Origin of the sequence: Streptomyces daghestanicus, assembly GCF_020521275.1 — a bacterium.
In the GTDB taxonomy this organism is placed as follows: Bacteria; Actinomycetota; Actinomycetes; order Streptomycetales; family Streptomycetaceae; genus Streptomyces; species Streptomyces griseoviridis.
In genome coordinates this window covers 686,644-743,805 of sequence record NZ_BNDX01000008.1, presented here as the reverse complement: position 1 = coordinate 743,805, position 57,162 = coordinate 686,644, and the positions used below count along the sequence as shown (strand labels likewise).

General features: G+C 72.5%; 52 protein-coding genes, 1 pseudogene and 2 riboswitches (2 of these 55 cut by a window edge). Of the genes and pseudogenes, 40 read left to right on the top strand and 13 right to left on the bottom strand.

Annotation, left to right across the window (positions count from 1 at the left end; all coding sequences use genetic code 11):
- The 3 genes from glyA to gcvT form a co-directional block, all read right to left on the bottom strand.
- Positions 1–722: the 5' portion of a serine hydroxymethyltransferase gene (gene glyA / locus Sdagh_RS12740; RefSeq protein WP_189419890.1), read on the bottom strand. It extends 541 nt beyond the left edge of the window; 722 of the gene's 1,263 nt are visible here — the first part of the coding sequence; the start codon lies at positions 720–722; its stop codon lies beyond the left edge, outside the window.
- A 12-nt stretch (positions 723–734) separates the two neighbouring features.
- Positions 735–1,115, bottom strand: coding sequence for a glycine cleavage system protein GcvH (gene gcvH / locus Sdagh_RS12735; RefSeq protein WP_189419888.1), 381 nt, complete (start codon positions 1,113–1,115; stop codon positions 735–737).
- A 144-nt stretch (positions 1,116–1,259) separates the two neighbouring features.
- Positions 1,260–2,378: a glycine cleavage system aminomethyltransferase GcvT gene (gene gcvT, locus Sdagh_RS12730; protein ID WP_190077448.1), complete on the bottom strand. Its 1,119-nt coding sequence runs from the start codon at positions 2,376–2,378 to the stop codon at positions 1,260–1,262.
- 42 nt (positions 2,379–2,420) lie between these two features.
- A riboswitch (glycine riboswitch) is annotated at positions 2,421–2,548 on the bottom strand.
- A riboswitch (glycine riboswitch) is annotated at positions 2,549–2,643 on the bottom strand.
- 318 nt (positions 2,644–2,961) lie between these two features.
- Here gcvT and Sdagh_RS12725 point away from each other — a divergent pair.
- From Sdagh_RS12725 to Sdagh_RS12680, 10 genes are all read left to right on the top strand, one after another.
- Entirely contained in the window at positions 2,962–3,630 is a 669-nt protein-coding gene (locus tag Sdagh_RS12725) for an AAA family ATPase (protein WP_189419884.1), read from the top strand.
- A gap of 258 nt (positions 3,631–3,888) precedes the next feature.
- Positions 3,889–4,683 carry an enhanced serine sensitivity protein SseB gene (locus Sdagh_RS12720; protein WP_190077447.1) on the top strand — a complete coding sequence of 265 codons (795 nt, stop codon included), beginning with the start codon at positions 3,889–3,891 and terminating at the stop codon, positions 4,681–4,683.
- 169 nt (positions 4,684–4,852) lie between these two features.
- Positions 4,853–5,662, top strand: a complete 810-nt coding sequence (locus tag Sdagh_RS12715) for an enhanced serine sensitivity protein SseB C-terminal domain-containing protein (RefSeq protein WP_189419880.1) — start codon at positions 4,853–4,855, stop codon at positions 5,660–5,662.
- Positions 5,663–5,973: 311 nt separating this feature from the next.
- Positions 5,974–6,981, top strand: coding sequence for an ABC transporter permease (locus Sdagh_RS12710; protein WP_189419878.1), 1,008 nt, complete (start codon positions 5,974–5,976; stop codon positions 6,979–6,981).
- A gap of 71 nt (positions 6,982–7,052) precedes the next feature.
- Entirely contained in the window at positions 7,053–8,846 is a 1,794-nt protein-coding gene (locus Sdagh_RS12705) for an ABC transporter substrate-binding protein (protein ID WP_190077446.1), read from the top strand.
- A 110-nt stretch (positions 8,847–8,956) separates the two neighbouring features.
- A complete protein-coding gene (locus Sdagh_RS12700) occupies positions 8,957–9,955 on the top strand; it encodes an ABC transporter permease (RefSeq protein WP_189419874.1) in 999 nt (332 codons plus the stop codon).
- Positions 9,952–11,049, top strand: coding sequence for an ABC transporter ATP-binding protein (locus tag Sdagh_RS12695; RefSeq protein ID WP_189419872.1), 1,098 nt, complete (start codon positions 9,952–9,954; stop codon positions 11,047–11,049). Before Sdagh_RS12700 ends, Sdagh_RS12695 begins: the two co-directional genes overlap by 4 nt.
- A gap of 23 nt (positions 11,050–11,072) precedes the next feature.
- Positions 11,073–12,353 (top strand): ABC transporter ATP-binding protein, encoded by a 1,281-nt coding sequence (locus tag Sdagh_RS12690; protein ID WP_370594972.1) that lies wholly within the window; start codon positions 11,073–11,075, stop codon positions 12,351–12,353.
- 113 nt (positions 12,354–12,466) lie between these two features.
- Positions 12,467–13,126 (top strand): trimeric intracellular cation channel family protein, encoded by a 660-nt coding sequence (locus tag Sdagh_RS12685; RefSeq protein WP_190077445.1) that lies wholly within the window; start codon positions 12,467–12,469, stop codon positions 13,124–13,126.
- A gap of 69 nt (positions 13,127–13,195) precedes the next feature.
- Positions 13,196–14,056, top strand: a complete 861-nt coding sequence (locus Sdagh_RS12680) for a thioesterase family protein (RefSeq protein ID WP_190077444.1) — start codon at positions 13,196–13,198, stop codon at positions 14,054–14,056.
- Between the two features lie 14 nt (positions 14,057–14,070).
- Here Sdagh_RS12680 and Sdagh_RS12675 read toward each other — a convergent pair whose 3' ends face one another.
- Positions 14,071–14,700 (bottom strand): TetR family transcriptional regulator, encoded by a 630-nt coding sequence (locus Sdagh_RS12675; protein WP_189419865.1) that lies wholly within the window; start codon positions 14,698–14,700, stop codon positions 14,071–14,073.
- Positions 14,701–14,823: 123 nt separating this feature from the next.
- Between Sdagh_RS12675 and Sdagh_RS12670 the strand changes: the two genes are divergently transcribed.
- The 3 genes from Sdagh_RS12670 to Sdagh_RS12660 are packed head-to-tail and all read left to right on the top strand — an operon-like array spanning position 14,824 to position 16,532.
- Positions 14,824–14,988, top strand: coding sequence for a hypothetical protein (locus Sdagh_RS12670; RefSeq protein WP_189419863.1), 165 nt, complete (start codon positions 14,824–14,826; stop codon positions 14,986–14,988).
- A gap of 54 nt (positions 14,989–15,042) precedes the next feature.
- Positions 15,043–15,309 (top strand): DUF4190 domain-containing protein, encoded by a 267-nt coding sequence (locus Sdagh_RS12665; RefSeq protein ID WP_189419861.1) that lies wholly within the window; start codon positions 15,043–15,045, stop codon positions 15,307–15,309.
- A gap of 53 nt (positions 15,310–15,362) precedes the next feature.
- Positions 15,363–16,532, top strand: coding sequence for a cysteine desulfurase family protein (locus Sdagh_RS12660; protein WP_190077443.1), 1,170 nt, complete (start codon positions 15,363–15,365; stop codon positions 16,530–16,532).
- A gap of 10 nt (positions 16,533–16,542) precedes the next feature.
- Here Sdagh_RS12660 and Sdagh_RS12655 read toward each other — a convergent pair whose 3' ends face one another.
- Positions 16,543–17,310, bottom strand: a complete 768-nt coding sequence (locus tag Sdagh_RS12655; protein WP_190077442.1) for an N-acetylmuramoyl-L-alanine amidase — start codon at positions 17,308–17,310, stop codon at positions 16,543–16,545.
- Positions 17,311–17,371: 61 nt separating this feature from the next.
- Between Sdagh_RS12655 and mnmA the strand changes: the two genes are divergently transcribed.
- Positions 17,372–18,508 (top strand): tRNA 2-thiouridine(34) synthase MnmA, encoded by a 1,137-nt coding sequence (mnmA, locus tag Sdagh_RS12650; protein ID WP_189419855.1) that lies wholly within the window; start codon positions 17,372–17,374, stop codon positions 18,506–18,508.
- A gap of 27 nt (positions 18,509–18,535) precedes the next feature.
- Here the strand turns inward: mnmA and Sdagh_RS12645 are convergent.
- Together Sdagh_RS12645 and Sdagh_RS12640 are read right to left on the bottom strand one after the other, a co-directional pair.
- Positions 18,536–19,310: pseudogene (locus Sdagh_RS12645) on the bottom strand (alpha/beta fold hydrolase).
- A 38-nt stretch (positions 19,311–19,348) separates the two neighbouring features.
- Positions 19,349–19,672 (bottom strand): DUF427 domain-containing protein, encoded by a 324-nt coding sequence (locus Sdagh_RS12640; RefSeq protein WP_226535080.1) that lies wholly within the window; start codon positions 19,670–19,672, stop codon positions 19,349–19,351.
- Between the two features lie 94 nt (positions 19,673–19,766).
- Between Sdagh_RS12640 and Sdagh_RS12635 the strand changes: the two genes are divergently transcribed.
- From Sdagh_RS12635 to Sdagh_RS12615, 5 genes are all read left to right on the top strand, one after another.
- A complete protein-coding gene (locus tag Sdagh_RS12635) occupies positions 19,767–20,306 on the top strand; it encodes an LOG family protein (protein ID WP_189419851.1) in 540 nt (179 codons plus the stop codon).
- Positions 20,307–20,366: 60 nt separating this feature from the next.
- Positions 20,367–21,056 (top strand): SDR family oxidoreductase, encoded by a 690-nt coding sequence (locus Sdagh_RS12630; RefSeq protein WP_189419849.1) that lies wholly within the window; start codon positions 20,367–20,369, stop codon positions 21,054–21,056.
- Positions 21,057–21,088: 32 nt separating this feature from the next.
- Positions 21,089–22,096 carry a methionine synthase gene (locus Sdagh_RS12625; RefSeq protein WP_190077441.1) on the top strand — a complete coding sequence of 336 codons (1,008 nt, stop codon included), beginning with the start codon at positions 21,089–21,091 and terminating at the stop codon, positions 22,094–22,096.
- Positions 22,097–22,112: 16 nt separating this feature from the next.
- A complete protein-coding gene (ligA, locus tag Sdagh_RS12620) occupies positions 22,113–24,308 on the top strand; it encodes an NAD-dependent DNA ligase LigA (protein WP_189419845.1) in 2,196 nt (731 codons plus the stop codon).
- 272 nt (positions 24,309–24,580) lie between these two features.
- Positions 24,581–26,818, top strand: a complete 2,238-nt coding sequence (locus Sdagh_RS12615; protein WP_190077440.1) for a putative bifunctional diguanylate cyclase/phosphodiesterase — start codon at positions 24,581–24,583, stop codon at positions 26,816–26,818.
- Between the two features lie 73 nt (positions 26,819–26,891).
- On the opposite strand, the gene Sdagh_RS12610 is transcribed toward Sdagh_RS12615, so the two are convergent.
- Entirely contained in the window at positions 26,892–27,476 is a 585-nt protein-coding gene (locus tag Sdagh_RS12610; protein WP_190011641.1) for a TetR/AcrR family transcriptional regulator, read from the bottom strand.
- A gap of 88 nt (positions 27,477–27,564) precedes the next feature.
- Between Sdagh_RS12610 and Sdagh_RS12605 the strand changes: the two genes are divergently transcribed.
- From Sdagh_RS12605 to Sdagh_RS12570, 8 genes are all read left to right on the top strand, one after another.
- Positions 27,565–27,933: a DUF4267 domain-containing protein gene (locus tag Sdagh_RS12605; protein ID WP_189419839.1), complete on the top strand. Its 369-nt coding sequence runs from the start codon at positions 27,565–27,567 to the stop codon at positions 27,931–27,933.
- A gap of 89 nt (positions 27,934–28,022) precedes the next feature.
- A complete protein-coding gene (gene gatC / locus Sdagh_RS12600) occupies positions 28,023–28,319 on the top strand; it encodes an Asp-tRNA(Asn)/Glu-tRNA(Gln) amidotransferase subunit GatC (protein WP_004925108.1) in 297 nt (98 codons plus the stop codon).
- Between the two features lie 5 nt (positions 28,320–28,324).
- The gene (gene gatA, locus Sdagh_RS12595; protein WP_189419837.1) at positions 28,325–29,818 is read left to right on the top strand and encodes an Asp-tRNA(Asn)/Glu-tRNA(Gln) amidotransferase subunit GatA; all 1,494 of its coding nucleotides are present in this window, start codon (positions 28,325–28,327) and stop codon (positions 29,816–29,818) included.
- Between the two features lie 56 nt (positions 29,819–29,874).
- On the top strand, positions 29,875–30,054 hold the full coding sequence (locus tag Sdagh_RS12590) for a hypothetical protein (RefSeq protein WP_226535338.1): 180 nt from the start codon (positions 29,875–29,877) through the stop codon (positions 30,052–30,054).
- Positions 30,055–30,069: 15 nt separating this feature from the next.
- On the top strand, positions 30,070–31,584 hold the full coding sequence (gene gatB, locus Sdagh_RS12585) for an Asp-tRNA(Asn)/Glu-tRNA(Gln) amidotransferase subunit GatB (RefSeq protein ID WP_190011642.1): 1,515 nt from the start codon (positions 30,070–30,072) through the stop codon (positions 31,582–31,584).
- Positions 31,585–31,804: 220 nt separating this feature from the next.
- Positions 31,805–32,380 carry a GNAT family N-acetyltransferase gene (locus Sdagh_RS12580; protein WP_189419833.1) on the top strand — a complete coding sequence of 192 codons (576 nt, stop codon included), beginning with the start codon at positions 31,805–31,807 and terminating at the stop codon, positions 32,378–32,380.
- Positions 32,381–32,415: 35 nt separating this feature from the next.
- On the top strand, positions 32,416–32,997 hold the full coding sequence (locus Sdagh_RS12575) for a hypothetical protein (protein WP_189419831.1): 582 nt from the start codon (positions 32,416–32,418) through the stop codon (positions 32,995–32,997).
- 118 nt (positions 32,998–33,115) lie between these two features.
- A complete protein-coding gene (locus tag Sdagh_RS12570; RefSeq protein WP_189419829.1) occupies positions 33,116–33,355 on the top strand; it encodes a DUF6191 domain-containing protein in 240 nt (79 codons plus the stop codon).
- On the opposite strand, the gene Sdagh_RS12565 is transcribed toward Sdagh_RS12570, so the two are convergent.
- Positions 33,352–34,536 carry a PQQ-dependent sugar dehydrogenase gene (locus tag Sdagh_RS12565; RefSeq protein WP_226535077.1) on the bottom strand — a complete coding sequence of 395 codons (1,185 nt, stop codon included), beginning with the start codon at positions 34,534–34,536 and terminating at the stop codon, positions 33,352–33,354. The genes Sdagh_RS12570 and Sdagh_RS12565 overlap by 4 nt on opposite strands.
- 86 nt (positions 34,537–34,622) lie before the next feature.
- On the bottom strand, positions 34,623–35,621 hold the full coding sequence (locus Sdagh_RS12560; RefSeq protein ID WP_189419825.1) for an aldo/keto reductase: 999 nt from the start codon (positions 35,619–35,621) through the stop codon (positions 34,623–34,625).
- A gap of 77 nt (positions 35,622–35,698) precedes the next feature.
- Between Sdagh_RS12560 and Sdagh_RS12555 the strand changes: the two genes are divergently transcribed.
- The 6 genes from Sdagh_RS12555 (at position 35,699) to serA (ending at position 45,831) form a co-directional block, all read left to right on the top strand.
- Positions 35,699–36,661: a 2-hydroxyacid dehydrogenase gene (locus tag Sdagh_RS12555; RefSeq protein WP_190077439.1), complete on the top strand. Its 963-nt coding sequence runs from the start codon at positions 35,699–35,701 to the stop codon at positions 36,659–36,661.
- Positions 36,662–37,195: 534 nt separating this feature from the next.
- Complete coding sequence (locus tag Sdagh_RS12550; RefSeq protein ID WP_189419821.1) at positions 37,196–40,273, top strand: putative bifunctional diguanylate cyclase/phosphodiesterase; 3,078 nt, start codon at positions 37,196–37,198, stop codon at positions 40,271–40,273.
- A 243-nt stretch (positions 40,274–40,516) separates the two neighbouring features.
- Entirely contained in the window at positions 40,517–42,361 is a 1,845-nt protein-coding gene (locus Sdagh_RS12545; protein ID WP_189419819.1) for an acetolactate synthase large subunit, read from the top strand.
- A 20-nt stretch (positions 42,362–42,381) separates the two neighbouring features.
- Positions 42,382–42,906, top strand: a complete 525-nt coding sequence (ilvN, locus tag Sdagh_RS12540) for an acetolactate synthase small subunit (RefSeq protein ID WP_189419818.1) — start codon at positions 42,382–42,384, stop codon at positions 42,904–42,906.
- Positions 42,907–43,012: 106 nt separating this feature from the next.
- A complete protein-coding gene (gene ilvC / locus Sdagh_RS12535; protein WP_189419809.1) occupies positions 43,013–44,011 on the top strand; it encodes a ketol-acid reductoisomerase in 999 nt (332 codons plus the stop codon).
- A 230-nt stretch (positions 44,012–44,241) separates the two neighbouring features.
- Positions 44,242–45,831 carry a phosphoglycerate dehydrogenase gene (gene serA / locus Sdagh_RS12530; RefSeq protein WP_189419807.1) on the top strand — a complete coding sequence of 530 codons (1,590 nt, stop codon included), beginning with the start codon at positions 44,242–44,244 and terminating at the stop codon, positions 45,829–45,831.
- 263 nt (positions 45,832–46,094) lie between these two features.
- On the opposite strand, the gene Sdagh_RS12525 is transcribed toward serA, so the two are convergent.
- Positions 46,095–47,285, bottom strand: coding sequence for a helix-turn-helix domain-containing protein (locus Sdagh_RS12525; protein ID WP_190077438.1), 1,191 nt, complete (start codon positions 47,283–47,285; stop codon positions 46,095–46,097).
- A gap of 152 nt (positions 47,286–47,437) precedes the next feature.
- Between Sdagh_RS12525 and Sdagh_RS12520 the strand changes: the two genes are divergently transcribed.
- Both Sdagh_RS12520 and pruA read left to right on the top strand, forming a co-directional pair.
- Positions 47,438–48,364, top strand: a complete 927-nt coding sequence (locus Sdagh_RS12520; protein WP_189419798.1) for a proline dehydrogenase family protein — start codon at positions 47,438–47,440, stop codon at positions 48,362–48,364.
- A 45-nt stretch (positions 48,365–48,409) separates the two neighbouring features.
- Positions 48,410–50,041, top strand: coding sequence for an L-glutamate gamma-semialdehyde dehydrogenase (gene pruA / locus Sdagh_RS12515; protein ID WP_189419796.1), 1,632 nt, complete (start codon positions 48,410–48,412; stop codon positions 50,039–50,041).
- 75 nt (positions 50,042–50,116) lie between these two features.
- Here pruA and Sdagh_RS12510 read toward each other — a convergent pair whose 3' ends face one another.
- Positions 50,117–50,647, bottom strand: a complete 531-nt coding sequence (locus tag Sdagh_RS12510) for a GNAT family N-acetyltransferase (RefSeq protein WP_190077437.1) — start codon at positions 50,645–50,647, stop codon at positions 50,117–50,119.
- Positions 50,648–50,914: 267 nt separating this feature from the next.
- Between Sdagh_RS12510 and Sdagh_RS36460 the strand changes: the two genes are divergently transcribed.
- Complete coding sequence (locus Sdagh_RS36460; protein ID WP_264201189.1) at positions 50,915–51,046, top strand: hypothetical protein; 132 nt, start codon at positions 50,915–50,917, stop codon at positions 51,044–51,046.
- 10 nt (positions 51,047–51,056) lie between these two features.
- Here the strand turns inward: Sdagh_RS36460 and Sdagh_RS12505 are convergent, their stop codons facing one another.
- A complete protein-coding gene (locus Sdagh_RS12505; protein WP_190077436.1) occupies positions 51,057–52,625 on the bottom strand; it encodes a purple acid phosphatase family protein in 1,569 nt (522 codons plus the stop codon).
- A 133-nt stretch (positions 52,626–52,758) separates the two neighbouring features.
- On the opposite strand from Sdagh_RS12505, the gene Sdagh_RS12500 reads away from it, so the two are divergent.
- The 4 genes from Sdagh_RS12500 to Sdagh_RS12485 form a co-directional block, all read left to right on the top strand.
- Positions 52,759–53,802 (top strand): 3-isopropylmalate dehydrogenase, encoded by a 1,044-nt coding sequence (locus Sdagh_RS12500; protein WP_189419790.1) that lies wholly within the window; start codon positions 52,759–52,761, stop codon positions 53,800–53,802.
- A 260-nt stretch (positions 53,803–54,062) separates the two neighbouring features.
- A complete protein-coding gene (locus tag Sdagh_RS12495; protein WP_190077435.1) occupies positions 54,063–55,151 on the top strand; it encodes a branched-chain amino acid aminotransferase in 1,089 nt (362 codons plus the stop codon).
- A gap of 150 nt (positions 55,152–55,301) precedes the next feature.
- A complete protein-coding gene (ureA, locus tag Sdagh_RS12490) occupies positions 55,302–56,027 on the top strand; it encodes an urease subunit gamma (RefSeq protein ID WP_189419786.1) in 726 nt (241 codons plus the stop codon).
- Positions 56,024–57,162, top strand: the 5' portion of a protein-coding gene (locus tag Sdagh_RS12485) for an urease subunit alpha (protein WP_189419784.1). It continues 571 nt past the right edge of the window; only the first 1,139 of its 1,710 coding nucleotides appear in the window; the start codon lies at positions 56,024–56,026; its stop codon lies off the right edge, out of view. Before ureA ends, Sdagh_RS12485 begins: the two co-directional genes overlap by 4 nt.

Sequence of the window (57,162 nt, the reverse complement as noted above, 5' to 3'; positions counted from 1 at the left end):
GAGAGGATCACACCGCCGCGGGGGCCGCCCAGCGTCTTGTGCGTGGTCGTGGTGACGACATGGGCGTGCGGCACCGGGTTGGGGTGCAGGCCCGCCGCGACCAGACCGGCGAAGTGCGCCATGTCGACCATCAGGTACGCGCCGACCTCGTCCGCGATCCGGCGGAACGCGGCGAAGTCCAGCTGCCGGGGGTACGCCGACCAGCCGGCCACGATCAGCTTCGGCTTCTTCTCCTTGGCGAGGCGCTCCACCTCGGCCAGGTCGACCAGGCCGTCGTCGCCCACGTGGTACGGGACGACGTCGTACAGCTTGCCGGAGAAGTTGATCTTCATGCCGTGGGTCAGGTGCCCGCCGTGGGCGAGGTCCAGGCCCATGATCGTGTCGCCGGGCTTCAGCAGCGCGAACATCGCCGCGGCGTTGGCCTGGGCGCCGGAGTGCGGCTGCACATTGGCGTGCTCGGCGCCGAACAGCGCCTTGATCCGGTCGATCGCGATCCGCTCGACCACGTCGACGTGCTCGCAGCCGCCGTAGTAGCGGCGGCCGGGGTAGCCCTCGGCGTACTTGTTGGTCAGGACCGAGCCCTGGGCCTCCATCACCGCGACGGGCGCGAAGTTCTCGGAGGCGATCATCTCCAGGGTGGACTGCTGGCGGCGCAGCTCGGCGTCGACGGCGGCGGCGACGTCGGGGTCCAGTGCGTGCAGCGGGGTGTCGAGAAGGTTCATCGTCCGCGGTCCTCAGCCGGCCGAGAAGGCCGTGTACTCGTCGGCGGAGAGCAGGTCGCCCGGTTCGTCCGCGACCCGCACCTTGAACAGCCAGCCGCCCTCGAAGGGCGCGGAGTTCACCAGCGACGGGTCGTCCACGACGTCCTCGTTCACCTCGGTGACCTCGCCGGAGACGGGGGAGTACAGGTCGGAGACCGACTTGGTCGACTCCAGCTCGCCGCAGGTCTCGCCCGCGGTCACGGCCGCGCCGACCTCGGGGAGCTGGACGAAGACGACGTCGCCGAGGGCGTTGGCCGCGTGCTCGGTGATGCCGACCGTCGAGACGCCGTCCTCGGCGGCCGACAGCCACTCGTGCTCCTTGCTGTAGCGGAGCTGCTGGGGGTTGTTGCTCATGGCCTGGATTCTCCTGTATGCGGGGGTGCGGTGGTGGACGTGGTGGGGACGTGGTGGCGGTCGGAAGGCCGCCGGGGCCGCTTCGGGCGTCTCCGGGGGCCGCCCCTCATGTTCCCGGGGCTGCTTCCGGGGGCGGCTTCTGGCCTACTTCTGGCGCTTGTAGAACGGCAGCGCCACGACCTCGTAGGGCTCGTGGCTGCCCCGGATGTCGACGCCGACCCCGGGCGTGCCCGGTGCCGCGTGCGCCGCGTCGACGTACGCCATGGCGATCGGCCTGCCCAGCGTGGGGGAGGGGGCGCCGGAGGTGACCTCACCGATCACCCGGCCGTCCGCGACCACCGGGTACCCGGCGCGCGGCACCCGGCGGCCCTCGGCGACCAGGCCGGCCAGGACGCGCGGCGGGGCCTGCTCGGCCCGCGCGGCGGCCTCGGCCAGCGCGGCCCGGCCCACGAAGTCGCCGTCCTTCTCGAACTTCACCACCCGGCCGAGCCCGGCGTCGAAGGGCGTCAGCGAGGTCGTCAGCTCATGGCCGTACAGCGGCATGCCGGCCTCCAGGCGGAGCGTGTCCCGGCAGGACAGGCCGCAGGGGACGAGACCGGCCGCCGCGCCCGCCTCGGTCAGCGCCTGCCACAGCCGCTCCGCGTCCGCCGGGGCGACGAACAGCTCGAAGCCGTCCTCGCCGGTGTAACCGGTGCGCGCGATCAGGGCGGGGACACCGGCGACCGTGCCGGGCAGGCCCGCGTAGTACTTCAGCGCGTCCAGGTCGGCGTCGGTGAGGCCCTTGAGGATGCCCGGGGACCGCGGCCCCTGCACGGCGAGCAGCGCGTAGGCGTCCCGGTCGTCGCGGACCTCGGCGTCGAAGCCGGCCGCCCGCTCGGTGAGGGCGTCCAGCACCACCTGGGCGTTGGAGGCGTTGGCGACCACCAGGTACTCGGTGTCGGCCAGCCGGTAGACGATCAGGTCGTCCAGGATGCCGCCGTCCGCCCGGCAGATCATGGTGTAGCGGGCGCGGCCCGGCTTGACGGTGCCGATGCTGCCGACCAGGGCGAAGTCCAGCAGGGCGGCCGCCTGCGGGCCGGTGACGGTGATCTCGCCCATGTGCGAGAGGTCGAAGAGGCCGGCGCGGGTGCGCACGGCGGTGTGCTCGTCGCGCTCGGAGCCGTAGCGCAGCGGCATGTCCCAGCCGGCGAAGTCGGTCATCGTGGCGCCGAGCGCGCGGTGGACGGCGTCCAGCGCCGTACGGCGGGGTGCGGTACTGCTCATCGGTCGGTCGTCTCCCAGGACAGGACGGCAGGGCGAGGAAGGCCCTCCCCATCTGTCATCGGTACCTGAGAGGTTCGCCGTGACCACACGCGCCACCGGACGTACCGGTCGTGGTCAGGACTTGCACCTTGGGTGGGACCGCCCGACGGCAGCCCGCTTTTCAGATGTGCCTCGCCCGCGCGGTGACGGTGCCTGAGAGATTCAAGGGAGGAACTTGCTCCTTCGGCGCCCCGGCGACGGCCGGGGACTCTCCCGCGCGGATTCAAACGGCCGGTATGCAGTTGGCGCGGCCACAGTAGCACCGGCCCCGGCGACACCCCCGACGCCCGCCCCGCGCAGCCCTGCGCCCGCCCGTTCCACCCTCTGCGCCGGGCTCGCGCGCCCCCGATGCCCGCTCCCTGCACCCCCGCGCCCCCGAGGTCCGCCCCACCCCCTCCGGGATCCGCCCGCGCCACCGCGCGGCCGGCATCTGTGACCGGCTTGTGGCAGGAAGTGCACCAAAACGCGAGACCACCGCATTACCTTCTCTTTACACTCGACGGGGAGGGGAACTCGTGAACCGCCCCAGGGGAGGACGATCACGGTGAACAGGACCACGGCATACGCCACGACCGCGGGACTCGCGCTGCCCGCGCCGCACCCCGCCCCGGCCCGGGAGGCGTGCGCCGAGCGGCCCGCACCCGTCGTCCGCGACCTGCGCGGCCGCGCGGGTCACAGCCCGCACGCCCTGCTCTTCGGCCCGCAGGACCTCGTCGCCGTCACCGGCCTGCCCGGCAGCGGCAAGTCGACCCTGATGCGCCGCACCGTGCGCGGCACCCGCATCGACTCCCAGGACACCCGCGACCGCTGGGACCGGCGCGTGCCGCGCCTGCTGCCGTACGCCGTCTACCGCCCGCTCGTCCGCCTCGCCCACTACGCCGGTCTGCGCCGCGCCCTGCGCTCCGGCGCCGGCGTCGTCGTGCACGACTGCGGCACCCAGACCTGGGTCCGGCGCTGGCTGGCCCACGAGGCCCGGCGGCGCGGCGGCACCCTGCACCTGCTGCTGCTCGACGTGGAGGCCGAGCAGGCCCTGGAAGGCCAGCGCGAGCGCGGCCGGGGCGTCTCGAAGTACGCGTTCCTGCGCCACCGCGCCGCCACCACCCGGCTGCTGCGCGCGGCGGAGCGGGGCGACCTGCCGCCCGGCTGCGCGGCCGCGGTGCTGCTGGACCGGGCGGCGGCCGACACCCTGCGCCGGATCGGTTTCACCGGCTGACCGCCGGATGGGCTTCACCGGCTGACCGCCGGCTCGGCTTCACCGGATGGGCTTCACCGGCTGACCGCCGGATGGGCTTCACCGGCTGACCGCCGGATGGGCTTCACCGGCTGACCGCCGGATGGGCTTCACCGGCTGACCGCCGGATGGGCTTCACCGGATGGGCTTCACCTGCTGACCGTCGGACCGGTCGCCCCCGGGGCCGTCCGGGTTAGCCTTTTCAGCCGACAGCAGCGGTCCCACACAGGCGGTAGGCAGATGGACTTCCCGGCGGCGGGTTTCCCCGCGGACTTCCCGGCGCAGGCGCACCCCCACCCGCACGGCGGATGGCCCGGCAACGAACTGGAGGAGGTGCTCTCCGCCGCCCTCGGCGTGCCGGGCGCCGGCGGCCGGATAGTCGAGGTCCTCGGCCGCAGCTTCCTCTGGATTCCGCTGCCCAACGGCGGCGGTCCGCACAGCGGCCCCCTGGACCTGCCCACCCTGGAGATCGACGGCCAGGCGTACGTCCCGGTGTTCAGCTCCGAGGAGCAGTTCCGCCAGGCCGCCGGCGCGCACATGGCGTACACCATCGCGCCCGCCGTGGAGTTCGCCCGCGGTCTGCCCCCGCAGGTCGGCATCGCCGTCAACCCGGACGGTGTCGTCGGCATCCCGCTGCCGCCGCCCGCCGTGGCCGAGCTGTGCCGGGCCGGGCGCGGCCCGCTGGACGGCCCCGCCGGCGGCGGCCGGGTCCGCCTCTTCGAACCCGACTGGCAGGACGACCCGGTGGACTTCCTGGCCGCCGCGTCCGCGGAGTTCGCCGCGACCGGCGTGGTCGGCACCGCCCGCCGCTGCCTCGCCGCCATCGAGACCGCCGACCCGGTCATGTTCGTCGGCGTCGAACTGACCCGCTTCGAGGGCGACGCCCGCGCCGTCCCGCTGGACGCCCTCGGCCGCGCCCTCGGCCGCGTCCCGGTCAAGTGGCCGGTCAACCTGGTCCTCCTGGAAGCGGCCGACGACCCCGTCTGCCACTGGCTGCGCGAACGGGTCCGCCCGTTCTACCAGGGGAACCCCTAGTCGCCGCCGGGGGAAGCGCCCGGAAGGGGCGCGGGGAACGGCGCGCCGAGCCACGGCGCTCCGGCACCCGCGGACGGACGAGAACCCCCGAGCCGGAAGGCGCCCCCTGTCGGCGGAGCCGCCTAAGCTGGACCCCAACCACGCACGCTTCCCGAGAGGTCGGTAACACGTGAGCGCGAGCGGTACCGCCGCAGCCGGGCAGATCGAGCACATGCTGCGCCAGGTGACGCCCGGCCGCTACGACGCCTACGAGTCGCTGCTGCGCGCCCTCGCGGCCCCCGCCTCCGGCCAGGTCTGGATGCTGCTCTGGCACGGCCAGGCCGGCTCCCCGGACGCCCAGTACGGGAAGATGGAGGTCGACGGCCACGGCTACGCCCCCTGCGTCACCTCCGCCCAGGAGCTGTCCGCCAGCGGCTGGAACCGCTCCTACGAGGTCGTCGACGGACTGGAGGTCGCCCGCGCCCTCTACCCCGACCGCTACGGCCTCTGGCTCAACCCGCACGCCCCCGGTGGCGGCGTCGGCATCCCCTGGCTCGACCTGCGCCGCATCGCCGGCGGCCTGGACCGCCAGCCCGCCGGCCCGCTGCGGCTGTCCGAACCGGCCGTCGAGATCCCGCAGTTCTACGCGCTGCTCACGCAGAACGCCCACCGCACCCCGGTCGTCCGCTCGCTGCGCCGCGCCTGGGTGCAGCCGGCCCTCGGCGCGCCGTACCTCGCCATCGGCCTCGACGTCTACGACACCTCCCCGCCGGCCGTCGGCGCGGTGCGCGCGATGATGCGGAGCTCGGTCGGCGCGATGCCCGAGGGCCTGCCGGTGTCCACCGTGGCGATGTCGGACGCCCTGGACCCGGTCGCCATGTGGCTGCGCGCCAACGCCCGCCCGTTCTACGACCGGGAGGCGCACGCGGCCCCGGGCCAGGCCCCCGCGCAGGCTCCGGTGAGCGGCTACGGCTATCCTCCGGCGGGCGGCCGCCACTGACAGCGGAATGATTGATTCCGCTGCGTGTCGGAGTGATCTCCGCGCGTAGAGCAAAGGGGGTAGGTCCCCTTCTGTCCCAGGTGCCCCAACTCGTCCGCGTCCGCTCGGTGTTACCCGGCGTCCGGATAACGGAAACCCTCAAACAGCATCACGGTTGCGCATCCATTCACCGTCAGGTCTGGCTACAGATCACCCAGGCGTTGAAGACTCCCGCACCAGGGGCCTTCGCCCCATGTGTACGACGGACTGATCACGCCGCCACCGCGGCAAGTGCGGGCCGGCTACCGCCGGTTGAGAGGGGTCCCTGCCAGATGACGGCACCATTGCACGAGCCGACCGCGGAAGCGGCCCCGAGTGCGGCCGAGGAAGCGGCGGTTGCCGGCGCCGAGTCGAAGTCGGTACAGGGGCGATCCCTGGGCCGCATCGCCTGGGAGCGCCTGAAACGGGACAAGCTCGCCCTCACGGGCGCCGTCGTGGTGCTCCTGCTCGTCGCGGTCGCGCTGCTCGCGCCGGTCATCACGAGCCTGCTCGGACAGGACCCCAACGAGTACCACGAGGACCTGATCGACCCGCTGTTCGGCACCCCCGTGGGGTCGCTCGGCGGCATCAGCGGCGACCACCTGCTCGGCGTCGAGCCGGTCAACGGACGCGACATCCTCGCCCGCATCCTCTACGGCGCCCGCATCTCCTTGCTGGTCGGTTTCCTCTCCGCCGTCGTGGCCGTCATCTTCGGAACGGTGTTCGGCGTCCTGGCGGGCTTCTTCGGCGGCTGGGTGGACTCCCTGATCAGCCGGGTGATGGACGGCCTGCTGGCCTTCCCGCAGCTGCTCTTCATCATCGCGCTGGTCTCCGTGATGCCCAACGACATGCTGGGCCTGCACGGAACCGGCGTGCGCGTCTTCGTGATGATCCTGGTCATCGGCTTCTTCGGATGGCCGTACATCGGACGCGTGGTGCGCGGCCAGACGCTCTCGATGCGCGAGCGCGAGTACGTCGAGGCCGCACGTTCCCTGGGCGCGGGGCGGTTCTACATCCTGTTCAAGGAACTGCTGCCCAACCTGGTCGCGCCCATCATCGTCTACACGACGATGATGATCCCCACCAACATCCTCACCGAGGCGGCCCTCAGCTTCCTGGGCGTGGGTGTCAAGCCGCCCACGGCCTCGTGGGGGCAGATGCTGTCGAGCGCGATCGAGTACTACGAGTCGGACCCCATGTACATGGTGGTCCCCGGCGTGGCGATCTTCATCACCGTGCTCGCCTTCAACCTCTTCGGCGACGGCGTGCGCGACGCGCTGGACCCGAAGGGCTCCCGCTGAACTCCCGCACGGCACAAGCGTCCCGTGGCTCCTGCACGGGGTCTCTCATCTAATCCGGAGGATCCGAGATCGTGACTACCCAACGCACCTCAGGGCGGCGTAAGCGGGCTGCGGCCGCTGCCGCAGTGGTCGCCGCGCTGCTGACCACGGCGGCGTGCGGCGGCGGTGACAGCGACGACGGGGGATCGAAGAACGGCGCGGCCGGCTTCGACGCCGCGAACAACAAGGTCGCCCAGGCCTCGCTGGCCAAGAAGGGCGGCACGCTGAAGTTCGGCGGCGCCCAGGACGCCGACTCGTGGGACACCACGCGCGGCTACTACGGCTTCATGTGGAACTTCTCGCGCTACTACAGCCGCCAGCTCGTCACGAACAAGACGGAAGCGGGTGCCGCCGGCGCCGGGGTCACCCCGGACCTCGCGACCTCGACCGCCGAGGTCTCCGAGGACGGCAAGACGTACACGTACAAGCTGCGTGACGGCATCACCTGGGAGGACGGCAAGCCGATCACCTCCCAGGACGTCAAGTACGGCATCGAGCGCGTCTGGGCGCAGGACGTGCTGTCCGGCGGTCCGACGTACCTCAAGGAGGTGCTCGACCCCAAGGACGAGTACCCGGGTCCGTACAAGGACAAGTCCAAGGACAAGCTCGGCCTGAAGGCGATCGAGACGCCGGACGAGAAGACCATCGTCTTCAAGCTCCCGAAGGCCAACTCGGACTTCGAGGAGATGCTGGCGCTCACCTCCGCCTCCCCGGTCCGCCAGGACAAGGACACCAAGTCCAAGTACGGTCTGCACCCGTTCTCCTCCGGCCCGTACAAGTTCGAGTCCTACACCCCGGGCAAGGACCTCACCCTGGTCCGCAACACCGAGTGGAAGCAGGCCTCGGACCCGGTCCGCAAGGCCTACCCGGACAAGATCACCGTCGAGTTCTTCTCGGACGCCAACCAGCTCGACCAGCGCCTGCTCAACGGCGACATCGACCTGGACATCAACCAGACCGGCATGTCGCCGCAGGGCCGCACCACGGCGCTGAAGCAGCACAAGGCCAACCTGGACAACCCGGTCTCCGGCTACATCCGCTACGCGGTCTTCCCGCAGAGCGTGAAGCCGTTCGACAAGCTCGAGTGCCGCAAGGCCGTCATCCTCGGCGCCGACCACGTCTCGCTGCAGACCGCGCGCGGCGGCCCGGTCGCCGGCGGTGACATCGGCACCAACATGCTGCCGCCGTCCGTCCCGGGCGCCGAGGGCCAGAAGTACGACCCGTACAAGCTCGCCGGCGACAACAAGAAGGGCAACGTCGAGGAGGCCAAGGCGGCGCTCAAGGCCTGCGGCCAGCCCAACGGCTTCAAGACGACCATCGCGGTCCGCAACAACAAGCCGGTCGAGGTCGCCACGGCGCAGTCCCTCCAGGCGTCGCTGAAGAAGGTCGGCATCACCGCCGAGATCGACCAGTACGACGGTTCGCAGACCGCCGGCATCATCGGCAGCCCCGAGAACGTCAAGAAGAAGAACTACGGCATCATCATCATGGGCTGGGGCCCGGACTTCCCGTCCGTCCAGGGTTACGGTCTGCCGCTGTGGAGCAGCGACTACATCCTGGAGAGCGGTAACAACAACTACGCGCTCATCAAGGACAAGGAGATCGACGGCCTCTTCGACGAGTACGTCGACACGCTGGACGACGCCGGCAAGGCCAAGATCGCCACAGAGATCAACCACAAGGTGATGGAGGGCGCGTACTACCTGCCCTTCGTCTTCGAGAAGTTCGTGAACTGGCGCTCCAGCCGCCTGGCGAACGTGTACACCACCGACGGCTACAGCGGTATGTACGACTTCGTCAACCTCGGCCTGAAGTCCGCGAAGTAACCGGTAAACACCCGCCGTACGGCACGAAAGGCAGGTGAAGGCCGGCGCGGCGCGATCGCGGGCCCCCGGAAGACCTCCGGGGCCCGCGGTCCCGCAGCGGGCCGATCGCTGTGCTCGCTTACCTCTTCAGGCGGCTGTTCGCCGCCGCAGTGATGCTCGTGGTCATCATCATGGTGGTCTTCGGCATCTTCTTCCTCGTCCCCAAGTGGGCGGGCGTCGACATCGCCTCGAGCTTCGTGGGCAAGCAGGCCGACCCGGCCGCCGTCGAGGCGGTGCGCCAGAAGCTGGGCCTGAGCGACCCGATCTACTCCCAGGTCTGGGAGTTCTTCAAGGGCATCTTCGCCGGCCGCACCTACGCGGGCGGCGGCGACGTCACGCACTGCGCCGCCCCCTGCTTCGGATACTCCTTCCGCAGCGAACAGGCCATCTGGCCGGTGCTGACCGACCGCTTCCCGGTGACCCTCGCCCTGGCGCTCGGCGCGGCCGTGCTGTGGCTCGTCCTCGGCATGGCGGCCGGTGTGCTCTCCGCGCTGAAGCGGGGCAGCTTCTGGGACCGCGGCGCGATGGTCGTGGCCCTGGCGGGTGTCTCCCTGCCCGTGTACTTCACCGGTATGGCCAGCCTGGCGGTCTTCGCGTTCGGGCTCGACTGGCTCGACGCCCGGTACGTGCCCCTGACGGACAGCTTCACCGGCTGGTTCGGCGGCCTGATCCTGCCGTGGATCACCCTGGCGTTCCTCTACGCCGCGATGTACGCGCGGATCACCCGCGCCACGATGCTGGAGATCCTCGGCGAGGACTACATCCGCACCGCCCGCGCCAAGGGCCTGCGGGAGCAGACCGTCATCGGCAAGCACGCCATGCGCTCCACGATGACGCCGATCCTGACCATGCTGGGCATGGACCTCGGCGCGCTCATCGGCGGGGCCATCCTCACCGAGACCACGTTCAACCTGCCCGGCCTCGGCCAGGCCGTGCTCAACGCGATCAAGAACCAGGACCTGCCCGTCATCCTGGGCGTCACCCTGATCACTTCCCTCGCGGTGCTCATCGCCAACCTCGTGGTGGACGTGCTGTACGCCGTGATCGACCCCCGAGTGAGGCTCGCATGACCGACCTCAGCAAGAGCGGAGCCGCGGTGGGCGAGCCCACCGGCACCTCTCCCGCGCCGACCGCCTTCCTCGAAGTACGCGACCTGAAGGTGCACTTCCCGACCGACGACGGCCTGGTCAAGTCGGTCGACGGGCTCACCTTCCAGCTGGAGAAGGGCAAGACCCTCGGCATCGTCGGCGAGTCCGGCTCCGGCAAGTCCGTCACCTCGCTCGGCATCATGGGCCTGCACACCGCCGGCCAGTACGGCAAGCGCAAGGCGCAGATCTCCGGCGAGATCTGGCTGGACGGCACCGAGCTGCTCTCCGCCGACCCCGAAGAGGTCCGCAAGCTGCGCGGCCGCCAGATGGCGATGATCTTCCAGGACCCGCTCTCCGCGCTGCACCCGTACTACACGATCGGCCAGCAGATCGTGGAGGCGTACCGCATCCACCACCCGGTGGACAAGAAGACCGCCAGGCGCCGTGCGGTGGAGATGCTCGACCGGGTCGGCATCCCGCAGCCGGACAAGCGGGTGGACAGCTACCCGCACGAGTTCTCCGGCGGCATGCGCCAGCGCGCGATGATCGCGATGTCGCTGGTCAACAACCCCGAGCTGCTGATCGCCGACGAGCCGACCACCGCCCTGGACGTCACCGTCCAGGCGCAGATCCTGGACCTCATCCGGGACCTCCAGAAGGAGTTCGGCTCCGCCGTCATCGTCATCACCCACGACCTCGGCGTCGTCGCCGAACTCGCCGACGACCTGCTGGTGATGTACGGCGGCCGGTGCATCGAGCGCGGCCCCGCCGAGAAGGTGTTCTACGAGCCCCGCCACCCCTACACCTGGGGCCTGCTCGGCTCGATGCCGCGCCTCGACCGCGACCAGCAGGAGCGGCTGATCCCGGTCAAGGGATCGCCGCCCTCGCTCATCAACATCCCGTCCGGCTGCGCCTTCAACCCGCGCTGCCCGTACGCCGACGTGCCCAAGGACAACGTCACCCGCACGGTCCGCCCCGAGCTGACCGAGATCGGCAGCAAGCACTGGGCCGCCTGCCACATGACGCAGGAGCAGCGGGAGCGTATCTGGACCGAAGAGATTGCGCCGAAGCTGTGAGCGACAAGGCAGACGACAAAGCGGTGAACATCCCCGCGCAGAGCGAGGGCACGGTGATCACCAAGGGCGACGCCGCCCCCGGCGAGACCCTGCTGAAGGTGACCGGGCTCCAGAAGCACTTCCCGATCAAGAAGGGCCTGCTCCAGCGGCAGGTCGGCGCGGTCCGCGCGGTCGACGGCCTCGACTTCGAGGTGAAGTCCGGCGAGACCCTCGGCGTGGTCGGCGAGTCCGGCTGCGGCAAGTCGACCATGGGCCGGCTGATCACCCGGCTCCTCGAACCGACCGCCGGCACGGTGGAGTTCGAGGGCACGGACATCACGCACCTCGGCGTGGGCGGCATGCGCCCGCTGCGCCGGGACATGCAGATGATCTTCCAGGACCCGTACTCGTCGCTGAACCCGCGCCACACCATCGGCACGATCGTCAGCGCCCCCTTCCGGCTCCAGGGCGTGGAACCCGAGGGCGGGGTGAAGAAGGAGGTCCAGCGGCTGCTGTCGGTGGTCGGGCTCAGCCCCGAGCACTACAACCGCTACCCGCACGAGTTCTCCGGCGGCCAGCGCCAGCGCATCGGCATCGCCCGCGCCCTCGCGCTCAGCCCCAAGCTGGTCGTGGCCGACGAACCGGTCTCCGCGCTGGACGTCTCCATCCAGGCCCAGGTCGTCAACCTGCTCGACGACCTCCAGCGGGAGCTGGGCCTGACGTACGTCATCATCGCGCACGACCTGTCCGTCGTCCGGCACGTCTCGGACCGGATCGCGGTGATGTACCTCGGCAAGATCGTCGAGCTGGCCGACCGCGAACAGCTCTACAAGTCGCCGATGCACCCGTACACCAAGGCGCTGCTGTCGGCCGTCCCGATCCCGGACCCGGCCCGCCGCGGCGCCAAGAGCGAGCGCATCCTGCTCAAGGGCGACGTGCCCTCGCCGATCTCCCCGCCGGCCGGGTGCCGTTTCCACACCCGCTGCTGGAAGGCGACGGAGATCTGCCGGACCACCGAGCCGCCGCTGGCGGAGCTGCGGCCGGGACAGCAGGTCGCCTGCCACCACCCGGAGAACTTCGCGGACCAGGCCCCGCAGGACGTGGTCCTGCTCTCCGACGCCAAGGAGGCGGCGGAGCTGGTCTCCGAGGAGGCGCTGGCCGCGTCGGCCGAGACCTCGGCGGCGGTGGCCGCGGAGGTCGAGTCCGGCGGCCCGGACACCGAGGCGTCGAAGGACGGCGCCGCGAAGACCGCACCCGGGGCGGCGGAGGACGGCGCCGCGAAGACCGCGCCCGAGGCGGCGGAGGGCACCGCAGAGGAGAAGTGACCCCCGCGGGGACGCCGTAGTCCCCCGGAGGACCCCGCGGCGGATCCCGCCGCAGACCGGGCCCCCGCCTTCGTTCGCAAGGCGGGGGCCCGCGTGCGGGTGAGAATGACGGGGTGTACCAGCAACTGTTCACCCCGTCCGTCCAGCACACGCTCGATCTGATCGGCATCTTCGTCTTCGCGATCTCCGGCGCGCTGCTGGCCGTCCGCAAGAACTTCGACGTGTTCGGCATCGCCGTCCTCGCCGAGGTCACCGCGCTGGGCGGCGGGCTCTTCCGGGACCTGGTGATCGGCGCCGTACCGCCCGCGGCCTTCACCGACCTGGGCTACTTCGTCACCCCGCTGCTCGCCACCGTGCTGGTCTTCTTCCTCCACCCGCACGTCGAACGCCTCCAGGCCGGCGTCAACGTCTTCGACGCGGCCGGCCTCGGCCTGTTCTGCGTCGCCGGGACGACCAAGGCGTACGACTACGGACTCGGCCTGACCGCCTCCGCCTGTCTCGGACTCGCCACCGCGGTCGGCGGCGGTGTGCTGCGCGACGTGCTGGCCAACGAGGTGCCCTCGCTGCTGCGCTGGGACCGCGATCTGTACGCCGTCCCCGCGATCGTCGGCGCCGCCATGGTCGCCCTGTGCATCCGCTTCGACGGCCTCACGCCGCTCACCAGCGGTCTCGCGGTGGTCACCGCGTTCGTGCTGCGGCTGTGCGCGATGCGGTTCCACTGGCGGGCCCCGCGGGCGTGGAACCGGCGCTCCACGGTGCTGGAGACCGAGTGAGGGCACGGTCACGGTCTGGGGAGTGGACGAAAGCTACCGCTTAGTAGGCCCCTGTTGTACCGTGCAGCCATGCCAGAAGCAGCCTCCGCACCGGCCGCACGGGCCACCGTCGGCGCCGGCGAGTTCGACCGGGACACCGCCCTCACCCGCCGCGAACCGGGCGTCTACGCCATCGACCTCTCCGCCGACTGGACGATCTTCGGCGTGGTCAACGGCGGATTCCTGCTGGCGGTCCTCGGCCGCGCGCTCGCCGACGCCCTCCCGCACCCCGACCCCTTCACCCTCTCGGCGCACTACCTCACCGCCTCCCGCCCCGGCCCGGCCCTCGTCCGCACCGAGACCGTCCGCACCGGCCGCACCCTCTCCACCGGCCAGGCCTCCCTCTTCCAGTACGACGACGAGGGCAACGAGGTCGAACGCATCCGTGTCCTCGCCTCCTACGGCGACCTCGACACCCTGCCGGACGACGTCCGCACCTCCGCCGAGCCGCCCGCCATGCCGCCGATCGAGGAGTGCTTCGGCCCCGAGGACGGGCCCGCGCCGGTCGCCGGCGGCTCCGCCTTCGCCGACCGGCTGCTGCTCAAGCTGGACCCGGCGACGCTGGGCTGGGCGCTGGGCAAGCCCTCCGGCAAGGGTGAGATGCGGGCCTGGTTCGGGCTGGCCGACGGCCGCGACACCGACCCCCTCGCGCTGCTGCTCGCGGTCGACGCGCTGCCGCCGACCGCCTTCGAGCTGGGCCTCGCGGGCTGGGTGCCCACGGTGGAGCTGACCGCGCACGTGCGGTGCCGCCCGGCGCCGGGCCCGGTCCGGGTCTCCGTCACCACCCGCAACCTCGCCGGCGGCTTCCTGGAGGAGGACGCCGAGGTGTGGGACAGCGCGGGCCGGCTGGTGGCGCAGTCCCGGCAACTGGCCCGGGTCAAACGGGGCTGACACCTCCCAAGTGCTCAGGCCGCCGTCCAGTGCCGGCGGCCGACACTGATCAGGCGCAGGCGGCGGGTGGCGGTCTCGGCCACCCGCCGCCGTTCGCCGTCCGGGGCGTCCAGCGTCTCCAGGAACTGGGAGGCCGTGATCAGCATCTGGTCGACGTAGAGGCCCGCCAGCATCAGCAGGTCGTCGTCGTGCCACCCCGCCGACTGCGGGTCCTTGGCCAGCTCGGCCCGCACCTCCTCGGTGAAACGGCCGAGCTGCTCCTGTATCGCCGCCCGCACCGGCTGCACCCCGCCGTGCCGCTCCCGCGCGATGAACCGGACGTGGGAGGGGTACTCCCGTACGTGACCCTCGATCAACTCCACAGCGCGGGCGATGCGTTCCCCGCTGTCGCCGTCCGGCGTCACGGTGGTCCGGATCATCGGGTGCAGCCTGCCGAGCGCCTCCTCGACCAGTGCGACCCCGAGGTCGGCGGTGGAGGGGAAGTGCCGGTAGAAGGCGGTGGGCGCCACCCCCACCGCGCGGGTGACCTCACGCAGTCCCAGGCTGCTCAGGCTCTGCTCCTCCAGCAGTTCGAGCGCCGCGTCCAGGAGCGCCTGCCGGGTGCGCTGCTTCTGGGCCTGCCGGACGCCGAGGGTGTGACTCATGCCATGCAGTTAACAACTGTTCTCCGGAATTGAAAAGTCTTGGCGCGCGTTAGACTGGGTAGTCAGTGAACGAGTGTTACTACAACCGTTCACCGAATCTCGGGAACCTGGGGAGTGGACCTCATGCTGTTTCTCGTCGCCGCGCTGCTGCTGTTCGGCGTCGTCCTGGGCACCGTCGCCCACGCGCCGCTCGGCCTCTCCGCCGTCGCCGCCCTCGTCATCGCCGCCTGGCTCGGCGTCTTCGCCCTCCGCGAGCGGCACCGCCGCCGGAGCACCTCCGCCCGCTGACGCCCGCCCGGCCCACCGACGCACCGTCCCACGACGTACAGCAGGGAGATCACCATGCAGCTCACCGCACCGGCCGCCCGCCGCACCGGCCTGAGGGACGCCGACGGCATGGCCGTCGCCTCCTTCGTCCTGGGCCTGCTCGGCCTCCTGGTCCTCAACATCGTCCTCGGGCCGGTCGCCATCGTGCTCGCCGCCGCCGCCCTGTGGCGCGGCACCGCCCGGCGTGGCCGGGCCTTCCTCGGCCTCGGCCTGGGCGTCGCCGACCTGCTCGTCCTCGCCGCGCTCGTGCAGGCCGACCAGACGGTCTCCTGGAGCCTGTGAGCCGCCGTCCCCCCGGGGGCCTGCCGGGGGCGCCCCGTAGAATCGGCGGCACCATGGCTTACCTCGACCACGCCGCGACCACCCCGATGCTTCCCGAGGCGGTCGAGGCGCTCACCGCGCACCTCGGCGCCACGGGCAACGCCTCCTCCCTGCACGCGTCCGGCCGCCGGGCCCGGCGCACCGTCGAGGAGGCCCGCGAGACCCTCGCCGAGGCGCTGGGCGCCCGCCCCAGCGAGGTGGTGTTCACCGCCGGCGGCACCGAGGCCGACAACCTCGCCGTCAAGGGCCTGTACTGGGCCCGCCGCGACGCCGACCCGGCCCGCACCCGGGTCCTGGCCAGCCCCGTCGAGCACCACGCCGTCCTCGACGCCGTGCACTGGCTCGGCGAGCACGAGGGCGCGACCGTCGAGTACCTGCCCGTCGACGCCCACGGCCGGGTCCGCCCCGAGGCCCTGCGCGAGGCCATCGCCCGTGACCCCGGCGACGTGGCCCTCGCCACCGTCATGTGGGCGAACAACGAGATCGGCACGGTCATGCCGGTCCGTGAACTCGCCGACGTCGCCGCCGAGTTCGGCGTTCCGCTGCACGCCGACGCGGTCCAGGCCGTCGGCCAGCTCCCGGTCGACTTCGCCGCCTCCGGGCTCGCCGCGATGACGGTCTCCGGCCACAAGATCGGCGGCCCCTACGGCATCGGCGCGCTGCTCCTCGGCCGCGAGCACACCCCCGTCCCCGTCCTGCACGGCGGCGGGCAGGAACGCCACGTCCGCTCCGGCACCCTCGACGTCCCCGCCATCGCCTCCTTCGCCGTCGCCGGCCGCCTCGCCGCCGAACGGCACGAAAGCTTCGCCCGCGAGATCGGCGCCCTGCGCGACAGCCTGGTCGAGGCGGTGCGTACGGCGGTTCCGGACGCGCTCCTCGGCGGCGACCCGGCGCCCGGCGGCCGGCTCCCGGCCAACGCGCACTTCACCTTCCCCGGCTGCGAGGGCGACTCCCTGCTGCTCCTGCTGGACGCCCAGGGCATCGAGTGCTCCACCGGCTCCGCCTGCACCGCGGGCGTCGCCCAGCCCAGCCACGTCCTGCTCGCCACCGGCACCGACCCCGACCTGGCCCGCGGCACCCTGCGCTTCTCCCTGGGCCACACCTCCACCGAGGCCGACGTCGAGGCCCTCGCCAAGGCGATCGGCCCGGCGGTGCAGCGGGCCCGCGCGGCGGGACTGACGTAGGGCCCGCCGGTCACACCGAGGAGCTGTCCGCGGACCTGCCCGTCCCGTCGGACGGCGAGCCGGAGGACGAGCCGGAGGGTGAGCCGGAGGGCGACTCCGACGGCAGGGCCGTCTTCGCCCGCCGCACCAGCTCCAGATACCGGTCCCAGTCCCAGTGCGGCCCCGGATCGGTGTGGTCGGTGCCCGGCACCTCGACATGGCCGATGATGTGCTTCCGGTCGACGGGTATCCCGTAACGGGCGCAGATCCCCGCGGTCAGCCGCGCCGACGCCGCGTACATCGCGTCCGTGAAGTCCTGCGGCCGGTCCACGAACCCCGCGTGCTCGATGCCGACACTGCGCTCGTTGTACGCCCGGTTGCCCGCGTGGTAGGCCACGTCCAGCTCGCGGATCATCTGTGTGATCCGCCCGTCCTGCCCCACGACGTAGTGCGCGGCGGCCTGGTGCCCCGGGTCCTGGAAGGCCCGCACCGCGCCCTCGAAGCTGCCCTGCGTGACATGGACGATCACCATGTCTATGGAGTAGTCCTCGGGCCGGTCCGCGCGCCGCCAGTTCGCGTCCGACGCCGCCACCCAGCGGGCGCCCCGGTAGTCGACCTCCCCGTCCTCGCGGGGCCGCTCCACGCCCGGCACCCGCCACCACAGGCGGCCCAGCTCGTCGCGGGCCAGCACCGCGGTGCCCACGGCCGTCACCGCGCCACCGACGAGCAGCGCGCGTCTGCCGATGCGCCGGTCGGTGTCCTTCGGTGATCCGCTCGTGGATCGGCTGTTCGCCTCCATGTGACCGAGAACGCATATCCGCGCGCTCCGGTTCCCCGGCCACCCGTACTCTGGAAGGGTTATGACTGACGACACCCCGCAGCGCACCCGCCGCCCTCTCCGTGTCCTCGCCGCCATGTCCGGCGGGGTCGACTCCGCCGTCGCCGCCGCCCGCGCCGCCGAAGCCGGGCACGACGTGACCGGCGTCCACCTCGCGCTCTCCGCGAACCCCCAGTCCTTCCGCACGGGCGCGCGGGGCTGCTGCACCATCGAGGACTCCCGCGACGCCCGCCGCGCCGCGGACGTCATCGGCATCCCGTTCTACGTCTGGGACCTCGCCGACCGCTTCCGGGAGGACGTCGTCGAGGACTTCGTCGCCGAGTACGAGGCCGGCCGCACGCCGAACCCGTGCCTGCGCTGCAACGAGAAGATCAAGTTCGCCGCGCTCCTCGACAAGGCGCTCGCCCTCGGCTTCGACGCGGTCTGCACCGGCCACTACGCCCGCGTGATCGTGCGCGAGGACGGCGTCCGCGAGCTGCACCGCGCCTCCGACCAGGCCAAGGACCAGTCGTACGTCCTCGGCGTCCTGGACGACCGGCAGCTCGCCCACGCGATGTTCCCCCTCGGCGACACCGTCACCACCAAGGCGGAGATCCGCGCCGAGGCCGAGCGGCGGGGCCTGGCCGTCGCCAAGAAGCCCGACTCGCACGACATCTGCTTCATCGCCGACGGCGACACCCAGGGCTTCCTCGCCGACCGCCTCGGCCGCGCCGAGGGCGACATCGTCGACGAGTCCGGCAACCGCCTCGGCACTCACGAGGGCGCCTACGGCTTCACCATCGGCCAGCGCAAGGGCCTGCGCATCGGCACCCCCGCCCCCGACGGCAAGCCGCGCTACGTCCTCGACATCTCCCCGGTCACCAACACGGTGACCGTCGGCCCCGCCGACGCCCTCGACGTCGGCGCGCTGCGCGCGATCAAGCCCCGCTGGTGCGGCGCCGCCCCCACCGGCCCCGGCACCTACACGGCCCAGCTCCGCGCCCACGGCGAGGAGACACCGGTCCGCGCCGAGGTCGTCGACGGCTCCCTGGAGGTCGTCTTCGCGGAGCCGGTCCGCGGCGTGGCCCCCGGCCAGGCGATCGTGCTGTACGACGGCACCCGCGTGGTGGGCTCGGCGACCATCGCCGCCACCGTCCGGGCGACGGCCGGGGCGGCCTGAGCGCCGGCCCGGGCACACCCGCTCAGGTCAGCCGCCGAAGAACTCCGCCAGCGCCGGCGCCAGTTCCCGGTTCCACCATGTGGCTCTGCCCCGCGAGTTCCGCGTACCGGCCGTCTGGGACCGTCTCCGCGATCTCCCGGGCCGCCGCGCGCATCGCCGGGGCGCCCGCGCCGCCCGCCAGGGCCAGCACCGGGACGCCGATCCCGGCCAGCGCCTCGCGCGGTGGACGCCCGTCGCCCAGGACGGCGTCGTCGTACGCCAGGCTCGGCGCGACCGACTCCAGGCCCGCCCACATGGGCGACCGGCGGGCGCCCCGGATCATCTCCTCGCCGAGGCCGGTGAGCCGCAGGAACAGCTCCACCGCGTCCCCGCGCCGGCCGTCGCGCAGCGCCTGCGTCAGCCGCTCGGTGTACTCCGCGCGGGCCGCCGCGTCCGCGTCGTCCAGGGCGTACGGCACCTCGTAGACGGCCGCCCGGCGCACCGGCAGCCCGGCCGCCGCCGCCCGCAGCACCAGCGCGCCGCCGGACGAGATGCCGTACAGGGACGCCTCGCCGCCCAGCACCTCGATCAGCGCCGCCAGGTCCTCGACCTCCCGGTCGACGGCGTAGGGCGGTGTGTCCCCGCTCCCGCCGCGGCCCCGGCGGTCGTACACCAGGACCTCGAAGCGGTCCGAGAGCGCGGCCGCCAGGGGCGCCAGGGTGGCGCCCGTCGAGAGGGCGCCGCTGACCAGGATCACGGCCGGTCCCCGGCCGGTGCGGGTGTGGGCGAGGGGCGTGCCGTCGCGTGACTGTGTCGTCTCCATGCCTGAGCAGCTTGCCCCCACCGGGCACGGTCAGGCCGTCACGACACCTCGACGTCGTAGAAGCACAGGTGGTCCTTGATCGCCTGTACCTCCTCCTTGGGGTCCGGGTACGCCCAGACGGAGTCCGGCGCGTCCGGCAGCGACCAGTAGACCGCGTCGCCCTTGAAGGGGCAGTGAGTGGTCGTACGGGACGGGGTCAGCAGGTCGACCCGGACGTCCAGGGCCGGGAGGTAGTAGCGGTCGGGGCAGCCCGTCTCCTTCAGGAGCAGCGCCTCGTCGCTCTCCGCCAGGACCTGCCCCTCGCGCGTCACGCGCACGTGCCGGTCGGTGGGCTCCACGGTGATGCGGTGTCCGGTGGTCACGATCGTCCTCCTCCTCGGGCCGGCGGTGTCCTCGTGACAGCACGCCGCGAAAGCGACTTCTTCCCCGGCGGGACGGCGCCGTACCGTTGCCGCCATGAACATCTGTGTCTTCCTCTCCGCCGCCGACCTCGACGAGCGCTACACGCGCCCCGCGAAGGAGTTCGCCGCTCTGCTCGGCAAGGGCGGGCACACGCTCGTGTGGGGCGGCTCGGACGTCGGCCTGATGAAGGTGGTCGCGGACGGCGTGCAGGAGGCCGGCGGACGGCTCTGCGGGGTCTCCGTGACCTTCCTCGCGGCCACCGCGCGCGAGGGCGTCGAGGAGATGGTCATCGCCTCCGACCTGGCCGAGCGCAAGCGGCTGCTGCTGGAGAAGTCCGACGCCGTGGTGATCATGGTGGGCGGCACCGGCACCCTGGACGAGGCCACCGAGATCCTGGAGCTGAAGAAGCACGGGCACACCGACAAGCCGGTCGTCCTGCTCAACACCGCGGGCTTCTACGACGGGCTCAAGGAGCAGTTCCGCCGGATGGAGGACGAGGGGTTCCTGCCGCGGCCCCTCGCCGAGCTGGTGTTCTTCGCCGAGGAGCCGGTCGGCGCGCTCGCCTACCTGGAGGAGAGCCGGGGCGTCGCGTGAGCCGGCGGTGACGTGCCGGCGGGGCGCCGGGCACGGCACCAGGGGTGCGAGCATGGCGGCATGGCAACACATGTGATCACCGGAGCCGGCTCCGGCATCGGCGCGGCCGTCGCCCGCCGCCTCCACGCGCGCGGGGACGAGATCGTGCTCCACGCGCGCGACGCGGGCCGCGCCAAGGAACTGGCCGCCGCGCTCCCCGGCGCCCGCACCCTCGTCGGCGACCTCGCCGACCCCGACAAGCTGTCCTGGGCGCTGTCCCACCAGACCCTGCCCGACCGCGTCGACTCCCTGCTGCACATCGCGGGCGTCGTCGACCTCGGCCCGGTCGGGGAGCTGACCCCGAAGACCTGGCACCACCAGCTCGACGTCAACCTGGTCGCGCCCGCCGAGCTGACCCGGCTGCTGCTGCCCCAGCTCCGCGCCGCCCAGGGCCAGGTGGTCTTCGTCAACTCGGGCTCCGGCCTGAACGCGCACGCCGAGTGGGCCGCCTACGCCGCGTCCAAGCACGGCCTGAAGGCCCTCGCCGACGCGCTGCGCCAGGAGGAGCACGGCAACGGCGTCCGGGTCACCTCCGTCTACCCCGGCCGCACCGCCAGCCCCATGCAGGCCAAGGTGCACCAGCAGGAGGGCAAGGAGTACGACCCGGCGCGCTGGATCGACCCCGAATCGGTCGCCACGACGATCGTCATGGCCCTGGACCTGCCCCGGGACGCCGAGGTCAACGACCTGACGGTGCGCCCCGGGCGGTGATCGGCACGCGGAACGTTCCGTAGGCTGCTCCGGTGAGCGAAAACAGCCAGACCGGGTTCGGTCCCGCCACCGGCATCGGGTCCCTGCCGGGGCAGGACGCGCGTGAGGCCGTCAAGACCGTCACCGGCACCTTCGAGGACTTCCCGTTCCTGCCCGAGCTGCCCGCCCGCGGGCCCGGCGCCGACATGATCGGCCGCACCGCCGGGATGCTCGTCGAGCTGTACGCGCGCGTGGAGCCCAGCGGCTGGCGGCTCGGGGACCGGCCGGGCCGGGACACCCGGCGGGCCCGGGCCTGGCTGCGCGAGGACCTCGACGCCCTGGAGGAGTTCACCCAGGGCTACGAGGGCCCGCTGAAGGTCCAGGCCGTCGGCCCCTGGACGCTGGCCGCCGCGCTGGAACTGCGGAGCGGCGAGGCGGTGCTCTCCGACGCCGGGGCCTGCCGCGACCTCGCCGCCTCCCTCGCCGAGGGACTGCGCCAGCACCTCGCCGAGGTCGCCCGCCGCATCCCCGGCGCGGACATCGTCCTCCAGCTCGACGAGCCGTCCCTCACCGCCGTCCTGCGCGGCCGGGTCAGGACCGCCAGCGGCTACCGCACCCACCGTGCCGTCGACCGGCAGGTGGTCGAGGCCGCCCTCCGCGACGTCCTCGGCGTGCACGGCGGCGGCCCGGCCGTGGTCCACTCCTGCGCGCCGGACGTCCCCTTCGCCCTGCTGCGCCGGGCCGGTGCGCGCGCCATCTCCCTCGACTTCTCCCTGCTCACCGAGCGTGACGACGAGGTGATCGGGGAAGCGGTGGAGGGCGGCACCCGGCTGTTCGCCGGTGTCGTGCCGTCCGCCGACGGCCCGTTGTCAGACCCTGCCGGTAGCGTCATGGGTGTCAGGACGCTGTGGCGCAGGCTGGGGCTGCATCCGGGGCTTCTCGCGGACGCGGTCACGGTCACTCCGACGTGCGGACTCGAGGGGGCGTCCCCCGAGTACGCGCGGCGGGCCTTCGCCCACTGCGTCCGGGCGGCGAGATCCCTCGCGGACGACCCAGAGTAACGGGAGGACATACACGGTGGCCGGCGACAAGCAGGCGGAGACGACGAGCGTGCCCGCCGAGGCACGGGAGAAGCACGCGCAGCTCGCTGAGCGGATCGAGGAGCACCGCTTCCGGTACTACGTGAAGGACGCCCCCGTCATCAGCGACGCGGACTTCGACCGGCTGCTGCGCTCCCTGGAGGCGCTGGAGGAGGAGTACCCGCCGCTGCGCACCCCCCAGTCCCCGACGCAGAAGGTCGCGGGCTCCTACGAGACGGAGTTCACGGCCGTCGAGCACCGCTCGCGCATGCTCTCCCTGGACAACACGTTCAACGAGGAGGAGCTGTCCGCCTGGGCCGAGCGCCTCCACAAGGAGCTGGGCGACCAGGAGTTCCACTACCTGTGCGAGCTGAAGGTCGACGGCCTCGCCGTCAACCTCACCTACGAGCACGGCCGTCTGGTCCGCGCCGCCACCCGCGGCGACGGCCGCACCGGCGAGGACATCACGCCCAACGTGCGCACCATCGCCGACATCCCCGAGCGTCTGACCGGCGACCGCGTCCCCGATCTCGTGGAGATCCGCGGCGAGGTCTACTTCCCGATGGAGAAGTTCGAGGAGCTGAACCGCCGCCTCGTCGAGGCCGGCGACAAGCCCTTCGCCAATCCGCGCAACGCGGCGGCCGGTTCGCTCCGCCAGAAGGACCCCCGCGTCACCGCCACCCGCCCGCTGCACATGGTGGTGCACGGCATCGGCGTCCTGGAGGGCTACTCCGGCCTGACCCGCCTCTCCGAGGCGTACGGCCTGCTCAAGGAGTGGGGCCTGCCCACCTCCCCGTACAACCGGGCGGTCGGGACCCTCGCCGAAGTCCACGAGTTCATCTCCTACTACGGCGAGAACCGGCACTCCGTGGTGCACGAGATCGACGGCGTCGTCGTCAAGCTCGACGAGATCCGCCTCCAGGGCCGGCTCGGCTCCACCGCCCGCGCCCCCCGCTGGGCCATCGCCTACAAATACGCGCCGGAAGAGGTCAACACCAAGCTCGTGGACATCAAGGTCGGCGTCGGCCGCACCGGCCGGGTCACGCCGTACGCCCAGGTCGAGCCGGTCACCGTGGCCGGCAGCGAGGTGGAGTTCGCCACGCTGCACAACCAGGAGGTCGTCAAGGCCAAGGGCGTCCTCATCGGGGACACCGTGGTGCTGCGCAAGGCCGGTGACGTCATCCCGGAGATCCTCGGCCCGGTCGCCGACCTGCGGGACGGCAGCGAGCGGGAGTTCGTGATGCCCGCCGAGTGCCCCGAGTGCGGGACGCCGCTGCGGCCCATGAAGGAGGGCGACATCGACCTCCGCTGCCCCAACGCGCGGACCTGCCCCGCCCAGTTGCGCGGCCGGCTCTCCTATCTCGCGGGCCGGGAGTGCCTGGACATCGAGCACTTCGGCGACGTCGCCGCCGCCGCGCTGACCCAGCCGCTGGAGCCGGCCGAGCCGCCGCTGCGGGACGAGGGCGACCTGTTCGACCTCACGGTGGAGAAGCTGCTGCCCATCAAGGCGTACGTCCTCGATCCGGACAGCGGACTGCCCAAGCGCGACCCCCGGACCGGCGAGGAGAAGGTCGTCACCGTCTTCGCCAACCAGAAGGGCGAGCCGAAGAAGAACACCCTCGCGCTGCTGAAGAACATCGAGGACGCCAAGGACCGCCCCCTGGCCCGCTTCCTCAACGGCCTCTCCATCCGGCACGTCGGCCCGGTCGCCGCCCAGGAACTCGCCCGGCAGTTCCGCTCCCTGGACCGCGTCGAGCAGGCGAGCGAGGAGGAGCTGGCGGCCACCGACGGGGTCGGACCGATCATCGCCGCCTCCCTCAAGGAGTGGTTCGCCGAGGACTGGCACCGCGAGATCGTCCGCAAGTGGAAGGCGGCCGGCGTCCCCCTGGAGGAGCGGTCGACGGGCGAGGACGAGGGGCCGCGCCCGCTCGAAGGACTCACCGTCGTCGTCACCGGCACCCTCGACCGCTTCACCCGGGACGGCGCCAAGGAGGCCCTGCAGAGCCGGGGTGCCAAGGTCACCGGCTCGGTGTCGAAGAAGACCTCGTTCGTCGTCGTGGGTGACAACCCCGGGTCCAAGTACGACAAGGCGATGCAGCTGAAGGTCCCGGTGCTCGACGAGGACGGTTTCGACCTTCTGCTCGAACAGGGGCCCGAAGCCGCCGCGGAGGTCGCGCTTTCGGCTGAGGAATAGCGGTTGAAGGCCACCCGTTCGGCGCATACCAGATGCATAAGGGTGGCCTGGGCGCAATCGGGCAACCGTCGACGACCGGTGCCCGTGGAAGCCTTCTGCGGCCTACTGTTGGGACGTGCGCCTGCCGTGCCCCGCCACGGCCGGGGCATCCCCGTGCTCCGCAGGAGGCGGGAAACGGACTTTCCCACGCGGAGCCGTCGATGCCCGTCGGACGTCGATGCCGGACACCGGGCCGCGTGGCGTGGGCACCGCCGGCTGTGAGAGGGACGGGAATGGAACCGACCGAGAGCGCCGCCCCGGGCTCGCGGCTGCGCCGCCTGCTGGACGCGGCGCGCGCCGGCCGGTGGGCCACGGGGCCTTCGGAGGGCGGCGGCGCCGGGCCGGGCACCGCCGGTGCCGCGCCGGCCGGCCGGGGTGCCGCCCGCCCGGCCGCCGGCCCCGGCCACGGTCTGTCCGGTGCCGGCTCGGACGCCGAACGGCACCAGTCCTGGCCGACGTTGCCCGCCGTGGTGGTCGCGGCGGCCGGGTTCGTCCTGGGCGCCGGGTTCTACCGGGCGTTCACCGGCGGGCACGCGCTCTTCCCGTCCGGCGCGGCCGGCTGGTCCCTGGCCGTGCTCACCGGCATCGTCGTCGGCCACCTCGTGCTGCTCGGCCGCGCCCGCTGGTGGGGCGGCACCGGCTCCGGCGCCGCCCTCACCCTCGCCGTCCTGCTGCTCTACGGCTGGGTCCCGGCCGGCCTGGTCAGCCTCACCGTCGTCGTCCTGGTCGGCGCCGCCCGCCGGGGCCGCGGCCGGCAGGGCGTGCTGCACGGCGCGGTGGACCTGCTCGGCATCGCCGCGGGCGCCGCCCTGCTCGGCGCCTGCGGCTCGGCGCCGTCCGTCGAGCACCCCTGGGACCCGGCCACCTGGACACCCGCCACGGCCCCCCAGGTGATCCTGGTCGCCGTCGCCTACCTCGCCGTCACCCGCACCCTGCTCTGGTACCTGCACACGCCCCGCCCCGGCCTGCCCACCATCGCCCGCACGGCGCTGGCCAGACAGGGCCTGGTCGCGATCGCCCTGCTCGGCATCGCGCCGCTGATCTGCGTGGTCGCCTTCGCGCAGCCGGTGCTGCTGCCGCTGTTCGCCATCCCGCTGATCGCCCTCGACTCCACCCTGCGGATCGCCCGCGCCCGCGCCGAGGAGCAGTTGCGCGACCCGCTGACCGGGCTGCCCAACCGGCAGTGGCTCCAGGAGCGCATCTGGACCGCGCTGGACGACGCCGAGCGCATCGGCGTCCGCACCGCCCTGATGCTGATCGACCTCGACCGGTTCCGCTCGGTCAACGACACCCTTGGCCACCTGGCCGGCGACCGGCTGCTCCTCCAGATCGCCGACCGGCTGCGGGCGGCGCTGCCGCGCGGGGCGGAGGCCGCGCGGCTCGGCGGTGACGAGTTCGCCGTCCTGCTGCCGGTCGCCGACTCCACGACGTCCGCGACCCGGGTCGCCCGCGGCCTGGTCGGCGCCCTCAGCTCCCCGCTCGACCTGGACGGCCTCACCCTCGTCCTGGAGGCCAGCGCGGGCGTCGCCGTCTTCCCCGACCACGGCCAGGACGCCGAGGGGCTGCTGCGCCGCGCCGACGTGGCGATGTACCAGGCGAAGCGGGACCGGACGGGCGTGGAGGTCTACGAGTCCAAGCGGGACTCCAACACCCCCGACCGGCTCGGCCTGCTGGGCGACCTGCGCCGCGCCCTGGACACGGGCGACGTGGAGCTGCACTACCAGCCCAAGGTCCGTTTCGACGGGCAGGTGGCCGGCCTGGAGGCGCTGGTGCGGTGGGTGCACCCGGAGCGCGGCAAGGTGCCGCCGGACGAGTTCATAGCGATCGCCGAGTCCTCCGGGCTGATGCCGCATCTGACGGAGTACGTGCTGGAGACGGCGCTGGCCCAGGTCGCCCGGTGGCGGGCGCAGGGCCTGTTCGTGCCGGTCGCGGTCAATGTCTCGCCGCGCGACGTGCACACCCCGGGCTTCGCCGGTTCGGTCGCCGCGCGGCTGGCCCGGCACGGCGTCCCGGCGGGCGCGCTCCAGCTGGAGATCACGGAACACGTCCTGCTGGAGGACCCGCAGCGGGCCGCCGACACCCTCGCCGGGCTGACCGGGCACGGCGTGAAGATGTCCCTGGACGACTTCGGCACGGGGTACTCCTCCCTCGTCCATCTGCGCAAGCTGCCGGTCAGCGAGCTGAAGATCGACCGTTCCTTCGTGGCGCGGCTGGCCGTCGACACCGAGGACGCGGAGATCGTGCGCTGCACGGTCGACCTCGCGCACTCGCTGGGGCTGCTGGTCGTCGCCGAGGGCGTCGAGGACGACGAGACCTGGGAGCGGCTGCGGGATCTCGGCTGCGACGCCGTACAGGGGTGGCTGGTCGCCGCGGCGATGCCGCCGGACGAGACGACGGCCTGGCTGCGGGCGCGGGGGTCCAGGGGCTGGCAGCGGCCGGCCGCCGCCCTTCCGGCGGCTGTGGAGGAGTAGGGCGGTCCGGTTTGTCGCCGGGGGCGGGTCCCGTCGTGGCCGGTCCCACGGTCGCCCGTGTGCCTCCGGGCGCTTACGCCGCTCCCGCCGCGAAGCGGCCGGTCAGCAGCGCCAGCCGGCGGTCGTGGGCCTCTTCCGGGAGCCGTCCGCTGCGCATCAGCGTCACCAGGCCGTGCAGACCGGCCCAGTACGTCTCGGTGAGCAGCCCGGGGTCGTCGCCCTCCGCCGCGGCCGGGGCCACTGCCCGGGACAGTTCCTCGAAGCCCGCCCGCAGCGCGGCCGGTGCCTCCGGCGTCGCGAACGGCAGCCCCACCGTGAGCGTGAACATGGCGTCGTACAGGGCGGGCCGGCGCCTCGCGAACGCCGTGTACGCCTCGCCCACGGCCGTGAGCGCCGCCCGGCCCGGCGGAACCGCCGTACGGGCCGCCCGCAGCTCCGCGGCCAGTTCCGCGAACCCCTCCACCGCGACCGCCGCCATGATGGCGTCCTTGCCCTTGAAGTGGCTGTAGAGGACCGGCTGGCTGTACTCGATCTCGGCCGCCAGGCGCCGCGTGGTGACCGCGTCCCACCCCTCGGCCTCGGCCAGTTCCCGCGCGGCGGCGACGATCAGCCGCTCCCGCTCCGCTCGTTCGCGCTCCCGGCGCGTCTGGATCGACATGACCGGGATGCTAGCAGCGCTAGACATTCTTTCGCTGCACGCTCTATCGTCGCTACATCATCTAGCAGCGCTAGCAAGGGGGAAATCCATGACCGTGACCGCCTACACCCTGGCCGTCGTCCTCGACCTCTTCATCCTGTTCATCGGGGCCCGCTTCCTGCTCCGGCCCCGGCCCGCCGCCGCCGGGTACGGCGTGCCCGCCAAGGCCGACGGCGACCCCGCCTACCTGTCCGTCAAGGGGCTCAGGGACCTCACCTACGGCGTGCTGGGCCTGGCGCTGCTGGTCTTCGCCGGCGCCCGCGCCGAGGCGTGGTTCATGCTCGCCGTGGTGATCGTGCCGCTCGGCGACACGCTCGTCGTCCTGCGCCACGGCGGCACCAGGGCCGTGGCCTTCGGCATCCACTTCGCCACCGCGGTCACCGTCCTGATCAGCGCGGCGCTGCTGTTCGCCGTCTGAGGGGGAAACCGTTTAACGGGCGAAGGGCGCCGCCCCATAGGATTGGGCGACATACCGGAACACCCACTCTCACCCCAGAGGAACGCTGCATGCCTGGCATCACGCGCGAGGAGGTCGCCCACCTCGCCCGGCTGGCGCGTCTGGAGCTGAAGCCCGAAGAGCTCGATCACTTCGCGGGACAGCTGGACGACATCATCGGCGCGGTCGCCCGCGTCAGCGAGGTCGCCGACCAAGACGTACCGCCGACCTCGCACCCGCTCCCGCTGACCAATGTCATGCGGCCGGACGAGGTCCGTCCGTCGCTCACGCCCGAGCAGGCGCTCTCCGGCGCCCCGGCCCAGGAGCAGCAGCGTTTCAAGGTGCCGCAGATCCTGGGGGAGGAGTAACCGCCATGAGCGACATCATCAAGCTCACCGCCGCCGAGATCGCCGCGAAGATCGCCTCCGGCGAGCTGACGGCCGTCGAGGTCACCGAGGCCCACCTCGCCCGCATCGAGGCCGTCGACGAGAAGGTCCACGCCTTCCTGCACGTCGACCGCGAGGGCGCTCTCGCCCAGGCCCGCGCCGTGGACGAGAAGCGCGCGCGGGGGGAGAAGCTCGGCCCGCTGGCCGGCGTCCCCCTCGCGCTGAAGGACATCTTCACCACCGAGGGCATCCCCACCACCGTCGGCTCCAAGATGCTGGAGGGCTGGATCCCGCCCTACGACGCCACGGTCACCAGGAAGCTCAAGGCCGCCGACGTCGTCATCCTCGGCAAGACCAACATGGACGAGTTCGCCATGGGGTCCTCCACCGAGAACAGCGCCTACGGCCCGACCGGCAACCCCTGGGACCTCACCCGCGTCCCCGGCGGATCCGGCGGCGGTTCCTCCGCCGCGCTCGCCGCCTTCCAGGCGCCGCTGGCCATCGGCACCGACACCGGCGGCTCCATCCGCCAGCCCGCGGCCGTCACCGGCACGGTCGGCGTCAAGCCGACGTACGGCGGCGTCTCCCGCTACGGCATGGTGGCGTTCTCCTCCTCCCTCGACCAGGGCGGCCCCTGCGCCCGTACGGTCCTGGACGCGGCCCTGCTGCACGAGGTGATCGCCGGGCACGACCCGATGGACTCCACCTCCGTCGACGCGCCGGTCCCGCCGGTCGTCGAGGCCGCCCGCAACGGCTCGGTCGCCGGGATGCGGGTCGGCGTCGTCAAGCAGTTCCGCGGCGAGGGCTACCAGGCCGGCGTCATCCAGCGGTTCGACGAGTCCGTCGCACTGCTGAGGGAACTGGGCGCCGAGATCGTCGAGCTGGACTGCCCGTCCTTCGACCTCGCCCTGTCGGCGTACTACCTGATCGCGCCGTCCGAGTGCTCCTCCAACCTCGCCCGCTTCGACGGCCTGCGCTACGGCCTGCGGACCGGCGACGACGGCACGCACTCGGCCGAGGCGGTCACCTCCCTGACCCGAGAGGCCGGCTTCGGCCCCGAGGTCAAGCGCCGCATCATGCTGGGCACGTACGCCCTGTCCAGCGGGTACTACGACGCGTACTACGGCTCCGCACAGAAGGTCCGTACGCTCATCACCCGCGACTTCGAGAAGGCGTTCGAGCAGGTCGACGTGATCGTCTCCCCGACGACCCCGACCACCGCCTTCCCGATCGGCGAGCGCGCCGACGACCCGATGGCGATGTACCTCGCCGACCTGTGCACCATCCCCACCAACCTCGCGGGCAACGCCGCCATGTCGCTGCCCTGCGGCCTGGCGCCGGAGGACAACCTGCCGGTGGGCCTGCAGATCATCGCCCCCGCCCTGAAGGACGACCGGCTGTACAAGGTCGGCGCCGCCGTCGAGGCCGCCTTCGTGGAAAAGTGGGGCCACCCGCTGCTTGAGGAGGCTCCGTCGCTGTGAGCAAGCTGTCGAAGGCCAAGGGCTTCAAGAAGTCCAAGAACGGCCTGTACCTGTCCATGGCCACCACCGCGTTCGGCGCGCTCAGCGTCGCCAAGCAGGCGAAGCTCGCCCGCGCCGAGAGCGACACGCTCCGGCTCGTCGACGCCGCCGTGTCCGCCGCCGCCATCGTCACCGGCCTCGCCATCCTCTACCGCGAGCTGAAGCGGCTGGGCGACGACGACGTCCTGCTGGGCTGAGAGGGAAGTAGCACCGTGACCACCACGACCGACCTGGTGTCGTACGAGGACGCACTCGCGTCGTACGACCCCGTCATGGGCCTTGAGGTCCATGTCGAACTCGGCACCAAGACCAAGATGTTCTGCGGCTGTTCGACCGCGCTCGGCGCCGACCCGAACACCCAGACCTGCCCGGTCTGCCTCGGCATGCCCGGCGCGCTCCCGGTCGTCAACGCGACCGGCGTCGAGTCCGCGATCAGGATCGGCCTCGCGCTGAACTGCTCCATCGCCGAGTGGTGCCGCTTCGCCCGGAAGAACTACTTCTATCCGGACATGCCGAAGAACTTCCAGACCTCCCAGTACGACGAGCCCATCGCCTTCGACGGCTACCTCGACGTCCAGCTGGAGGACGGCGAGACCTTCCGGGTGCAGATCGAGCGCGCCCACATGGAGGAGGACACCGGCAAGTCGACGCACGTCGGCGGCGCCACGGGCCGTATCCACGGCGCGTCCCACTCGCTGCTGGACTACAACCGGGCCGGCATCCCGCTCATCGAGATCGTCACCAAGCCGATCGAGGGCGCCGGGGAGCGCGCGCCGGAGGTCGCGCGGGCGTACGTCCGCGAGCTGCGCGAGGTCATCCGCGCCCTCGGCGTCTCCGAGGCCCGCATGGAGATGGGCCAGATGCGCTGCGACGTGAACCTGTCGCTGCGCCCGCACGGCCAGCAGAAGTTCGGCACGCGGTCCGAGACGAAGAACGTCAACTCGCTGCGGTCCGTGGAGCGCGCGGCCCGCTTCGAGATCCAGCGGCACGCGGCCGTGCTCTCCTCCGGCGGCACGATCGTCCAGGAGACCCGCCACTTCCACGAGGACACCGGGTCCACGACCTCGGGCCGCGTGAAGGAGGAGGCCGAGGACTACCGGTACTTCCCGGAGCCCGACCTGGTGCCCGTGGCGCCCGCCCGCGAGTGGGTCGAGGAGATCCGCGCCTCCCTGCCCGAGCTGCCGCTGGTGCGCCGCAACCGGCTCCGCGAGGAGTGGGGCATCTCCGGCACCGACATGCAGGCCATCCTCAACGCCGGCGCGCTCGACCCGATCGTCGCCACCATCGAGGCCGGGGCGGACGCGGCGTCCGCCCGCAAGTGGTGGATGGGCGAGCTGGCCCGCAGCGCCAACGAGTCGCAGAAGGCGCTGGACGAGCTGGCCATCACGCCCGCGCAGGTGGCCCGGGTGACCGAGCTGGTGGCGAAGGGCGACCTCAACGACAAGCTGGCCCGCCAGGTCATCGAGGGCGTCCTCGCCGGCGAGGGCACGCCGGACGAGGTCGTCGACAAGCGCGGCCTGAAGGTCGTGTCGGACGAGGGCGCCCTGTCGGCCGCCGTGGACGAGGCGATCGCCGGCAACGCCGGCATCGTCGCCAAGATCCAGTCCGGCAAGGTCGCCGCGGCCGGCGCGCTGGTCGGCGCGGTCATGAAGGCGACGCGCGGCCAGGCGGACGCGGCCCGCGTGAAGGAACTGATCCTCCAGAAGCTGGGGGTCGAGGAGGGCTGAGTCACTCCTCGCGGAGGAAGGGGGGCACGCCGGGCACGGCGTGCCCCCCTTCCTGTCCACCGGCGCGGGGAGACCCTCGGCGGCGACAGCCACACCGTGATCCGGCACCCAGGTGATCCCCGGCTGCCCCGGATCGGCGCCGGACCTCCCGAGTGCCGCGCCGCGCATGAGAGGCTCACCGCAGACGTGAACAGCGTGTGGGAGAAGGAGCCGGACCGGGATGTACGCGATATCGCTGGGTGACGACGGAGCCGAACTGCGCCCCCTGGAACCCTGGCACGCCGACGAGTTCCTCGCCCACATCGGTCGCGGCCGGGACTTCATCACCCGGTTCATCCCGTTCGGCACCCAGGTCACCGACACCGCCTCCGCGCGGGCCCAGCTCACCGCGTACGCGAACAAGCGGGCCGCCGACAGCGGCTCCCTGCACGGGCTGTGGCTCGGCGGCGAGCTGGTCGGCGGACTGATGTTCCGGACCTTCGACGCCGCCACCGGCGTCTGCGAGATCGGCTGCTGGCTGGAACCGGCGGCCACCGGCAAGGGCCTGGTCACCCGCGGCGCCCGGACCCTGATCGACTGGGCCTTCGACGAGCGCGGCATGCACCGCGTGGAGTGGTACGCGGCCGTCACCAACACGGCCAGCGTCAACACGGCCCGGCGGCTCGGCATGACCCGCGAGGGCGTGCTCCGCGAGCACTACCCGTACCGTGGGGTGCGCCAGGACATCGAGATATGGGCGGTGCTCGCGCCCGAGTGGCGGGCGGCACGTGCGCGTACCTCTCACAACGATCATTAAGGGACCTCTCAGAGAGCGTCCGTACGGTGCGAGACATGGGAACGAAGACAGTGGACGAGACCGGCGCCGCGACCAAGGCGGACGAGGACAGGGCGGCCGTCTCCGGCGCCGACGAGGCACCGGAGACGCCGCGGGCCGCGGACGCGGGGACGGCGAAGGACGCGAGCCCCGTCGAGGACGGCGAGGCGGCCGCCGAGGACGGTGCCGCCGCCGGGCCGGGCCCCACCGGTGTCGGCCAGGGCGCGGGTGCGGTGGTCTCCGCCGGGCTCGGCGTCGTGTCGCTGACCGGGAGCTGGGTGGGCACCGTGGCGTCCGCCCGCGAGTCGCTGGTCGGCCAGCTGTCGACCTCCTCGTCCTCCGACGTGGCCACGCTGATCGAGAAGGGCTACGGCAACGCCTGGCAGGCCACCGCGCTCTGGGGCGGCGTGTTCGCCCTGGTCGCGCTCATCGTCGGCGTCGTCGTGCTGGCCCGGCCCGCGTTCGGCGCGCCCGGCCGCCCGCAGGCCCCGTGGATCAAGTCGGTGAGCTGGGCGGGCGTCGCGCTGGGCGTGATCGGCCTGCTCCTCGCCGTCCTGAAGTACACCGACGTCCTGCTGGGCCTGCCCTCGGCGAGCTGAGCGCACGGGACCCTCGTGAGGGGCCGCACGGGCGACTGTGGGGCCCCTCACGTGCGTCCGGACCTCCGCGGACCGGCCGGGCGGGACGTACGCTGGGGACACCGGCCGAGGAGGTCATGTGTTCAACGCTTTCGACGAACTGTTCGCACCCGGCCGCAAGCACACCCGGGACGAACAGAACCGGCTGGAACTGACCCGGGAGGACGTCGGTGACGGCGACCCCGGGCACGGGCCGATAGACCTCACCTCCGGCAAGGTCGTCGTCCGGCCGCCCGGACGGCCGGAGTCCGACCCCGAGTCCGACGCCGACCCCGAGTCCGACGCCGACCCCGAGCCCGGCGAGGACGGCGCGGCCTAACTCACCTTCAGCTCCAGGATCCGGTCGTCACCCTTCGCCGGGCCGCCCCGGCCGTCGGTGTTGCTGGTCACCAGCCAGAGCCGGCCGGCACCCGCCGCGACGACCGTGCGCAGCCGGCCGTACTCGCCCGTGAGGAAGGACTGCGGTTCGGCCGCCGCCTCGGTGCCCTTCAGCGGCACGCGCCACAGCCGCTCGCCCTTCAGCCCCGCCATCCACACCGACCCCTCGGCGTACGCGATGCCGCTGGGGGACGCCTCGTCGGTGCCCCACTGGGCGACCGGGTCCCGGTAGGAGCCGTCGTCCGAGCGGCCCTCCGCCTCGGGCCAGCCGTAGTTGCCGCCCGGCGTGATCGCGTTCAGCTCGTCCCAGGTGTCCTGGCCGAACTCCGCGGCGAACAGGTGCCGCGACCCGTCCCAGGCCAGCCCCTGCACATTGCGGTGGCCGTAGGAGTACACGGGGGAGTCCGGGAAGGGGTTGCCGGGCGCGGGGTCGCCCTCCGGGGTCAGCCGCAGGATCTTGCCGCCGAGGGACTCCCTGTCCTGGGACAGACCGGTGTCGCCGCTCTCGCCGGTGCCCACATACAGCAGCTTGTCCGGGCCGAAGGCGATCCGGCCGCCGTTGTGGACGAACCCCTTGGGGATGCCCTTGAACACCGTGTCCGGGGCGCCGAGCTGCTCGCCGGCCGGCCGGTCCGCGTCGTGGAGCATGCGAACGATCCGGTTGTCCGAGGCGGAGGTGAAGTAGGCGTAGACCGTGCGGTCGGCGGCGTAACTGGGGGAGAGCGCGATGCCGAGCAGGCCGCCCTCCCCGGCCGGGGACACCCCGGGTACCTCGCCCAGCTCCGTCTTCTTCCCCGTCGCGGGGTCGACCCGGGTGATCGTGCCCTCGTCGCGGGAGGCGACGAGCAGGCCGCCGTCCGGGAGCGGGGCGAGGCCCCAGGGGCTGTCCAGGCCGGTGGCGACCGTACGGACCACCTCGGCCGAGCCCTTCGCGGGCGCGGCCCGCTCGGCGGACTCGGACGACGGGGACGACGGGGACGCCGTGGCCGTACGGCCCGGGGTGGCCCGCTCGTTCCAGCCCGCCGGACCGTCACCGTCCCCGTCGCCGGAGGAGCAGCCGGCCGCCAGCAGCAGCACGGCACAGGTCAGCACGGCCGGTACGGCGCGACGTCGCACGATCACGGTCCCTTCGACGCGGTGGGTTCCCTCTGACGAACCCCGCTCGTGCCCCACAGGTTCCCGCGCGGACGATCCCGTACGCCCGCTGGCTACTCCCAGGAGCCCAGCGCCCTCGGCAGCGCCGCCACCTCCGCCAGGTCCCCGGGCGTCAGCCGCAGCCGCGCCGCGCCGGCGTTCTGGGTCACCCAGCGCTCCTGCTTGGTGCCCGGCACCGGGACCACGTGCGGGCCCTGCGCCAGCACCCAGGCCAGCGCCACCGCCGCGGGCGTGACCCCCTCGCCGTGCCGGGCCGCGATCCGGCGCAGACCGGCCACGATCGGCTGGTTGGCGGCCATCATCTCGGCGGTGAACCGGGGGTGCCGGGCCCGCGGGTCGTCCGGTTCGAAACCCTCGCCGGGACGCAGGGTGCCGGTCAGGAAACCGTTGCCCAGCGGCATCGCCGCCAGGAAACCCACCCCGCGCGCCGCGCACCACGGCAGCAGCGCCCACAGCGCCTCCGGCGACCATACGGACAGCTCCGCCTCGACCGCGCTCACCGGGAACACCTGCTGCACCCGCTCCAGTTGCCGGATCGTCGCGTCGTGCAGGCCGGTCCCGGTCCGCCGCGCCGACCGGGCGCCCACCGCGCACAGCCCCAGCGCCCGGACCTTCCCGGCCCGCACCAGCTCCGCCATCGCGCCCCAGGTCTCCTCCACGGGGACCTCGGGGTCGGCCCGGTGCAGCTGGTAGAGGTCGATCACGTCGGTCTGGAGGCGGCGCAGGGACGCGTCGCAGGCCCGCTTCACATACCCGGGGCGGCCGTTGGCCACGATGTGCTGGTCGCCGACGAGCAGCCCCACCTTCGTCGACACGAAGGCGTCGGCCCGCCGTTCCTTCAACACCCGCCCCAGCAGCAGCTCGTTGGTGAACGGGCCGTACATGTCCGCGGTGTCCAGCAGGGAGCAGCCCAGGTCCAGCGCCCGGTGCACCGCCCTGAGCGACTCGTCGCCGCGCTGCCGGGACGTGCTGTACGCCCAGTTCATCGGCATGCACCCGAGTCCGACGGCCCCCACCGCGAGTGCCGGCGCGCCGATCGTCCTGCGCTCCACGTGGTCGTGACCCTCCCTCCTGTGGCCACCCCAACCTAACCTCTGCCGTTCCTGGCCCCTGACATAGCCTCCTGACCATGACTGCTGAGGTATGGCTGCCCATCCGGCCGGACGAGATAGACGGGCTCCCCGAGGGTCCCCGGTACCTGTTCTGGGACGGAGGTGACGACGGTGACCAGGACTTCCCCGGCGACCCCGCACGGTGCGCCGTCTACGTCGTGCCGTACATGAAGCCGCACCCGGTGCGGGTCAGGCCGCTGGAGCACCTCGGCGGCGTCCAGGTCGTCCAGACGCTCACCGCGGGCGTCGACGACGTCATGGGACGGCTGGAGGCGCTCCCGCCCGGCGTCCGCCTCTGCAACGCGCGCGGCGTCCACGAGGCCAGCACCGCAGAACTGGCCCTCACCCTGACACTGGCCGCGCTGCGCGGCGTCCCCGACTTCGTGCGTGCCCAGGACAAGGGGGAGTGGCTGGGCGGATTCCGGCCGGCGCTCGCCGACAGGAACGTGCTGATCGTCGGGTACGGCGCGATCGGCGCGGCGACCGAGGACCGGCTCGTGCCCTTCGAGGTGGCGCGGGTGGCACGGGTCGCGCGCTCCGCGCGCACGACGGCGCGCGGTCCGGTGCATCCACTCGCCGAACTGCCCGCCCTGCTCCCGGAGGCGGACGTCGTCATCCTCTGCACGCCGCTCACCGAGGAGACCCGGCACTTGGTGGACGCCGGGTTCCTGGCCCGGATGAAGGACGGCGCCCTGCTGGTCAACGTGGCCCGGGGCCCGGTGGTCGACACCGAGGCGCTGCTGGCCGAGACGCGGCGCGGCCGGATCACCGCCGCCCTCGACGTCACCGACCCCGAGCCGCTGCCGGCGGGCCATCCCCTGTGGCAGGCGCCGGGCGTGCTGATCAGCCCGCACGTCGGCGGCCCGACCTCCGCCTTCCTGCCGCGCGCCAAGCGGCTGGTGACCGACCAGCTGACCCGGTTCGTGAACGGCGAGCCGCTGCGCAACGTGATACTGACGACGGGCGCTTCCGGCGCGTGACCCCGGGCGCCGCGCGCAACCGGCGCGTTTTCCATGCCGGTTCGGTACGGGCGGCGCACTCGTCGCGACGACGGCGCGATCCGCTTCGGGCACCCTCCGCGTTCCTTCGGGAGCGGTGGGTACCCGCATATTCCCTGGTCGTCACGGAGCGTAGAGAACCTATGTCCCTGAGTGACGATACTGGTGTATCGTCCCGACAGGGGTTGCGCCGCGCACCGTTCGGCGCCGGGGACGGACATGGAGACTGTGAGGGGGGCGACGGGCGATGCACGGCCTTTGGACCCACGATCCGACGCGGCGGAGCCGCCGTCGACGGCCCTGGTGCACGGCGGCGAGCGGCCGGGGCGGGCACGGCCACCTCGGCCGGCCCGGCGGCCATCACCACCACTGCCGGCACCAGCACGACCATCACCAGCACGGCCGGCGCCATCCCGGCCACCACCAGCGCGGGCACGGCGGCCGACCCGGCCCCGTCGACCCGGCGCACCGGGACCCGCGGGACCCGGGCGCGGCGCGGACCGGGAGGCCCTGGTGATGCCGCCTCCTCCCGCGCCCGTCCTGGACGGCGCCCTGCGCTCCCGGCCCGCGCCCGCGCCGCGGTCCGCCCGGCCGCCCGCCGTCACCGGCGGCAGACTGGCCGGCCGGCTGGTGCTGGCCCTGGTCTGCGCGGCCTACGCCATCGGCTCCGCGCTCGGCTGGGGCTCCCCCCGACTCGCCCTGTTCATGGGCGACTTCGGACTGGCCGCCGCGGCCGCCGCCGCGGCCGTCTCCTGCTTCCTCTACGCCCGCAGCCCCGGCATCCGCTTCCGGCCCGCCTGGCTGCTGTTCGCCCTCTCCTCGGCCATGGCGTCCGCGGGCAACGTGGTCTGGGGGTGGTACGAGGTCGTCCTGCGGCAGCCCGTGCCCAGCCCCAGCTACGCCGACCTGTTCTTCCTCTGCTTCGCGCCGCCCGCCATCGTCGGCCTGCTGGTGTTCGCCAAGCGGCCGGTGACCCGGGCAGGCTGGGTCTGCCTCGGCCTCGACGCCTGGCTGATCGGCGGCTCGCTGCTCACCCTGGCCTGGAGCCTCGCGCTCGCCCAGGCCGCCAAGGTCGACGGCTCCAGCGTGGCGCACACCGCGCTCTCCCTGGCGTACCCGCTGCTCGACATCGCCCTGATCAGCATCGTGCTCGCGCTGCACTTCCGGCGCGCACCGGTGTACCGGTGCGCGGTCAACACCGCGATCGGCGCGCTCGCCCTGACGGTGATGTGCGACGCCCTGTTCACCTCGCCGCTGCTGCACGCCGACTACCGCTCGGGCCAGCTGCTGGACGCGGGCTGGTTCGCCGGCTCGCTGCTCCTCGCGTACGCGCCCTGGGCCGCGCCCCGGCAGCACGGTGACGACGACGGCCCGGCGGGCGCCGACAGATACCCGCTCCCGGCCCGCGGACACCTCCTGGGGCACCCCGGCGCCGCCCACCACCCGGCGTTCGCGCCGGGCGGCGAGCACAGCCGCTACTCCGCCGCCCGGCCCATCGCCGGATCGCTGGCCGCCCTCACGCCCTACCTCGCCGCGGCCGTCTGCACCCTGAGCATCCTCTACAACGTGCTCAACGGGCACAGCGTCGACCGCGTCGTCCTGCTCACCGGCGGCACGGTCGTCCTCGCCCTCGTCGTGCGCCAGGGCATCATGCTGCTCGACAACATCACCCTCACCCAGGAACTGGCCCAGAAGGAGAACCACTTCCGCTCCCTGGTGCAGGGCTCCAGCGACGTCATCATGATCGCCGCGCCCAACGGCATCCTGCGCTACGTCTCCCCGGCCGCCGCCGGGGTCTACGGCCGCCCCGCCGAGGAACTCGTCGGCGGTGAGCTGGCCGACCTCATCCACCCCGAGGACCTCGGCTGCGTGGTGCACGAGGTGCGCCGCTTCCTCGCCGCCAGTCCCGCGGAGGAGCCCACCACCCGCATCGAATGCCGCTTCCGCTCCGGCGACGGCGGCTGGCTCAACGTCGAGTCCACCGTCAACCGCCACCACGGCGGCCTCATCTTCAACAGCCGTGACGTCACCGAGCGCGTCCGCCTCCAGGCACAGCTCCAGCACAACGCGGAGCACGACCCGCTCACCGACCTGCCCAACCGCGCCCTGTTCACCAAGCGCGTCCAGCAGGCCCTGTCCGGCCGCCGCGCCTCCGACCGGGGCGCCGCCTTGCGCGGCACCGCCGTCCTCTTCATCGACCTCGACGGCTTCAAGGCCGTCAACGACACCATCGGGCACCAGGCCGGGGACGAACTCCTCGTCCAGGCCGCCCGCAGACTCCACGAGGCGGTCCGCCAGGGCGACACCGCCTCCCGGCTGGGCGGCGACGAGTTCGCGGCCCTGATCGTCGGGGACGGCACCCGGGACCGGGCCGCCCGCGAGGGACACATCCTGGAGCTCGCCGACCGCCTCAGGCTGACCCTCTCCCAGCCCTATCTCATCGACGGCAACGACGTCAGGGTCAACGCCTCCATCGGCGTCGCCTTCGCCGAGCCCGGCCTCGGCGCGGGCGAGCTGCTGCGCAACGCCGACCTGGCGATGTACCGGGCCAAGGCGGGCGGCAAGGGCCGCGTCGAGCTGTACAAGCCGCAGATGCAGCAGGACGTCGTCCGCAAGGCCGAGCTGGCGACCCGGCTGCGGGCCGCGCTGCACGACGGGGAGTTCGCGCTGCTGCACCAGCCCGTGGTCTCCCTGGAGGACGGCCGGATCACGTCGGTCTGCGCCCAGGCGCGCTGGCGCTCCTCGCAGGGCGTCCTGTTCACCCCCGCCGAGTTCGTGCGGGTCACCGACGACGCCGACCGGACCGCCGAGCTGGACCGGTGGATGATCCAGAAAGCCGTCGAGCAGGCGGCGGACCGGGCGGCGGCCGGCGCCGGCGCCCCCGTGGCCGTCCGCGTCGGCGCCCGCCGGCTGCTGGACCGCTCGATGCCCCTCGGCTCGGTGGAGGCCCTGCTGACCCGCTACGGGCTGCCGCCGGGCTCCCTGGTGATCGAGCTGGCCGACATCGAACCCCGGGTCCCGATGGACGAACTGGAGCGCCGCCTGGGCGCGCTGCGGCGGGCGGGCGTCCGTATCGCGCTCGACGGCTTCGGCAGCGGCCACGCGGCCGTCCCGGCGCTGCGCCGGCTCCCCGTCGACATCCTCAAGCTCGACCGGAGCATGGTCGAGGGCGTCGTGGAGTCCGCGCGGCTGCACAAGATCACCAGGGGGCTGCTGCGGATCGCCGCCGACCTCGGGCTGACGTCCGTGGCCGACGGGGTGGACCTGCCCGAACAGGTCGTCGCGCTGCGCGCGATGGGCTGCACCCACGGACAGGGCATGGCGTTCTGCGGACCGCTCGACGAGCACCGGCTGCGCCGGGCGCTCGCCGGCGGGCGGTTCCCCGTGCCGCACGGCCCGGCCGAGCCCGCGTTCGCGGGAGCCGGACCCGTCGGCGCGGGCTGTGCGACGGGCCCTGCAGGGGGGCTCGCCGCGGGGGTCAACGGGACCGTCGGCACCGGTCTCACCAGCCAGGTCTCCGGCGGCGTACCGGCCGTTCTCGGAGGTGGCACGGCACTGCGCTCACATAATGAGACTCCCGTCCCACCCACTTGACAGTGAGTGCGTGCCGGGGGGAGGGTCAGTTCCATGCGCACCCGAATTCTCGTACTTGGTCAGCGCGTCGGCTGAAGCTGGTGACGTCCGGGCGATCCGGAACTCCCAGCGACCCACACCCGGCGCGCTCCCCTCGCTTGCCTTTCGGCACGAGGGGTTTTTTGTTGCACAGGCACCTGCCGCCCCGCGGTCACAGACCGCGCGAACCACGCCAAAACCCTCAGCATCGAGAAGAGAATGCCGATGACCGAGCAGGCCACCGGGGCCCCTCACCCGCAGCCGCGGCCCCGATCCGGAGGACAGTCCGCACCCGAGCAGGTCACGGGCGCGCAGTCCCTCATCCGCTCCCTCGAGGAGGTCGGGGCCGACACGGTATTCGGCATTCCCGGTGGCTGCATCCTTCCGGCGTACGACCCGCTGATGGACTCCACCCGCGTCCGCCACGTCCTGGTCCGCCACGAGCAGGGCGCGGGCCACGCCGCCGAGGGGTACGCGCTCGCCACCGGCAAGGTCGGTGTCTGCATGGCGACCTCGGGACCCGGCGCGACCAACCTGGTCACCCCGATCGCCGACGCCCACATGGACTCGGTGCCGCTGGTCGCGATCACCGGCCAGGTCGCCTCCAAGGCGATCGGCACGGACGCCTTCCAGGAGGCGGACATCGTCGGCATCACCATGCCGATCACCAAGCACAACTGGCTGGTCACCAACGCCGACGACATCCCGCGCGTCATCGCGCAGGCCTTCCACGTCGCCTCCACCGGCCGCCCCGGCCCGGTCCTGGTCGACATCGCCAAGGACGCCCTCCAGGCGAGGACCACGTTCTCCTGGCCGCCCGTCATGGACCTGCCCGGCTACCGCCCGGTGACCAAGCCGCACGCCAAGCAGATCCGCGAGGCCGCCAAGCTGGTCACCGCCGCCAGGCGGCCCGTCCTCTACGTCGGCGGCGGCGTCCTCAAGGCCGGTGCCACCGCCGAGCTGAAGGTCCTCGCCGAGCTGACCGGCGCCCCCGTCACCACCACCCTGATGGCCCTGGGCGCCTTCCCGGACACCCACCCGCAGCACCTGGGCATGCCCGGCATGCACGGTTCGGTCGCCGCCGTCACCGCGCTCCAGAAGGCCGACCTGATCGTCGCCCTCGGCGCCCGCTTCGACGACCGCGTCACCGGCAGGCTGGACAGCTTCGCCCCGCACGCCAAGATCGTGCACGCCGACATCGACCCGGCCGAGATCGGCAAGAACCGCGCCGCCGACGTGCCGATCGTCGGGGACGCCCGCGAGGTCATCGCCGACCTGGTCCAGGCCGTGCAGAAGGAGCACAGCGAGGGCCAGCGCGGCGACTACGAGGCGTGGTGGAAGGACCTGAACCGCTGGCGCGAGACCTACCCGCTCGGCTACGACCAGCCCGAGGACGGCTCGCTCTCCCCGCAGCAGGTGATCGAGCGCATCGGACAGCTCGCCCCCGAGGGCACGATCTTCACCGCGGGCGTCGGCCAGCACCAGATGTGGGCCGCCCACTTCATCCAGTACGACAAGCCCGCCACCTGGCTGAACTCCGGCGGCGCCGGGACCATGGGCTACGCCGTCCCGGCCGCCATGGGAGCCAAGGCCGGCGAGCCCGACCGGACGGTCTGGGCGATCGACGGCGACGGCTGCTTCCAGATGACCAATCAGGAACTGACCACCTGCGCCCTGAACAACATCCCGATCAAGGTCGCGGTCATCAACAACGGCGCGCTCGGCATGGTCCGCCAGTGGCAGACCCTCTTCTACAACCAGCGCTACTCCAACACCGTGCTGCACTCCGGCCCCGACGACGTCAACCCGGCGGCCCGCGGCACCCGCGTCCCCGACTTCGTGAAGCTCGCGGAGGCCATGGGCTGCTACGCGATCCGCTGCGAGGACCCCGCCGACCTCGACAAGGTCATCGAGGAGGCGAACTCGATCAACGACCGCCCGGTCGTGGTGGACTTCATCGTCCACGAGGACGCGATGGTCTGGCCGATGGTCGCCGCCGGCACCTCCAACGACACGATCATGGCCGCCCGGGACGTCCGCCCCGACTTCGGCGACAGCGAAGACGACTGAGCGAGAGAGACCAAGAGACCATGTCCAAGCACACGCTCTCCGTCCTGGTGGAGAACACCCCCGGCATCCTCGCCCGGATCGCCGCCCTGTTCTCCCGCCGCGGCTTCAACATCGACTCGCTCGCCGTCGGCGTCACCGAACACCCCGACATCTCCCGCATCACCATCGTCGTGGGAGTGGAGGACCTGCCCCTGGAGCAGGTCACCAAGCAGCTCAACAAGCTGGTCAACGTGCTGAAGATCGTCGAGCTGGAGCCGGCGCAGGCCGTGCAGCGCGAACTCGTCCTGGTGAAGGTGCGCGCCGACAACGAGACGCGCTCCCAGATCGTCGAGATCGTCCAGCTGTTCCGCGCCAAGACCGTCGACGTCTCCCCGGACGCCGTCACCATCGAGGCGACCGGCAGCGGCGAGAAGCTCTCCGCCATGCTCAGGATGCTGGAACCGTACGGCATCAAGGAGCTGGTCCAGTCCGGCACGATCGCCATCGGCCGCGGCGCCCGTTCGATCACGGACCGCTCGCTGCGCGCCCTCGACCGGTCGGCGTAACCCCCGGGACGCGGGCGGGCGCCCGTATTCCGAGACCCCGAACCTTCCCTTCCCCTCACCGGCATACGGTGGGACGCGACACCTGCACACAAGGAGAGAACCCAAAGTGGCCGAGCTGTTCTACGACGCCGACGCCGACCTGTCCATCATCCAGGGCCGCAAGGTCGCGGTCATCGGGTACGGCAGCCAGGGCCACGCCCACGCGCTGTCCCTGCGCGACTCGGGTGTCGACGTGCGCGTCGGTCTGCACGAGGGCTCCAAGTCCAAGGCCAAGGCCGAGGAGCAGGGCCTGCGCGTGGTGAGCCCCGCGGAGGCCGCCGCCGAGGCCGACGTCATCATGATCCTCGTCCCGGACCCGATCCAGGCCCAGGTCTACGAGGAGCACATCAAGGACAACCTGAAGGACGGCGACGCGCTGTTCTTCGGCCACGGCCTGAACATCCGCTACGGCTTCATCAAGCCCCCGGCCGGCGTGGACGTCTGCATGGTCGCCCCCAAGGGCCCGGGCCACCTGGTGCGCCGCCAGTACGAGGAGGGCCGCGGCGTTCCCTGCATCGCCGCCGTCGAGCAGGACGCCACCGGCAACGCCTTCGCGCTGGCCCTGTCCTACGCCAAGGGCATCGGCGGCACCCGCGCCGGCGTCATCAAGACGACCTTCACCGAGGAGACCGAGACCGACCTCTTCGGTGAGCAGGCCGTCCTCTGCGGTGGCACCGCGGCCCTGGTGAAGGCGGGCTTCGAGACGCTGACCGAGGCCGGCTACCAGCCGGAGATCGCCTACTTCGAGTGCCTGCACGAGCTGAAGCTGATCGTGGACCTCATGTACGAGGGCGGCCTGGAGAAGATGCGCTGGTCGATCTCCGAGACCGCCGAGTGGGGCGACTACGTCACCGGCCCGCGGATCATCACCGACGCCACCAAGGCCGAGATGAAGAAGGTCCTCGCCGAGATCCAGGACGGCACCTTCGCCAAGAACTGGATGGACGAGTACCACGGCGGTCTGAAGAAGTACAACGAGTACAAGAAGCAGGACTCCGAGCACCTGCTGGAGACCACCGGCAAGGAGCTGCGCAAGCTCATGAGCTGGGTCGACGAGGAGGCGTAAGCCTCGGCCGACGGGGCCGGAGCGCATGCTCCGGCCCCGTTGTCCGACCCGTCCAGCCACGGACGGGTGATCCTTCCGCAGCGGCGTAAGACGACGCCCTCGGCGCCACTACACTGCTGCACTACATACGCGTCAGGCCCACAGCGTCGTGCGTCTTCCACGCGGCTAGCCAACCTCCACCGCCTGCGGCCGTCGGGACGGCCGTCCGCATTGGACTTGTGAGGACTCACGTGAGCTCGAAACCTGTCGTACTCATCGCTGAAGAGCTGTCGCCCGCGACCGTGGACGCGCTTGGCCCGGACTTCGAGATCCGCCACTGCAACGGCGCCGACCGAGCCGAACTGCTCCCCGCCATCGCCGACGTGGACGCCATCCTGGTCCGCTCGGCCACCAAGGTCGACGCCGAGGCCATCGCCGCCGCGAACAAGCTGAAGGTCGTCGCCCGCGCCGGCGTGGGCCTGGACAACGTGGACGTCTCCGCCGCCACCAAGGCCGGCGTGATGGTCGTCAACGCCCCGACCTCCAACATCGTCACCGCCGCCGAGCTGGCCTGCGGCCTGATCATCGCCACCGCCCGCAACATCCCGCAGGCCAACGCGGCGCTGAAGAACGGCGAGTGGAAGCGCAGCAAGTACACCGGTGTCGAGCTGGCCGAGAAGACCCTCGGCGTGGTCGGCCTCGGCCGCATCGGCGCGCTGGTCGCCCAGCGCATGTCCGCCTTCGGCATGAAGGTCGTCGCCTACGACCCCTACGTGCAGCCCGCGCGGGCCGCGCAGATGGGCGTCAAGGTCCTGTCGCTGGACGAGCTGCTGGAGGTCTCCGACTTCATCACCGTCCACCTGCCGAAGACCCCCGAGACCCTCGGCCTGATCGGTGACGAGGCGCTGCGCAAGGTCAAGCCGAGTGTCCGCATCGTCAACGCCGCGCGCGGCGGCATCGTCGACGAGGAGGCGCTGTACTCGGCGCTGAAGGAGGGCCGGGTCGCCGGCGCCGGCCTCGACGTGTACGCCAAGGAGCCCTGCACGGACTCCCCCCTGTTCGAGTTCGACCAGGTCGTCGCCACCCCGCACCTCGGCGCCTCCACCGACGAGGCGCAGGAGAAGGCCGGTATCGCCGTCGCCAGGTCGGTCCGCCTCGCCCTCGCCGGTGAGCTGGTCCCGGACGCGGTCAACGTCCAGGGCGGCGTCATCGCCGAGGACGTCAAGCCGGGCCTGCCGCTCGCCGAGAACCTCGGCCGCATCTTCACCGCCCTCGCCGGCGAGGTCGCCGTCCGCCTGGACGTCGAGGTCTACGGCGAGATCACCCAGCACGACGTGAAGGTGCTGGAGCTGTCCGCCCTCAAGGGTGTCTTCGAGGACGTGGTCGAGGAGACCGTCTCCTACGTCAACGCCCCGCTGTTCGCCCAGGAGCGCGGCGTCGAGGTCCGGCTGACCACCAGCTCCGAGTCGGCGGAGCACCGCAACGTCGTCACCGTGCGCGGCACCCTCGCCAGCGGCGAGGAGGTGGCGGTCTCCGGCACGCTGGCCGGCCCCAAGCACCTCCAGAAGATCGTCGCCGTCGGCGAGTACGACGTGGACCTGGCCCTCGCCGACCACATGGCCGTCCTGCGCTACGAGGACCGTCCCGGTGTCGTCGGCACGGTCGGCCGCATCCTCGGCGAGGCGGGCATCAACATCGCCGGCATGCAGGTCGCCCGCGCGGCGGTCGGCGGCGAGGCGCTCGCGGTGCTGACGGTGGACGACACGGTGGGCGCCGCGGTGCTGGGTGAGGTCGCGGCGGAGATCGGGGCGACGTCGGCCCGATCGGTCAACCTGGTCTGAGGTGACCGCCGGTCCGGGGCCGCCGTCCCCGGACCCCCGCACCGGCCCTGGACGGGCCGCGTCGTCACACGCCGGACGGGCTGAGTCGCTCAGCCTGTCCGGCGTTCTCGCGTCTCAGCGTCCGTACCGCCGGGAACACCGCCGCCAGCAGCAGGAGCGCCCCCGCCCCCGCCACCGCCGCGCCCCGCTGGTGAACGCGAAGACCGCGCCGGACGGGGAGCGGCTCGCCGAGGGGCTGCGCCGGGTGATCGAGGCCGCCCGCGCTACAGGCGGTGCGCCTTGAGCGCCATGTGCAGCAGCAGCCGGTCCTCACCGTCGTCCAGGTCCAGACCGGTGAGCTGTTCGACGCGGGAGAGGCGGTAGTAGAGGGTCTGGCGGTGGATGCCCAGTTCCGCCGCCGTACGGCCGGCCTGCCCGGCCCGGTCGAGGTAGACCTCGGCGGTGCGGGCCAGCTCCCGGTGGGCCGGGGAGAGCAGCGCCCGTGCGGCGGGGTCCCGGGCGACCGCGGCGGGCAGGGCCGTCAGCAGGCGGTACGGGCCGATCGACGCCCACTCGGCGACCGGTGCGAACCGGGCCTCCGCGAGGGCCGCGCGGGCCGCCGCCCGCGCCTCACGCCAGGCCGTGCCCAGCTCCGCGAGGCCGGCCCGGGCGGCGGCGACCCCGGCGGCCGGGGCGGGGGCGGCGTCGCCGGCCAGCCCCCCGGCCCGCTCCAGCAGGCGGCCCGCCGCGGCGAGGGCCGGGGCCGGCACGTCCACCGAACGCAGCCGGACCAGCAGCGCCAGCGCCCGGCCCGCCGCGCCCCACGGCACCGTGCACAGCGCCGTCGCCCCCGGCACCGTACGGACCGAGGGGGTGTCGTCCGGGTCGGCGGAGGGCCAGGGGGCGACGCAGACCACCGTGTGCGGGACGTCGGCGCGCGGGCCCAGGACGGCGCGCAGTTCGGCGACGGCCATGTCCCGCTGCCAGCCCCGCTCGGCGGTGAGCACGGCCCGCAGCTCCCGGCCGATGTCGGCGCCGTGCCGGGCCTCGTCGGCGAGCAGCGCCCCGATCCGGGTGGTGACCGCCATCGCGGCGGTGAGCTGCCGCACGGTCGGCCCGGGATCGGTGTCGAGGAGCCATACGTAGCCCAGCGCCACCCCTCGGTGGCGTACCGGCAGACAGATCCGGCCCCGGTGCACCCCCGCCTCCGGTGTCGGCGGGATGCGGACCGGGCGGGTGGCGCGGGTGATGCCGAACCCCTCGAACCAGGCGCGGACCGCCGGGGTGGAGCGCCGGGTCAGGATCGACCGGGCGCGCACCGGGTCCAGGGCCGAGGCGTCGAGGTCGCCCTCGCTGTCGTAGGCGCCGAAGGCGATCAGCTCGAAATCCCGGTTCTCCAGGGTGGCGGGCGCTCCCAGCAGCTCCGAGATCTCGTCCACCAGTTCCTGGTAGTCACCTCTGGAATCCGACGTCACACCGGGCATTCTGCCCCATCCCGGCACCCCCTTCATACATCTGTCTGAGATAACCGGCACGGATGCGTGACAGCTGTCGATGGCCCAGGATCGGAGCCGTCCTTAGGTTTCACGGTGGCAGAGCCTGGTTTTTCGGTAAGTGGAGGTGCCCCGTGCTGGGTCCCGTGATTCTCGCCGCGTCGCGCAGCGACCGCATGCGCCGCCTCGTGTCGGCGGCCCCGGTGACCAAGCAGGTCGTCGACCGCTTCATCCCCGGCGAGGACGTCGACGAGATCGTCCCGATCGTCCGGGACCTCACGGCCAAGGGCCTGGAGCTGACGATGGACGTCGTCGGCGAGGACATCACCACCCCCGAGCAGGCCGCCGCCGCCCGCGACGCCTACCTGGAGCTGATCGACCGGCTCAAGCCGCTGGAGCTGGGCTCGCGCGCGGAGATGTCCGTGAAGCTGTCCATGTTCGGGCAGGCACTGGACGGAGGCCACGAACTGGCGCTCGCCAACGTCCGCCCGGTGGTCGAGGCGGCGGCCGGGATCGGCACCACGGTCACGCTCGACGCCGAGGACCACACCACCCTCGACTCGATGTTCGCCATCCACGAGGAGCTGCGGAAGGACTTCCCGGAGACCGGCTGCGTCATCCAGGCGTACCTGTTCCGCACGGAGGCCGACGCGCGCCGGCTCGCCGCGGCCGGCTCTCGCGTACGGTTGGTGAAGGGCGCCTACAAGGAGCCCGCCGAGGTCGCCTACCAGGACAAGCACGAGATCGACAAGGCGTACGTCCGCGTCCTGCGCACGCTGATGGAGGGCGACGGCTACCCGATGGTCGGGTCCCACGACCCGCGCCTGATCGCCATCGCCCAGGAGCTGGCGCACCGCGCCGGGCGCAAGCCCGACGAGTACGAGTTCCAGATGCTGTACGGCATCCGCGGCGAGGAGCACCTGCGGCTGGCCGCCGAGGGCCACCGTATGCGCGTCTACACCGCCTACGGCACCGACTGGTACGGCTACTTCATGCGCCGCCTGGCGGAGAAGCCGGCCAACCTCCGGTTCTTCGCCCGGTCCATGGTCACCAAGGGCTGACCCGCACCCGCTCGCACACGTTCAACTCAAGGAGTCACGAACACCATGGACGCTGTGACCCAGGTCCCCACCCCCGTCAACGAGCCGGTGCACGGCTACGCCCCCGGTTCGCCCGAGCGCGCCCGTCTGGAGGCCAAGCTCAAGGAGCTGGCCGAGAACCCCATCGACCTCGTCTGCACCATCGGCGGCGAGAAGCGGATGGGCGGCGGTGACCGCTTCGACGTCGTGCAGCCGCACAACCACAAGGCCCGCCTGGGCACGTACGCCAACGCCACCCGGCAGGACGCCCGGGACGCGATCGACGCCGCCCTCGCCGCCGCGCCGGCCTGGCGCGCGATGTCCTTCGACGACCGCGCGGCGATCATCCTGCGCGCCGCCGAGCTGCTCTCCGGCCCGTGGCGCGAGACGCTGGCCGCCTCCACCATGCTGGGCCAGTCCAAGACCGCGCAGCAGGCCGAGATCGACACGCCCTGCGAGCTGGTCGACTTCTGGCGGTTCAACGTCTCCTACGCCCGCCAGATCCTGGCCGAGCAGCCCCCGGCCAACGCGCCGGGCGTGTGGAACCGCCTGGACCACCGCCCGCTGGAGGGCTTCGTCTACGCGATCACGCCGTTCAACTTCACGGCGATCGCCGCCAACCTGCCCACCGCGCCCGCCCTCATGGGCAACGTGGTGGTCTGGAAGCCGTCCCCGACGCAGACCCACGCCGCCGTGCTGATGATGGAGCTGCTGGAGGAGGCCGGTCTCCCCAAGGGCGTCATCAACCTGGTCACCGGTGACGGCCTGGAGGTCTCCGAGGTCGCCCTGAACCACCGCGACCTGGCCGGCATCCACTTCACCGGCTCGACCAAGACCTTCCAGCACCTGTGGAAGACGGTCGGCAACAACATCGAGAAGTACCGCACCTACCCGCGCCTGGTCGGCGAGACCGGCGGCAAGGACTTCGTCGTCGCCCACCCGAGCGCCGACCGCGCGGTGCTGAAGACCGCCCTGACCCGCGGCGCCTTCGAGTACCAGGGCCAGAAGTGCTCCGCCACCTCCCGCGCGTACATCCCGGCGTCGATCTGGAACGACGGCTTCAAGGAGGAGTTCGCGGCGGAGATCGACGGCATCACCATGGGTGACGTCACCGACCTGTCGAACTTCATCGGCGCCGTCATCGACGAGCGCGCCTTCGCCAAGAACAAGGCCGCGATCGAGCGGGCGCGCGAGGACGCCTCCTGCACGATCGTCGCGGGCGGCTCCTACGACGACTCGGTCGGCTACTTCGTCCGCCCGACCGTCATCGAGTGCACCGACCCGGAGAACGAGGTGTTCACCACCGAGTACTTCGGCCCGATCCTCGCCGTGTACGTGTACGACGACGAGAAGTACGACGAGATGCTGACGCAGATGGAGTCGGTGTCCGACTACGCGCTCACCGGCTCGGTCATCGCGGGCGACCGCGCGGCGGCGGCGTACACGATGGAGAAGCTGCGCTACGCGGCCGGCAACTTCTACATCAACGACAAGTCGACCGGTGCCGTCGTCGGCCAGCAGCCCTTCGGCGGCGGCCGGGCCTCCGGCACCAACGACAAGGCCGGCGCCCCGCAGAACCTGATGCGCTGGACGCTGACCCGCGCCATCAAGGAGTCGCTGGTCTCCCCGACCGACTACCGCTACCCGCACATGGGCTGATCCGCGGCGGGCGCACGCCCCCGCCCCGACCCCGGACGGGCCAGGTCTCCCCCCGGCCTGGCCCGTCCGGCCTTCTCACGGCCGGGGCAGCCGGTACAGCACGCTGCGGCGCAGCGGCCCCGCCGGGACGGTCGGGTCGTCGAAGTCGTCCGCCGGGTCGTACGTCATGCCCAGGCGGCGCATCACCGCCCGCGAGCGCTCGTTGCCGGGCACGGTCACGGCGAGGATCTCCGGCAGGTCCAGCTCGGTGAAGCCGAACTCCACCACCGCGCGGGCCGCCTCCGTCGCGTAGCCGTGCCCCCAGGCGGCGCGGGCCAGCCGCCAGCCCGCCTCGACGCCGGTGAACGGCTGCCCCTCCTCCACCGGGTCCAGGCCGGCCATGCCGATGAACTCCCCGGTGCCGCGCACCTCGACCGCCCAGAAGCTCCAGCCGCGCGCGTCCAGGCCGGCCTGGAACCGGGCGGCCGCGGCGTCGGTGTCCTCCCGGCTCGGCATGCCGGGCAGATGGCGGCGCACCTCCGGGTCGGTGTTGAGCGCGTGCCACGTGGCCAGGTCGCTCCCGCGCCAGGAGCGGAGCAGCAGACGGGCGGTGCGCAGTTCGGTCATGCGGTCACCGTAGACGGGCGGCGGCGGTGGAAATCCCAGGTCGCGGCGGTGTGACGTACTCCACCGTCTCAGATAGTAGGAAGTCCGAGTAATTGTGGAGACAGGCGCGGGTCACTCCCTTAGCTTTGTAGGAGCCGAACGTCTCGCTGGATCCAGCGAAGGGCGGTCGTGAGCCGGGCCCCGCGCAGGCAATCCCTGCGGTCCGCCGCTCCCCGCCCCTTCCGGCCCGTCGTATTCCTCCCGTGTGACGAAGGAGTCGATCCCCCCATGGCCGAGACGACCGTCCGCCGCCGAGTCCGTCACGTCTCCCGTACCGACGACACCGACCGGAAGAACGCAGCCGCCGCCCTCCAGCGCGCCCTCGACCGCCGGGACAACGGCGGCGCCACCGGGCACTGAGCCCCTCGCCTCACCGCCCGCGCCGCACCTCGAAGTGGTCGACGCGGGTGCCGTCCGGGGCCAGCGCCGAGATCCTGAGTCTCGGCGCGGCGCCCGCCTCCGCCTCCACCCGGAGGAAGGAGAAACCGCGGTAGCGCACCCGTGACCAGGCGACCGTCTCCGTCCTGCGGCCGCCCGAGCGGGTCCAGCGGAAGCTGTCGACCGGCTTGTCGGCGGGCTCGTACCCCGGGTCGCGTCCCTCGTGGCGCTCCGGCGCGCCCGCCGGGAAGCCGTACAGTTCCCGGCCGCCGCCGCCCGCGGTGACGTACACCGTCCCGTCCCGGGTGGGGTCGGTGGTCGCGCCGGCCGGCACCGGCCGGCCCACCTCGCCGTTCCTGATCGCGTCCGTGCGCTCGTAGACGTGGTTGTGCCCGTTGATCACCAGGTCCACCTGGTGGCGGGCGAAGAGCGGTACCCACTCGGCGCGCACCCCGCCGTCCGAGGTGTGCGTCGACGTGGAATACGCGCAGTGGTGGAAGAAGACCACGACGAACTCCACCTCGGGCGCCGCCCGCAGCTCCGCCAGCGTCCGCGCCAGCCAGCGTGTCTGCCGGCCCTCCGTGACGCCGAGGTTGGCCCGCATCTCGTAGGAGACGTCGTTGGCGTCGAGGGCGACGACACCGACGTTGCCGTAGGTGAAGGAGTACACCCCCGGGGCGGTGCGCGGGTCGAAGCCGCTGTCCGGCAGGGAGAAGCGGGCGAGCTGGCCGCCGTAGCCGTCCGGTGAGTACCACGCCTCCATGTCGTGGTTGCCGGTCGTCACCATCCACGGCACCGTCCGCGCCACCGGTTCGGTCTGCCGCAGGAACAGGTCCCACCGGGTGGCGTCGTACAGGTCGGTCCTCTCGCCGCGGCCCTTGTCGTCGGCGTAGCAGATGTCGCCGGCGTGCAGGTGGAACGCCGGGTCCTGGCGGAGCAGGAGGCGGTTGTTGGCGACCGCCTCGGTGCCGACGCCCTGGTCGCCGAAGGCGGTGAAGACGAAGCGCTCCGGGGCCGCGGGGGCGGTGCGGAAGGAGGCGATGGTGGCGCGGTGGTCCGGCGCGGCCGGGTCGAAGCCCTCGTGGCCGACGCCGTAGTAGTACGTGGTGCCGGGGCGCAGGCCGTCCAGGGCCGCGTGCACGTAGTACTGCTCGACCGCCGGGTGGGCGTCGCCCAGCGCGGGCGTGCTCAGGGCGCGGACCTCGGCCCCGGTCCGGCGGCCCAGGTCGTCGGGCCGGAGCCCGACCCGGACGAAGGGCCGGCGCACCGCCAGCGGCACCTGCCACGAGATCCGCAGCTGCCGCCGTGGGTCCGCGCCGAACGCCAGATGCCGGCCGAACGGCACCACCGCCGCCCCGGAGACCGTCGCGGCCGGCGCCGGAGCCGGTGCGGCGGTCCGCGCGCCGCCGCCCGAACAGCCGGTCAGCAGCCCGCTCGCCACCGCCCCCGCCGTCACCAGCGTCCGGCGCCGGGACAGCCGGGTGCGCAGGTACGCGTACTGCTCCGCCATGCTCAGGCGGCGTGCCAGGTCCGGCCGGATGCCGAAGTCGGGGATCTCCATGCCGCCAGTGATTCCCCGCGCGGACCGGCCCCCGCGCCGCGCACGGGTGAACACGGGCCGACGGATGCGTGCCGCCTGTCCGCATGGCGGACGCCCTGTGTCATCCCATGGGACGCGGAGTAGGGTGCCCGTCATGGCTCGCAGCATCGATCTCGCAGTGATTCCCGGCGACGGCATCGGTCAGGAGGTCGTGGCCGAAGGGCTGAAGGTCCTCTCCGCCGTCCTCCCGCAGGACGTGAAGCTGGAGACCAAGGAGTACGACTTCGGCGCCCGGCGCTACCACGCCACCGGTGAGACCCTCACCGACGCCGACCTCGACGCGCTGAAGGGGCACGACGCGATCCTGCTCGGCGCCATCGGCGACCCGTCGGTGCCGTCCGGCGTCCTGGAGCGCGGCTTCCTGCTCAAGCTCCGCTTCGCCTTCGACCACCACGTCAACCTGCGGCCCAGCAAGCTGCTCCCCGGTGTGCGGACCCCGCTGGCCGGCGAGCCGCAGATCGACTTCGTGGTCGTCCGCGAGGGCACCGAGGGCCCCTACACGGGCAACGGCGGCACCATCCGCAAGGGCACCGAGCACGAGGTCGCCACCGAGGTCTCCGTGAACACCGCCTTCGGTGTCGAGCGCGTGGTCCGGGACGCCTTCGCCCGCGCCCAGGCCCGCCCCCGCAAGAAGCTCGCGCTGATCCACAAGAACAACGTGCTCACCTTCGCGGGCCACCTGTGGACCGACGTCTTCAACCGGGTGGCCGCGGAGTTCCCCGAGGTCACCACCGAGTACATGCACGTCGACGCGGCGACCATCTACCTGGTCACCCAGCCCGAGCGGTTCGACGTCATCGTCACCGACAACCTCTTCGGTGACATCATCACCGACCTCGCCGCGGCCGTCTCCGGCGGCATCGGCGTCGCCGCCAGCGGGAACATCAACCCGTCCGGCGCGTACCCCTCGATGTTCGAGCCGGTCCACGGCTCCGCGCCCGACATCGCCGGCCAGGGCAAGGCCGATCCCAGCGCCACCGTGCTCTCCGTCGCCCTGCTGCTGCGCCACCTCGGCTACGAGGCCGAGGCCACCCGGATCGAGGAGGCGGTCGCGGCCGACCTCGGCGAACGCGCCGGGCAGCCCGAGCGCACCACCTCCGAGATCGGTGATGCCCTCGCCGTACGAGTAGCCGGCTGACCGGGCCGCGCACTCGAACCTGAACCATTCGAAGCCGCCGGGTCCGGAAAACAAGGCACCCGGCGGCTTTCACCTGTCCCCGCCGGGTGCGACCATCGAACCCGGGCCGCATTCACCCCGTTTCATCCGTCCCGGAACCGCGCGCGATAATCGAACGCGGGGCCGCGACATGAGGGAATGCTCGGACGTCCTAGCACTGGCCACTGGCAGTACGGGCGTGAACGCGGCTCGTCACGACAACCGGTGAAGGACAACCATTCATGACCACGCCCACGATCGAGCTCAAGCCCTCCGCCAGCCCGCTGTCCGCCGCCGAGCGCGACGCGATACTGGCCGCCCCGGGGTTCGGCCGCCACTTCACCGACCACATGGTGACGATCAAGTGGACCGAGGGCCGCGGCTGGCACGACGGCCAGCTCGTGCCCTACGCCCCGCTCTCCCTCGACCCGGCCACCATGGTCCTGCACTACGCGCAGGAGATCTTCGAGGGCCTGAAGGCGTACCGGCGCCCCGACGGGTCCGTCGCGACCTTCCGACCCGAGAAGAACGCGCAGCGCTTCCAGGCGTCCTCGCGCCGGCTCGGCATGCCGGAACTGCCGGTGGAGACCTTCATCGAGGCGTGCGACGCGCTGGTGCGGCAGGACCAGGCCTGGGTCCCGGCGCACGGCGGTGAGGAATCCCTCTACCTGCGCCCCTTCATGATCGCCACCGAGGTCGGGCTCGGCGTCAAGCCGGCCAACGAGTACCTGTTCCTGGTCATCGCCTCCCCGGCCGGCGCCTACTTCCCCGGCGGTGTGAAGCCGGTCTCCATCTGGGTCTCCGAGGACCGCGTCCGCGCCGTCCCCGGCGGCATGGGCGACGCCAAGACCGGCGGCAACTACGCGGCCTCCCTGCTCGCCCAGGCCGAGGCCGCCGCCAAGGGCTGCGACCAGGTCTGCTACCTCGACGCCATCGAGCGCACCTGGGTCGAGGAGCTGGGCGGCATGAACCTGTACTTCGTGTACGGCGACAAGATCGTCACCCCGGCGCTCACGGGTTCCATCCTGGAGGGCGTCACCCGTGACTCCCTGCTCACCGTCGCCCGCGACCTCGGCTACGAGGCCGAGGAGGGCCGGATCTCCGTCGACCAGTGGCAGCGCGACGCCGGGAACGGCACCCTCACCGAGGTCTTCGCCTGCGGCACCGCCGCCGTGATCACCCCGGTCGGCACGGTCAAGCGGGCCGGTGCCGAGTGGCAGCAGAGCGGCGGCGAGCCCGGCGAGGTCACCGTCCGCCTCCGCAAGGCGCTCCTGGACATCCAGCGCGGCACCGCCGAGGACACCCACGGCTGGATGCACACGCTGGCCTGAGCCACCCCGCCTCCGTTCGCCGAGGGCCGCCCCGGGACACCGCGTCCGGGGCGGCTCTTTTGAGTGGCACTCAAATCAGTACCCCAGGCCCCTTGGCCTGCCCACGTCCTGCGTTTAGAGTGCTGCTCAAACGTTAGGAGGCGTCCCGCCGTGCGACTCACCCCGACCGAACGCGACCGGCTGCTGCTGTTCTCGGCCGCCGAACTGGCCCGTGCCCGCAAGGCGCGCGGCCTGCGGCTGAACGTGCCGGAGGCGACCGCGCTCATCGCCGACACCGTCTGCGAGGCGGCCCGGGACGGCGCCCGGCTGGCCGAGGCGGTGGCGCGGGCCCGGTCGGTGCTCGGGCCCGACGACGTCCTGCCGGGCGTCGCCGACGTGGTCACCGAGGTGCACGTCGAGGCCGTCTTCGACGACGGCTCCCGGCTCGCGATCGTCTCCGAGCCGATCGCCGCCCAGCCGGCCGGCGGCGGGGCGGCGATCGGCGGGGCGGGGCGGGAGGCGCCGGGCGCTCTGCTGCCGGGGCCGGAGCACGACGAGCCCGCGGCGGCGGTGCGGCTGCCGGTCGTCAACACCGCGTCCGTGCCCGTCTCGGTCACCTCCCACTTCCACTTCTTCGAGGCCAACCCGCGGCTCGACTTCGACCGGGAGCGGGCGTACGGCATGCGGCTCGCCGTCCCCGCCGGGTCCTCGGTCCGTTTCGGGCCGGGCGAGCGGGTCGAGGCCGGGCTCGTCCCGATCGGCGGCGCCCGTGTCGCCATCGGCTTCGCCGGGCTGGTCGACGGGCCGCTGGACGCGCCGGGCGCCCGCGCGGAGGCCCTGCGCCGGGCAGCCGCCTGCGGCTACCTGGGGGTACGGGCCGAGGAGGCGGGCCGATGAGCCGCCCCGGGGGACACCCCGTCGAGGCGCGGCGGCTCACCCCGTACGAGTACGCCGCCACCCACGGCCCCCGGGCCGGCGACCGCCTCCGCCTCGGTGACTCGGGGCTGGTGGTCCGGGTCGAGTCCGACGCGCAGCGCCACGGCGACGAGTTCCTGGCGGGGTTCGGCAAGACCGCCCGGGACGGGCTGCACCTGAAGGCGGCGGCCGTCCGTGACACCTGTGACGTGGTGATCAGCAACGTCGTCGTGATCGACGCCGTGCAGGGCGTGCGCAAGGTCTCCATCGGCGTCCGCGAGGGCCGCATCCACGCGATCGGCCGGGCCGGCAACCCCGACACCCTCGACGGCGTCGACGTGGTCGTCGGCACCGGCACCACCATCGTCTCCGGTGAGGGCCTGATCGCCACCGCCGGTGCCGTCGACACCCACGTCCACCTGCTCTCCCCGCGCGTCATGGAGGCGTCGCTCGCGTCCGGCGTCACCACGGTCATCGGCCAGGAGTTCGGGCCGGTGTGGGGCGTCGGTGTCAACTCGCCCTGGGCGCTGCGGCGGGCGTTCGCGGCGTTCGACGCCTGGCCGGTGAACATCGGCTTCCTCGGCCGGGGCTCCTCCTCCGACCCCGGTCCGCTGACCGAGGCCCTCGCCGAGGGCGGCGCCTGCGGATTCAAGGTGCACGAGGACATGGGCGCCCACACCCGCGCCCTGGACACCGCCCTGCGCGTCGCCGAGGACCACGACGTGCAGGTCGCCCTGCACAGCGACGGCCTGAACGAGTGCCTGTCGGTGGAGGACACCCTCAGGGTGCTGGAGGGCCGCACCATCCACGCCTTCCACATAGAGGGCTGCGGCGGCGGACACGTCCCGAACGTCCTGAAGATGGCCGGGGTGCCCCACGTCATCGGCTCCTCCACCAACCCCACCCTGCCCTTCGGCCGGGACGCCGTCGCCGAGCACTACGGCATGATCGTCTCCGTCCACGACCTCAAGACCGACCTGCCGGGCGACGCCGCCATGGCCCGCGACCGCGTCCGCGCCTCCACGATGGGCGCCGAGGACGTGCTGCACGACCTGGGCGCGATCGGCATCACCTCCTCCGACGCGCAGGGGATGGGGCGGGCCGGCGAGACCGTGCG

Bases quoted from the DNA above. Each gene is read 5' to 3' on its own strand.
- gatC (WP_004925108.1), top strand. From the start codon at position 28,023: ATGCCTGGCATCACGCGCGAGGAGGTCGCCCACCTCGCCCGGCTGGCG.
- Sdagh_RS12495 (WP_190077435.1), top strand. From the start codon at position 54,063: ATGACCACGCCCACGATCGAGCTCAAGCCCTCCGCCAGCCCGCTGTCC.
- Sdagh_RS12510 (WP_190077437.1), bottom strand. From the start codon at position 50,647: ATGACCGAACTGCGCACCGCCCGTCTGCTGCTCCGCTCCTGGCGCGGG.
- Sdagh_RS12590 (WP_226535338.1), top strand. From the start codon at position 29,875: ATGGCCACCACCGCGTTCGGCGCGCTCAGCGTCGCCAAGCAGGCGAAG.
- Sdagh_RS12555 (WP_190077439.1), top strand. From the start codon at position 35,699: ATGACTGCTGAGGTATGGCTGCCCATCCGGCCGGACGAGATAGACGGG.
- Sdagh_RS12665 (WP_189419861.1), top strand. From the start codon at position 15,043: ATGCAGCTCACCGCACCGGCCGCCCGCCGCACCGGCCTGAGGGACGCC.
- ilvN (WP_189419818.1), top strand. From the start codon at position 42,382: ATGTCCAAGCACACGCTCTCCGTCCTGGTGGAGAACACCCCCGGCATC.
- Sdagh_RS12505 (WP_190077436.1), bottom strand. From the start codon at position 52,625: ATGGAGATCCCCGACTTCGGCATCCGGCCGGACCTGGCACGCCGCCTG.
- Sdagh_RS36460 (WP_264201189.1), top strand. From the start codon at position 50,915: ATGGCCGAGACGACCGTCCGCCGCCGAGTCCGTCACGTCTCCCGTACC.
- Sdagh_RS12680 (WP_190077444.1), top strand. From the start codon at position 13,196: ATGCCAGAAGCAGCCTCCGCACCGGCCGCACGGGCCACCGTCGGCGCC.
- Sdagh_RS12605 (WP_189419839.1), top strand. From the start codon at position 27,565: ATGACCGTGACCGCCTACACCCTGGCCGTCGTCCTCGACCTCTTCATC.
- Sdagh_RS12710 (WP_189419878.1), top strand. From the start codon at position 5,974: ATGACGGCACCATTGCACGAGCCGACCGCGGAAGCGGCCCCGAGTGCG.
- pruA (WP_189419796.1), top strand. From the start codon at position 48,410: ATGGACGCTGTGACCCAGGTCCCCACCCCCGTCAACGAGCCGGTGCAC.
- gatA (WP_189419837.1), top strand. From the start codon at position 28,325: ATGAGCGACATCATCAAGCTCACCGCCGCCGAGATCGCCGCGAAGATC.
- Sdagh_RS12575 (WP_189419831.1), top strand. From the start codon at position 32,416: ATGGGAACGAAGACAGTGGACGAGACCGGCGCCGCGACCAAGGCGGAC.
- mnmA (WP_189419855.1), top strand. From the start codon at position 17,372: ATGACTGACGACACCCCGCAGCGCACCCGCCGCCCTCTCCGTGTCCTC.
- Sdagh_RS12610 (WP_190011641.1), bottom strand. From the start codon at position 27,476: ATGTCGATCCAGACGCGCCGGGAGCGCGAACGAGCGGAGCGGGAGCGG.
- Sdagh_RS12660 (WP_190077443.1), top strand. From the start codon at position 15,363: ATGGCTTACCTCGACCACGCCGCGACCACCCCGATGCTTCCCGAGGCG.
- Sdagh_RS12630 (WP_189419849.1), top strand. From the start codon at position 20,367: ATGGCAACACATGTGATCACCGGAGCCGGCTCCGGCATCGGCGCGGCC.
- gcvH (WP_189419888.1), bottom strand. From the start codon at position 1,115: ATGAGCAACAACCCCCAGCAGCTCCGCTACAGCAAGGAGCACGAGTGG.
- Sdagh_RS12615 (WP_190077440.1), top strand. From the start codon at position 24,581: ATGGAACCGACCGAGAGCGCCGCCCCGGGCTCGCGGCTGCGCCGCCTG.
- Sdagh_RS12720 (WP_190077447.1), top strand. From the start codon at position 3,889: ATGGACTTCCCGGCGGCGGGTTTCCCCGCGGACTTCCCGGCGCAGGCG.
- Sdagh_RS12545 (WP_189419819.1), top strand. From the start codon at position 40,517: ATGACCGAGCAGGCCACCGGGGCCCCTCACCCGCAGCCGCGGCCCCGA.
- Sdagh_RS12580 (WP_189419833.1), top strand. From the start codon at position 31,805: ATGTACGCGATATCGCTGGGTGACGACGGAGCCGAACTGCGCCCCCTG.
- Sdagh_RS12500 (WP_189419790.1), top strand. From the start codon at position 52,759: ATGGCTCGCAGCATCGATCTCGCAGTGATTCCCGGCGACGGCATCGGT.
- Sdagh_RS12655 (WP_190077442.1), bottom strand. From the start codon at position 17,310: ATGGAGGCGAACAGCCGATCCACGAGCGGATCACCGAAGGACACCGAC.
- Sdagh_RS12675 (WP_189419865.1), bottom strand. From the start codon at position 14,700: ATGAGTCACACCCTCGGCGTCCGGCAGGCCCAGAAGCAGCGCACCCGG.
- Sdagh_RS12635 (WP_189419851.1), top strand. From the start codon at position 19,767: ATGAACATCTGTGTCTTCCTCTCCGCCGCCGACCTCGACGAGCGCTAC.
- Sdagh_RS12670 (WP_189419863.1), top strand. From the start codon at position 14,824: ATGCTGTTTCTCGTCGCCGCGCTGCTGCTGTTCGGCGTCGTCCTGGGC.
- gcvT (WP_190077448.1), bottom strand. From the start codon at position 2,378: ATGAGCAGTACCGCACCCCGCCGTACGGCGCTGGACGCCGTCCACCGC.
- Sdagh_RS12695 (WP_189419872.1), top strand. From the start codon at position 9,952: ATGACCGACCTCAGCAAGAGCGGAGCCGCGGTGGGCGAGCCCACCGGC.
- Sdagh_RS12550 (WP_189419821.1), top strand. From the start codon at position 37,196: ATGCCGCCTCCTCCCGCGCCCGTCCTGGACGGCGCCCTGCGCTCCCGG.